Source organism: Nonomuraea sp. NPDC050451 (genome assembly GCF_044458585.1).
On sequence record NZ_JBITHZ010000019.1, the window covers coordinates 112932 to 166265 of the forward strand.

Sequence of the window (53334 nt, forward strand, 5' to 3'; positions counted from 1 at the left end):
CTCGTCGCTCTGAGCCGATGGTCGCACTCGCACGGGCTCCGCTGGTCACGCAAGCTACCGCTCTCCGCCCCAAAGCTCGTCGCTCCGTGTGCTCATACTGTTACTTAGACACCCAAGCGTTCTGCAAGCGGCGGACAAGTGGTGAGCGGTATCTCTAGGGAAGTCGCCACGTCGCCCCGAGGAGCGGACCCATGCTGATCCCTTGCTTGGCCTGCGAGTCCCGGTTCGGACCTGACGAATACTTCCGCGCCTGCTCCGACTACAACCGCGGCATGGACCTGGTGTCCTGGACATGCCCGCGCTGCGGCAACCGCGACGACCTGCGGGTGCTGCCGGGCGAGCTGGGGTTCGGCTATCCGCATCGGGGCAGGTTCGACGTGCACGACCGGGTACGCGTGCCCGGCCTGCGCAGGCACCGCGGCGACCTGCGGCTGGACATCTCGCTCGACCGGGCGAGCTGGCGCGTCCACACCCGCCTCCGCCAGCCCGCGTGACGGCCCAGGCGGCCCGGGCGGCACGGGAGCCGGCGGCGGATCAGGCGAACGGCAGGGCAGGCATGCAGGCGTGGGCGGGCCGCTCTCCGCGCAGCAGCCGGGCGATGTCCTCCACCAGCGTCCCGGCCAGCTCCTCCCGGCTCTCGCCCGTGGCCTCGCCCAGACGGGGCGTCAGCACCACGTTCGGCAGGCGGGTCAGGGGGTGGGCCGGATCGAGCCACTCGCCCTCGAAATGGTCGAGCCCCGCGCCGCCCACCCGGCCCTGGCGCAGCGCGTCGACCAGCGCCGTCAGGTCGTGCAGCGCGCCGCGCGAGGTGTTGAGGTAGATCGAGCCCGGCCGCATCGCGCCGAACTCGGGGTAGCCGAAGAAGCCCCGCGTCTCACCGGTCAGCGGCATGTGCAGCGACACCACGTCCGCCTCGGACAGCAGGGCAGGCAGAGGGTGGGTGGCCTCGGGGACGAACGGATCGCAGGTGATCACCCGCATGCCCAGCCCCTCGCACCGCCAGCGCACGGCCCTGCCGACGCGGCCCAGACCCACGATGCCGAGCGTCCTGCCGGTCAGCCGCCTGCCGCGGTGGCGCTGGGCGGGCGGCACCTTGCCGACGCGCCCCTGGCGCACCTCCCGGTCCGCGGCCACGATGTTCCGGCTGACGGCGAACATCAGCGCCAGCGTGAGCTCGGCGACCGACTCGGGGTCACGGTCGGCCGCGTGCAGGACGGTCACCCCGCACCGGGCGGCCAGCGCCAGGTCCACGCTGGTGGTCGGGCCCATGACGGCCACCACGTCGAGGGGCAGGGCGAGCACCGACGTGCGAACCTGGTCGCCGTCGGTGATGAGCACGGTCGCGCCGGTCTCGATGACCAGGTCGGCGAGTTGCTCGTCGGTGAAGCCGAGGCTGGGACGCGCGGGAACCTCGGCCAGGTCGGCTACTTCGCCCAAGCGGGCGAGCGCGCTCTCCGGCAAAGCGGGCAGTGCCAGCGCCCGAGGTCGAGTCACAAGTGGACAATAACACCACAGACGGTGCCCGGATCATCGCTCCCCGCGCTGGCCAGGCCCCTTGCGGCGACCTGTCATTGCTGGCGGAGGCTCTGCCAGGCGGCGGTGCCCAGCCCCTTGATCTCCTCTTCCGTGGGCGTGTGGGCGCCCGCGAACCACAGGCGGCACATCTCCTGCGCGGGCCCCAGCCACAGCACGTAGCACATGGTCGGGTGGACGGGCTGGAGCAGGCCGTCCTTCATGTGCGGCCGCCACCAGTCGGAGACCTGGCGGAAGAACCCGCGCCGGGCCTCGGCCACCTCCGCGCCACCCGGCTCGTGCTTGCGCGGCGGCCGCTCGCTGACCAGCAGCCTGGCCCTCTCCGGGTGCTCGCCGGCCCACCGCATGTGGAGGGCCACGACGGCCTCGATGCCGTCGCGGGCCTCCTGGTGGCTGACCAACTCGGCGAGGAAGGCCTCCTGGTAGGAGGTCAGGATCTCCGCGTACAGCACGCCGAAGACGTGCTCTTTGCTGGCGAAGTGGTGGTAGAAGCTGCCGACGCTGACGCCGCTCTCCTCGCGGAGGCTGGCCAGCGTGGTGGCCGAGACCCCGTCCTGGCTGAAGCGGCGGAGGGCACCCTCGATGATGCGGGTACGGCCGTCGCGTCCGTTCTTGGCACTCTTCACGCTGTCAATGGTGTGCCAACAGAACCTTGTTCCGCAAATAGGCCGAGTGGATCGATCATAGCGGTCACCTCCACCGATCCGGAAGTCACCTTCATCTCGGCGTCGGGCCAGAGCCGTCGGATGAGCCTCAGGACGCGCCGGTTCTCCCCCAGCACGTCCATGCCCACGCTCCGCGCACCCCGTACGGAGGCCCTGAGCAGCAGCACGTCGATCAGCCTGGGCCCGATCCCCCGCCCCTGCCATTGGTCGGCCACGACCACGGCGACCTCCACGTCGGCGCAGCCGCCCTTGAAGCTCATGGCGTGGCCGACGATCTCGCCCCCTTCGGTGATCGCGACGAGCGCGTCGCGGCGCTCGTCCAGCGCGAGCAGCGTGCGCACCAGCGCCGTAGCGGGGGTGCTGACGCCGGTGAAGAAGCGGAGCGTCTGTGTGTGGAGCGACAGCCCCGCCAGGAAGCGTCTGATCCGTTCCTCGTCGTCCGGGCGCGCGGGGCGGATCTGGGTTCCCTGCATAGACTCAGCCTGCCTGTCGGCGCTGAGTCTGTCAAATGAACTCAGATATAATGCAGCAATGAACGTTCCCTTCCGGGTGAACAACTGCTCGATCGAGCGCACCCTGGACATCGTCGGGGAGAAGTGGACCTTCCTGGTGCTGCGCGAGGCGTTCAGCGGCGTACGGAGGTTCGCCGACATGCAGGCGATCACCGGTGCCCCCCGCCAGGTGCTCAGCGCCCGGCTCGCCCGGCTGGTCGACGAGGGCCTGCTGCGCAAGGAGCCCTACCGCGAGCCGGGCCAGCGGCAGCGCGACGAATACCGGCTCACGGACAAGGGCCGCGACCTCTATCCCCTCCTGGTCGCGCTCATGCACTGGGGCGACAAATACCTGGCGGACGAGGACGGGCCGGCGGTGCTGCTGACCCACCGCGACTGCGGGGCGCCCATCGAGCAGCATTTCCGGTGCGCGGACGGCCACGAGGTGAGCGGGCCGCGCGAGGTGACCCCGATGCCCGGGTCGGGGGCCCAGCTCAGAAGCGCATAGGCGCGTGAAGGGGCACCCCCTCCGGTGCCTAACCTTGAAGCGTGTACCGGTTCCTGCTGACGCCCCGATGGCTCGCGCTCCACGTGGTGGTGCTGCTGGTCATCCCCGCCTTCGTGTTCCTCGGCCGGTGGCAGTTCGGGCGCTTCGAGGAGCGGTCGGCCAACAGCGAGCGGGTCACGGCCAACATCGAGGCCGCGCCGGTGCCGCTGGAGCGGCTGGCGGCCCCGGGGCGGCAGGTCCGCCAGGACGACCGGTTCAGGAAGGTCACGGTCTCGGGCACGTACGACCCGTCCCACGCCCTCCTCGTACGCAGGCGGCCCCAGGAGGGGCAGAACGGCTTCTACGTCCTGACGCCCCTCGTCACCGGCAACGGCACGGCGGTGATCGTCAACAGGGGCTGGGTCAAGGCGGGCGCCACCGCCGACGCCATGCCCGAGGTGCCCGCTCCGCCCACAGGACAGGTAAATGTCACCGGACGGCTACGGCTCAGCGAGACCGAGGAGTCCAGCGGCATCCGGGACCGCTCCGGGCTGCCGGCCGGGCAGGTGCTGCTCATCGACGCCGACAAGATCGGCAAGGGGCTGCCGTACCGGCTGGTGGGCGGCTACGTGGAGCTGACCGAGCAGGCGCCCCGGCCCGCCGCGGCGCCGGCCCCGGTGCCCGAGCCTGACGTGGGCGCGGGAGGCGGCCTCAACCTGGCGTACGGGGTCCAGTGGTGGCTGTTCATCGGCATCGCCCTGGCCGGCTGGGTTCTGCTGATCCGGCGCGAGGTGGCCGAGCGGAAGTCCGGCGATTCACCCAAGGAGTCCGTCACCGCCGCCAATTAAGGTGTTGAGGGTGATCCGCCACATTGAGTTCGCCAACATCTTCAACTTCCGCGACGTAGGTGGATATGCCGCCCACGACGGGCGCACGGTCCAATGGCAGCGCCTCTACCGGGCCGACGCGCTCGGCTGGCTGGCCGGAGACGATCTCAAGACCTACCGCGGGCTGCGCGTGCGTACGGTCATCGACCTGCGGCACCCGTACGAGGTCGAGAAGGCGGGCCGCATCCCGGACGCCGAGGGGCAGAGCTACCACAACCTGCCCATCGAGGGGCGCCGCTGGGACGTCAAGGTCTACGACGAGGAGAGCGGGGTCGGGAGATACCTCGCCAACCGCTACTTGGAGGTGACCGAGGACGGCGTCGCGAACCTCAGGACGGCCCTGGAGACGATCGCGCGGGCCGAGAGCGCGCCCGTGGTGATCCACTGCGCGGCCGGAAAGGACCGCACCGGGGTACTCGCCGCGCTCGTCCTGTCACTGGTGGGCGTGGGCGAGGACGACATCGTGGCGGACTACGCGCTCACCGGGCTGGCCACCGACCGGTTCGTCGCCAGCTGGCGCAGCAGGCACCCCGACGCGCCCCTGTGGCCGGGGTTCGGCCTGGCGCCCGCCGAGGCGATGCGCCTCTTCCTCGACGACCTCACGGCGCGGCACGGCTCGATCGAGACGTATGTCACACAAGTCCTGAACATTTCCCCGGCCACCATTTCGGAATTACGTGACCACCTGCTGACTGAACCGGGCGCCGAGGGGTAGTGGCAGGCCGGGTCCCACCTGCTGCGTCCAGGTGAGGGGCCCATCCCTGGCCTGGGACCGCCCGCCAGCCCCCCTCCCGGCGGTCCCGGGTCGAAGATCTCGGATACCCAACGGATACGTCGCAGCTTGTTCGACGTTATCCCGCCGTCGTACGGTTACCTGCGTGACTACGCCGCTGCTCCCCGACCCTGACCCGAGGCGGCGCGACTACGTGATCATCTCCGCCGACGATCACCTGATCGAGCCTCCCGACCTGTTCGAAGGGCGGTTGCCGGAGAAATATGCCGATGTCGCGCCCAAGGTCGTGGAGACGGAGGCGGGTCACCAGGTCTGGCGCTACGGCGGGGCGACATACCCGTGCGCCGGCATCGACGTGGGCGCGGGGCTGCCCCGCGAGCAGCGCACGCTCGACCCCATCAGGTTCGAGAACATGCGCCCCGGCTGCCACGACATCGAGGCCCGCGTCCAGGACATGGACGTGGCGGGCATCTGGGCCGCGCTGTGCTTCCCCGGCATGCTGGCCGGGCAGTCCGGCATGCCGTTCGCCAGGACCCGCGACCAGGAACTCGGCCTGGCCCTGGTCAAGGCGTGGAACGACTGGCACATCGACGTCTGGGCCGGCACCTACCCCGAGCGCATCATCGGCCTGCAGCTCCCCTGGCTGCCCGACCCCGACGTGGCCGCCAAGGAGATCCGCGCCAACGCCGCCCGCGGCTTCAAGGCCGTCGTCTTCCCCGAGTTCCCGACCCGGCTGCGGCTGCCGTCGATCCACTCCGGCCACTGGGACCCGTTCTTCGCCGCCTGCGAGGAGACCGGCACGGTGGTCGCCCTGCACACGGGCGACTCGTCGTGGTCGCCCGTGCCCTCGCCCGACACGCCCATCGAGGCCATCACCACGCTGATGCCGACCAGCGCAATGTTCGCCTGCGCCGACTGGCTCTGGTCGGGAGTGCCGCTGCGCTTCCCCGCGCTGCGCATCCTCATCGTCGAGGGCGGCGTGGGCTGGCTGCCCATGCTGGCCGAGCGCGCCGACTACGCCCTCGACCACCCGGTCGCGGGCGAGGCGTCGTGGGAGGGCGGGCTCAAGCCCAGCGAGGTGCTGCGCCGCAACTTCTTCTTCGGCACGCTCGACGACCACGCGCTGTCCGGCGTGCGACTCGCGGTCGGGCTCGACCACGTGCTGCAGGAGAGCGGCTACCCGCACTCCGACTCGACCTGGCCCGACACGCAGAAGTCCGTGGCCCGCAATCTCGGAACGCTCCCGCCCGCCGACATCGCCAGGGTCGCCTACGGCAACGCGGCCCGCCTCTTCGGCCACCCGCTGCCCTCACGCGCCTGGCTGCGGATGGAGGAGATCTAGCCCTCTTCCTCGACCAGCCTGGCCTGGATGACGTGGCGCTCGTGCTCGACGTAGCGGCCGCTCTCGCCGAGCAGCGTGGCCGCGAGCCACAGGAACACGCCGAAGTCGTCGACCACGCCGATCATCACCAGGAAGTCGGGCACCACGTCGACCGGTGACAGGATGTAGACCACGCCGAGTCCGAGCATGGCGAGCTTGCTCTTGCCCATGCCCGCGTACTGTCCGCGCATGACCGCGCCGACCATCCGCGGGATCGCCCGGACCCTGGTCATCAGGCCGGGCGACCCCGGCTTGGTCACCTCGCGGTACGTCCGCCAAGCCGCCGCTGCCCGTGCTGCCTTCGCCATCATGAGGAACCCCCTACCCCCGGCTTCTCACGACATAACGCGTCGGGACCGCCACGAGTTCCTGACCTGCTCCAGGAGGGGTCAGCGCAGCGCCGCGTGCTCGAACGGCCTGGCCCGCTCGATCTGCGCGGCCACCCGGACGAGCAGGTCCTCCCTCCCGGCCGCCGCCACGAGCTGCACACCCACCGGCAGGCCGGCCTCGGTGCGGTGCAGGGGCAGCGAGATGGCCGGCTGCCCGGTCGCGTTGATCGGCGAGGTGTAGGCCACGGCGTGCGCCGTGCGGCCGAACGCGACGCTGAGGTCCTGCGGCGGGATCCAGCCCAGCGGGAACGGCGCGACGCCCAGCGAGGGCATCAGCAGCAGGTCGTGGCCCGCGCTCCACCAGGCGGCCATGCGGCGGCGGTAGCCGTCGATCCACTGCGTGGCCAGGATGTGGTCGGCCGCGCTGTGCGTGCGCGCCGCGCCGAGCATGGCGGCGTTCCGCGGCTCCAGTTCCTCCGGCCGCACGGGCTCGCCGCGCAGCTCGCCCAGGCTCTCCACGTGCGCGGCGAGGTTGTCGGCCACGATGGCGCCGAAGTGCTGGGCGAAGCCGGGCTCGGCGAGCGCCCTGGGGCCGCCGGGCGCCACGTCGTGACCGAGCGACTCCAGCAGCGCGGCGGCCCTGGTCACGGCCTCGGTCAGCGCGGGCACCTCGGGCACGGACCCGTTGGGATGCCGCGTGAGGAACCCGACCCGCAGCCGCCCCGGCTCCCTGCCGACCTCGTCGACCAGCGGCCCGGGCAGCGCTGGGGCGTCGTACGGGTCGCCGGGCCGCAGGCCGGACACGATGTCGAGCGCCGCCGCCGTGTCGCGCACGGTCCTGGTGACGAATCCCGGGCACGAGAACCCGCTCCACCCCTCCCCCATGGCCGGCCCCAGGCTCACGCGCCCACGCGTCGGCTTGAGCCCCACCAGGCCGCACAGGGACGCGGGGATGCGGATCGAGCCGCCGCCGTCGCTGGCGGTGGCCACCGCGACCATCCCGGCCGCCACCGCCGCCGCGGAGCCCCCGCTGGAGCCGCCCGCCGAGTAGGCCGGGTCGTACGGGTTACGCGTGGGCCCGAACGCCACCGGCTCCGTGGTGATCGTGCTGCCGAACTCGGGGGTGTTCGTCCGCCCGAGCAGGACGAAACCGGCCTCGCGCAGGCTCACGACGCCGTAGCCGTCCACGCCGGGCTCGACGCCGTCGCGTACGTTCGAGCCCCCGCTGTACGGTTCGCCCGACTCGCGCCACCCGAGGTCCTTCAGCAGAATCGGCACGCCGCGGAAGGGCGCCTCCTTGGGAATGGAGTCGATCTCCGCCAGCGCCCGCTCGAACCGGCGGTGGATGACCGCGTTCAGCTCGCCGTCGTGGGCCTCGATGCGGGCGATGGCGGCCTCGGCCAGCTCCCTCGCCGTCACCTCCCCGTCCCTGATCGCCTGCGCCTGACCGACCGCGTCCAGCCTGAGTACGTCGTCCATGCACACTCCTACGCTCGGGGAGCTACCTCTTGGGGGCCAGCTCGCGTACGGCCTGCTCTATGGAGATCTCACCACCCGGGATGGGCGCGAGGACGGGGGTGTCGAGGCCGTTGTCCACGTACTGCTGGATCCTGGCCCGGCAGGTGGCCGCGTCGCCGTGCACGATCAGGGCGTCGACCACCTCGTCGGGGATCGCCTTGAGCGCCGCCTGCCGGTCGCCGGCCTGCCACGCCTCGTGCATGGGCCGCAGCACCTCGCCCCGGCCCAGCCAGTCGTGGAAGGCGGCGTACACCGGGACGGTCAGGTATGTGGCCAGCATCCACCTGGCCATCTCGCGCACGCGGTCGGTGTCCTCACTGACGCAGACGAACAGGCGCGCGATCAGCTCGGTGCCCTCCCCGATCTCGGCGCGCACCTTGCGCACGTCGTCGGGCGAGAGCCAGTTGGTGATCGCCCCGTCGGCCTCCTCCGCAGCCAGGTGGAGCATCCTGGGCCGCAGCGCGGCCAGCACGATCTTCGGCGGGCGCTCGGGGGCCCGCTCCAGCTTGAACCCCTTGATCTCGAACGTCTCGTACGTCTCCGAGACCTTCTCCCCCGCCAGCGCCTTCTTCAGGAAGCGCAGTGTGTCGCGCGTGCGCGCGTACGGCTTGTCGAACCGCCCCGCGTTCCACCGCTCGACGATCGCCGGCGACGAGGCGCCGATGCCCAGCACGAACCGCTCAGGCGCCAGGTCGGCCAGCGTGGCCGCGGACATGGCCAGCAGCCCCGGGCCGCGCGTCGAGACGGGCACGATGGCGCTGCCCAGCCTGATCCCCGGCGCCCACTGCGCGGCCATCGCCAGCGGCACGAACCCGTCGGCCCCGTTGACCTCGGCGGACCACGCGTCGGTGTAGCCCAGCTCGGGCAGCTCCGCGATCAGCTCCTGCGACTTCGACAGCGGGCGATCGTAGAAGGGGATGGTCATGCCCCAGTTGTGACTCATTCACGGCCTCCAAGCGCCTCCGCAGCGGCCGCTCCACCCTACCAACCGACCGGTATGTTGTCCTAGGCTCGCAGCTCGTGGACCGCCGCGATGAAGTCCTTCGTGATCCCCCTCAACCCGGGCAGATGCGACAGCCCGACCAGCCGGTCCACCAGCGGCACCGTCACGTCGATCAGCCGGTACGTACGCGCGCAGCCCGGCGAGGTGTCGTGCACCCAGAACAGCACCATGCCCATGGACAGCAGCCAGAGCAGCTCCGGCAGCTCCTCACGCAGCTCGGCGTTCATGCGGTCGCGCGACCCCTCGACGACCTGGCGGTAGATCGCGATGGAGGCCTCACGGGCCGGGGACGACTGCTTGCTGAACGGGCTCAGCGGGTTGGTCGGCTCGGCCGCGTGCTTGAAGAACTTCACGGCGAACTCGTGGTAGGGCTCGGAAACGCGTACCCACTCGCGTAGCACCCCGCTCAGCCTGGCCGCGAACGACGTCTCGGTGGCCAGGAACTCCCTGCAGGCCTCCTCGTGCTCGGCCTGGGCGCGGTCGTAGTACGCCTGGATCAACGCCTCCTTGCTCTCGAAGTAGTAGTAGGCGTTGCCCACGGACACCCCGGCCTCGGCGGCGATGGCACGCATCGTGGTCGCGTCGAAACCGCGCTCCCTGAACAACCGCAATGCCGTCTCGACGATGACCTCTCGGGTGCTCTCCGATCCTCGGTTTCGGGCTTCGGACACGTTCGTCACTTTACGTCGTGATGGGGCGTCGAGCAGAAAACCCGCGCATCAGGCTGCTGTCCCTCTGTTGTGTCTGGTCAGGGCCATAGCAGCAGTCCAACCTAGCAGGTTTTCCAGTCCAAGGTCATGGAGCCGCACGGTGATCGCCGCCACAAGGCAAAGTTGCACCTGCGGCATGAGTTATCTCCTGTGAATGGTGGGATTGTCGTTTCAGGCGGAAGGGCTATTTCCGCGAAAAGGCATCGACATGTGGATACGTGGAACAGTGCGCCTCGCCGTAGTCGCACTCCTCGGCATTGAGATAACCATAATCGCGCTGTCCTCGGCCGCTTCAGCCGCTACCCACCCCGAAGGGTCGGCTGCGCCGGACAGCCAAAAATCGGCCGGTTCCGACGGCTCGGAGCACGAGGCCGGGCCGGACCCGGGCAAGGCCTGGGCGTTCGATCGGCTCATGGCGGCCGGTGAGGACATCGCCGCCACGCCGGGCTGGCCCTTCGGCGACTCGGACGCCGAAGCCGCCGAGGCCGCCGAACAGGAGGGGCCGGCGAACGAGCGGGCCGACGACTGGACGACGGCCCGCCTGCACGGGCCCGCGCAGCTGACGGTCATCGACCCGCCGGCGATGGCACCGCGATCTCCGGCCGCCAGGTCCGCGAAGAGCCGCGTACGTACCAGGGTGGCCCGGGTGCCCCGGGTACGGCCGCGCGCCGCGCTCAGGCGCGCTCAAGTCGATCTGACGCGTGTCCTGCCGCGCTTCGGGGCCATGCACATGTCCCACGCCCTGGCCACCGGCTGGCTGAGGAGCGGGGGCGTGCGGATGAAGTCGACCGGCAACTGCTCCAGCAAGCACGTGCACCACTGCACGTCGCTCGACTCGGTGCGGACCGGGACCATCGCGCGGATGATCGAGCTGAAGCGTGAGAGCGGCTGCCCGATCATGGTGACGGGTGGCACGGAAGCGGGCCACGCGCCCGGGCAGTACAGCCACGGCAACGGCTACAAAATCGACATTTCCCACAACAGCTGCATCGACCGGCACATCACGCGGAACTACGCGAAGTCCGGCGTGCGCAGCGACGGCGCCCGGCTCTACCGCGCCGGCTCAGGCACCGTCTTCGCCGACGAGAGCGACCACTGGGACATCCTCTTCCGGTGACAGAGCCGCCGTGAACCCCCCATGGCACCCTGGTGGCCGGGGCGGGACGCCGCGCGGGGAGCGCACGGCGTCACACCTTCCGGATGGGGTTACAGCTCGCCGGCGACCAGCTCGGCGATCTCCGCCGCGTTGAGCGCCGCGCCCTTGCGCAGGTTGTCACCGCACACGAACAGGTCGAGCGTGTTGGGGAAGTCGACTGCCTGACGGATGCGGCCCACGTAGGTCGGGTCGTTGCCCACCACGTCGAGAGGCGTCGGGTAGACCCCGTTGGCCGGGTCGTCCATGAGGACCACCGTCGGCGCCGCCTCCAGGACGCGGTGCGCGTCGGCGACCGTGATCTCGCGCTCGAACCGCGCGTGCACGGCCAGCGAGTGGGTCGTGATCACCGGCACGCGCACGCAGGTCGCGGAGACCTTGAGGTCGGGGATGCCGAGGATCTTGCGGGACTCGTTGCGGAGCTTGAGCTCCTCGGAGGCCCAGCCGCCGTCCTTGTAGGAGCCGGCCCACGGCACCACGTTGAACGCGATGGGCGCGGGGAACGGCGAGTCGTCGGGCAGCTTGTTGGCCAGCACCTTGCGTACGTCACCGGCCGCCTGGCCCACCGTGCGGTCGCCCGCCAGCGCCTCGACCTCGTCGTAGAGCCGCGCGGAACCCGCCACGCCGGCGCCCGACACCGCCTGGTAGGAGGCGACGACCAGCTCCGTGAGCGTGAACTCCGCGTGCAGCGCCCCCATGGCCGCCATCATCGACAGCGTCGTGCAGTTGGGGGTCGAGATGATGTTGCGCGGCCGGTTGCGGGCGTCGAGCGGGTTGACCTCGGGCACGACCAGCGGCACGTCCGGCTCCATCCGGAACGTCCCCGACTTGTCGATCACGATCGCGCCGCGCTCGGCCGCGATCGGCACCCACACCGCCGACACCTCGTCCGGCACATCGAAGATCGCGATGTCGACGCCGTCGAACACCTCGGGCGCGAGGGCCTGCACCACGACGTCCTCACCGCGCACCTGGAGCACCTTGCCCGCCGAACGCGGCGAGGCGACGAGACGGATCTCGCCCCAGATGTCCTCACGCGACGACACGATGTCGCGCATGACGGTGCCCACGGCGCCGGTGGCGCCGATCAAAGCGAGAGTCGGCCTGCTCATCGTCCACTACCTCCGTACACCACGGCTTCGACCTGGTCGGCGTCGAGCGAGAACGCGCGGTGGGCGGCCTGCACGGCCGCGTCGACGCCGTCCTGCCCGACGATCACTGAGATGCGGATCTCCGAGGTGGAGATCATCTCGATGTTGACCCCCGCGTCGGCGAGGGCCGCGAAGAACGTCGCCGTGACGCCGGGGTGCGAGCGCATGCCCGCGCCGATCAGCGACACCTTCCCGATCTGGTCGTCGAAGAGCAGCGACTCGTAACCGATCTGACCCTGGATCTTCTTCAGCGACGACAGCGCCGTCTGAGCGTCGGCCGTCGGCAGCGTGAAGGAGATGTCCGTGCGGCCCGTGGCCGCGGCGGAGACGTTCTGCACGATCATGTCGATGTTGATCTCGGCGTCGGCCAGCGTTTTGAAGATCGAGGCAGCCTCTCCGACCTTGTCGGGGACCCCGACAACAGTGATCTTGGCCTCGCTCCGGTCGTGCGCGACGCCGGAGATGATCGGCTGCTCCATCTCGGTTCCTTCGGTGTAAGGGTCGGAGACGACCCAGGTGCCTTCCTTGGTGCTGAAAGAGCTGCGTACGTGAATCGGCAGGTCGAACCGGCGAGCGTATTCGACGCAGCGCAGATGCAAGATCTTGGCGCCGCACGCGGCCATCTCCATCATCTCGTCGTACGAGATCCTGGGGATCTGCTGCGCCGCCGGCACGATGCGGGGGTCGGCGGTGAACACGCCGTCGACGTCGGTGTAGATCTCGCAGACGTCGGCCTGCAGGGCCGCCGCCAGCGCCACCGCCGTGGTGTCGGACCCGCCGCGGCCCAGCGTGGTGATGTCCTTGGTGTCCTGCGAGACGCCCTGGAACCCGGCCACGATCGCGATGTTGCCCTGGTCGATCGCCTCACGGATGCGGCTGGGCGTCACGTCGATGATGCGCGCCTTGCCGTGGGTCGAGTCGGTGATCACGCCGGCCTGCGAGCCGGTGAACGAACGGGCCTCGTGGCCGAGGTTGGCGATCGCCATCGCCAACAGGGCCATCGAGATGCGCTCGCCCGAGGTCAGCAGCATGTCGAGCTCGCGGCCCGGAGGCAGCGGCGACACCTGCTCGGCCAGGTCGAGCAGCTCGTCCGTCGTGTCGCCCATCGCGGAGACGATCACGACCACGTCGTTGCCGGCTTTTTTCGTCGCGACGATCCGCTGCGCGACCCGCTTGATGCAGGACGCGTCGGCGACGGACGAACCACCGTACTTTTGCACAACGAGCGCCACGAGAGTCTCCCGGTCTGGACTGTGAGCTGCCAGTCTACTGGCGGCCTCTCATGAACCCGCTGGGCCGTACCACTATCTGGACGATCAGACGGTCGTCTCCTCGGCGACGTCCAGGCGCGAGTGCGCGGCCAGGGCCTGAAGGGCACGCATCGCGGCGCCCGCGTGGTTGCCCCAGGTGTTGAAGTAGGAGTACTGCCACCACCAGAGCGCCTCGTGGGGCCGCCCGGCGTGGTAGTGGCGCAGGCCGTGGATGAGGTCGGCGGCGACCGCGGTCAGGTCGTCAGAGAGCCGGTAGGGCGTGACGCCGGTGTCCTTGTACGGGTCGAACACCTCGGCGTAGTCGTCGACCGGCCTCAGCCGCTCGGCCAGCGCGGTGCGGACGCCGTCGATGTCGGGGTCCTCGCTCATGGCCGGCTCGTAGTTGCCCGCGAGGATCACGTCGCGGTTGGCCCCGAGCTTGGCGCCGGCCAGACTGACCTGCGCGACCTCCACCAGCAGCAGCGACCAGATGGCGTCACCGCCCTCGCCGCCGGCGACCCTGGTCAGGCCGTCGACGTAGTCCTGTGCATGCCCGGAGATCTCTTCCGCCAGCGCACTCCACTGGTCAGACATCCAGCAGCCTCCGTCCTTCGAACGCGCGGCCCAAGGTCACCTCGTCGGCGTATTCGAGGTCACCGCCCACAGGCAGACCGCTGGCCAGTCGTGTCACTTTGATGCCCATCGGCTTGACCAGACGGGCGAGGTAGGTAGCCGTCGCCTCGCCCTCGAGGTTGGGATCGGTGGCGAGGATGAGCTCGGTGACCCGGCCATCCGCCAGACGCGTCATGAGCTCGCGGATGCGCAGATCGTCGGGGCCGATGCCGTCGATCGGGCTGATCGCGCCGCCGAGCACGTGGTACGTGCCACGGAACTCGCGCGTCTTCTCGATCGCGACGACGTCTTTCGACTCCTCCACCACACATATCACGTGGGTGTCGCGGCGCGGGTCACGACAGATCCGACACTCCTCTTCAGCGGCCACGTTTCCGCAGACCCGGCAGAAGCGGACCTTCTCCTTGACCTCCAGCAGCGCGTGCGCCAGCCGCTTGACGTCGGCAGGATCCGCCGACAGCAGGTGGAACGCGATCCGCTGCGCGCTCTTGGGACCGACGCCGGGCAGCAGGCCCAGCTCGTCGATCAGGTTCTGGACGACCCCCTCGTACATGCCTAGAACCCTGGCAACTGTCCGAGGCCGCCGCCACCCAGCCCCTGGGCCAGCGGGCCGAGCTTCTCCTGCTGCAGATCGGCCGCCGCGCGGACGGCGTCACGGACGGCGGCGATCACCAGGTCGGCGATCGTGTCCGCGGTGTCCTGCGCGTCCCCGGAGTCGATCACGCTCGGGTCGATCTTGAGCTCCAGCAGCTCACCCGAGCCGTTGACCACGGCCGTGACAAGGCCCCCGCCCGATGAGCCCTCGATCTGCGCGTCGTTGAGCTCCTGCTGGGCGCTCACAAGCTGCTGCTGCATGAGCTGGGCCTGCTCCAGCAGCTGCTGCAGGTTGACATCCCCTGGGTTCACCGTCGTGCGCTCCTCGTGGCTCCGGTTCTTGACTGCCACGAGCCTACGGGGTTTGGGCGTCGTCCTGTACTGGTGCAGCCCTACCTGGGATGTTTTTTGGCCGGATCTCGGCCCCCCTCCAGCGTCCGAGACCCGGCCACCACGTCGGCGGAGCGGCCGCACCACGCCGACGCGTTGCCACAGGAAGTTAACGACCCGAACGTTGCACACACGTTGCGTTCATTCAATCACCCTCTGCAATCCCCCCGAACGGGTTGCGCGGAACCGCCCGTAAGACGGATGCTCTTTGTTGACTACTTGGAGTGACCGATGAGTTACGCCCACCTTGATGCGTACTCGCGCCTGCTACGCGGAGCGCACGAAGCGGCGGCGGCCGGCCGCGTGTCGCCGGAGCTGCCCCGCCGCCTGATCACCGCCTCCTGGCAGCGGTCGCTGGACGCCGGGATCGACCCGGAGGGCAAGAGCGCGCCCCTGGTCTACGACGTCTCCCACATCAAAGACGTTCGCCAGGCGCACCCGTTGCGGCCGTTGCTGCCCCTCATCGCCCAGACGCTGTCCAGCCTGGCCGAGGAGGTCCTGATCGTCACCGATGGCGACGGACGGGTGCTGTGGCGAGAGGGCAACCACGCGATCATGCGCCGGGCAGACCAGATCGGTCTGGCCGACGGGCACCAGTGGGCCGAGGGCACGGTCGGCACCAACGGCATCGGCACCGCGCTCGAAGCGGGCCGGCCCGTGCACGTGTACTCGGAGGAGCACCTCATGCGGGTGCTGCACATCTGGTCCTGCAGCGCCGCCCCGATCACCGACCCGGACTCGGGCCAGATCGTCGGCTGCGTCGACGTCAGCGGCACCTCGCGCAGCCTGCACCCCGCGACGGTCGCGCTGGTCGCCGCCACGGCCAAGCTCACCGAGACCCAGCTCACGCTGGACATGCACGAACGCGACGAGCGCCTGCGCCGCCGCTTCGAGTCCCTGCGCGGGCGGCCCGGGGTCCTGCTGTCGGCCACCGGCCGCGTGATCTCCGGCGATCCGGCCGGCTCCCTGGGCGAGCGCATCCGGCTGTCCGGGCAGCGGGTGATACTCCAGGACGGTTCCGCCGCCGTGCTGGAGCCGTTCTCCGACGGCTTCCTCCTGCGTCTCACGTCGTCCGCGGCGCCTCCCACGCTCGCCCTGTCCTTCCTCGGCGAGGGGCAGCCCGTGGCCACGTTCGGCGAGCTCGACCGGCCGCTCTCGCTCCGGCACGCCGAGATCCTGGCCCTGCTCGCGCTGCATCCGCACGGGCTGACGGCCGAGCAGCTCTCGTTCCACCTCTACGGCGACGACGGCAATCCGGTGACCATCAGGGCGGAGATCCACCGGCTGCGGGCCCAGTTCGGGGAGGCCATCGCGGCCAAGCCGTACCGGCTGACCTGCCCGCTGGAGGCCGACTTCCTGGAGGTGCGCCGCCACCTGTCGGCCAACGACGCCCGCGCGCTGGCCCGCGCGTACCGGGGCCCGCTGCTGCTCCGCTCGGAGTCGCCGGAGATCCGCCGCGAACGGGACGAGCTGGAGGCGCAGGTACGCGTGTGCTTGCTGCGGCACGGGTCGCCGGACGAGCTGTGGACGTACGCGCAGACCTCCAGCGGCCGCGACGACTACGAGGTCCTGGAGCGCCTGGCCGCCCTTCCCCGGACCGACCCCCGCTCCGCAGCGGCCCGCTCCCGGCTCTACCCCTGACGCTGACGCTCAGGGGTGGTCTCAGGTGTGGTCGATCTCGCCGATCACCTGGGCGCCGAGCTCGCGTTCCAGCAGGGCCATGCCGGAGACCGCGTCCACATCGGCGTCGGCGTCGTTCAGGGGGTCGACGTCGTCCGACTCCGGGCCCTTGTTGCGGCCGGGGACGGTCTCCGGCCAGGCCGCGGCGCTGCCACGGGCGGCCGGAACGCGGGGACCCGCCTGGGCCGCGGCCCGCGCCGCCGACCTCGCGGCGGCCAGCCCGGCGCCGACCGCGGGGGCGGAGACGGTGTTCGTGGGATCGGGGGCGGGCGGTGAGCCAGGGCTGAGGTCGTCGGGGGCATCAGGCCAGGACTCGTCCGTGGTCTGACGTCCGGCGGACGCGGCCGCTGGGTGGCCGGGGCCGGCCTCCTGGGCGTCCCCGTCGTCTTGGGACCCGCTGCGGGAGGCCGTACGCCCCTGGGAAACGTGCGCACCCGCCCCACCATGAGCTCCCGCCCCGCCCTGGGCACCGGGCACGCCCTGGGCACCGGGCACGCCCTGGGCACCGGGCACGCCGTGGGCACCGGCGGGTCCGGGCGTGCCGGAGGGGCCGCCGTGCGGACCGGTCGAGCCGGAGGGGCCGGCATGGGGACCGGTCGAGCCGGAGGGGCCAGCATGGGGACCAGCCGAGCCGGAGGCGGCGGCGTGCGGGCCGGTCGAGCCGGGAGCCGCGCCGTGACCTCCCGCCGGGCCGCCATGCGACGGCGGGCGGGGAGCGCCCCGGGACGCGGAGCCGCCGCCGGGGGCCGGGGAGCCGCCGACGACCGCCTCGACACGCCATGTACCGCCGAGCACGTCGCCGAGCGCGCCGGCCACGACGGCGTCCTTGCCGCCGCCCGTGAAGTTCTTCATCGCGCCGACCTGGGTGAAGCCCAGCGTGACGACGTTGCCTTCCACGCCCACCACCTGGGCGTTGGTGCTCACGTTCGCCCAGACGACGATGCTGCGCTGCTTGAGCGAGGCCAGCACGGCGGCCCACTGCGCCTGTATGGCGCCCGCCCCACCCGCGGTGGGCGCGCCACCGCCGGTGGGCGCGCCGCTGGACTGTCCGCTGCCGCCACCGTTTCCCGTCTGGGGCATCGCTGGGGCCGCCTGGGTCACGGAAGGCGAGCCGGGACGAGCCGGCTCAGGCCAGTCGTCAGCCCCCGCCGCATCGGAACCGCCGGCGGACACCACACCCGCGCCCCCCACCGGGACGGACGCGCCTCCCGGACCGGAGCTCGACTGAGAAACAGGCACCGAACCAGGACCGGGCACGGAAGCCGTACCGGCCGGCCCGGAAACGGACGGCGCGGAAACAGGCGGAACAGCTGGAACGGAAACGGGCGGGGCAGCGACCCGGGCGGCGGCCATCTGAGCGACGGCACCACCACGCTCCAGTCGCTCGATGCGGGCGAGCAGCGCCTCCTCACCCTGCGCGGCACCCGGAAGCAGAACGCGGGCACACATCAGCTCCAGCAGCAGCCGAGGCGACGTGGCCCCGCGCATCTCGGTCAGACCGGCGTTGAAGACCTCGGCCGCTCGGGTGAGCTCTGCCGGCCCCATCGAGGCGGCCTGCTGAACCAGGCGCTCCAGCTCGTCGGCGGGCCGGTCGAGCAGCCCGCTCGACGCCGCCTCGGGGACGTTCGCCAGGATGACCAGGTCACGGAAGCGTTCGAGCAGGTCGGAGGCGAAGCGGCGGGGGTCGTGGCCGCCCTCGATCACCCGGTTGACCGCGTGGAACACCTGCCCGCCGTCACGCGCCGCGAACGCGTTGACGACCTCGTCGAGCAGGTCGCCGTCGGTGTAGCCGAGCAGGGAGACGGCTTTGGCGTACGTGATGCCGTCCTCCTCGGCCCCGGCGAGGAGCTGGTCGAGGATCGACAGCGAGTCACGCGCGGAGCCCGCGCCCGCCCGTACGACGAGGGGCAGCGCGGCGGGCTCGAAGGGCACGCTCTCGGAGGTGAGGATCTCCTCCAGCAGCCCGCGCAGCGTCGCGGGCGGCATCAGCCTGAACGGGTAGTGGTGGGTACGCGACTTGATCGTGCCGATGACCTTTTCCGGCTCGGTCGTCGCGAAGATGAACTTCAGGTGCGGCGGGGGCTCCTCGACGAGCTTGAGCAGCGCGTTGAAACCCTCCCGGGTCACCATGTGCGCCTCGTCGATGATGTAGATCTTGTAGCGCGCGGAGACGGGGGCGAAGAACGCCCGCTCACGCAGGTCACGCGCGTCGTCCACGCCACCGTGCGAGGCGGCGTCGATCTCGATGACGTCGAGGTGGCCAGGACCGGTCGGGGCGAGCGCGACACACGACTCGCAGACGCCGCACGGGTCAGGCGTAGGCCCCTGCTCGCAGTTGAGGGAGCGCGCCAGGATGCGCGCGCTGGAGGTCTTGCCACACCCGCGGGGGCCGCTGAACAGGTAGGCGTGGTTGATCCGCCCCGTACGCAACGCCTGCCGCAGCGGGTCTGTGACGTGCTCCTGACCCTTGACCTCGGCGAACGTCCCGGGCCGGTACTTGCGGTAAAGCGCAAGGCTCATGCGACCATCCCGCCTGCGAGGGGGTTCTCAACGAAGAGACCCCTCGCACACCCGCCAGAGCCCGCTTATCCTTGCTGCCTTCCGGCCCTGGGGAGGTTCACAGGATGACGCCGCGCGAGGGGTCCCTGCACAGTCTAGCCGGATGACGCAGTGCTTGCTCCACACCGGAAAAGGTGGTCTGCACACGCCCAGAAGTCCGGTAAGCTCGTCGGCGGAGGATTCGCCTAGTGGCCGAGGGCGCACGCTTGGAAAGCGTGTATAGGGCAACCTATCAGGGGTTCAAATCCCCTATCCTCCGCGCCTGGTTGAGGCAGTAAACGCAAAGGGGCCGACCCCATCCAAGTCGGCCCCTTTGCTATGTCAGGTCTCAGTTGACCCTTCCAGGACCTCTTGCTTGGCCACGGTCCGCCGGATCCAGTCCGTGACGTGCTGATACCACGCCGCCACGCCCGAGCCGGCCCACCTCCGATGATGGCCATGACAGTGCGCTCGGGAACGCAGCTCTGCCTGGTGCTTCCTGAGCAGATCCCCACCGCGCGCTGTTCCGCGGCAGTTCGTCAGCGGCCTGGAGCAGGAGGCGGATCTCCTCGGTCGTAGAGCTCGATTCCGGTATCCGTGAGCGCCGGAGCCTTCGCCCCTCGGGCACCGTGAAGCTTGACACCAACGTCCGGAAACGTGAGACCAAGATCGCTAGGCTGCGACGATGGACCGCATAACCGACGGGCCCGAAAACGGGCATCCTGCCTGGATTTCGACCGCAACCCAGCCTGTAGATCCGGCCCAGGTGAACGACTACGACGGCTTCGCCGAGGCGTACTCGGCGGAGACCGAGAACAACATCCTGAACGCGCACTGGGCGCGGCCCGCGATCACAACCCTCGCCGGAGACGTGGCCGGCCGCCGGATCCTGGACGCCGGCTGCGGCTCAGGCCCCCTGTCCGCCACACTCCGCGACCGCGGTGCCGTCGTCACCGGCATCGACGCCAGCGCCGGCATGCTGGCGATAGCCAGGCGGCGGATCGGTGAGGACGCGGACCTGCACGTGGTCGACGTGCGTGATCCGCTGCCGTTCGCCGACGGTGCGTTCGACGACGTGGTCGCGTCGCTGGTGCTGCACTACCTGGAGGACTGGGGGCCGACGCTGGCCGAGATGCGGCGAGTACTCAGGCCCGGCGGCCGGCTGATCGCGTCGGTGAACCACCCGTTCGTGGAGCATGTGGCCCAGGAGCCTCGGCACAACTATTTCGCGACCACCAGCTATACCGACAACTGGACGTTCGACGGACAATCCTTCCCGATGACCTTCTGGCGCAGGCCGTTGCACGCGATGACCGACGCCTTCACCACCGCCGGCTTCCGCCTTGCCGTCATCAGCGAGCCGCAGGTCGACCCGGCCGCCCGTGAGCTCTTCCCCGACGACTTCCAGGACTTTTCGAACAAACTCAGCTTCCTGTGCTTCGTCGCCGAGGTACCGCCGTCGACTGCGGGCTCGGACGGCTAGCCAGCCGAGCCGACTCGACCCGCCGAACGGGTCGTCTGCTCCGAGGAAACCTGGTCGGACTGACGGCCGTTCCTCAGTGGCCTTGAGCGGGCGCTCGGGAGGCGGCATGGTTCACGGCAGCAGGGCGGTTGCCATGCCAAGCAGGGCGCATATGCCGAGGATGCGGAGCATCGGCCATTTCAGGACGAAGGTCATGACGAGCGCGGCCCCGGTGATGGTCAGGGCGATCGGGCTGAGCGTGCTCGGTTCGGGGAGTCGGACGGTGAACGGTCCCCAGGCCCACGTGAAGGTGCGCTCGAACAAGGTGTGCTGGGCGAAGTAGAGCGCGAGATTGGCGATGACACCGACGACGGCGGCGGTGATGCCGGTCAGGGCGGCGGTGATGGCGGTGTTGTGGCGCAGCTTCTCGACGTAAGGCGCGCCGAGGAAGATGAACAGGAAGCAGGGCACGAAGGTGACCCAGGTGGTCAGCAGCGCGCCGAGCAGGGCGCCGGCCCATGGAGTGAGTACGCCGGGATCGCGATAAGCGCCGAGGAAGGCGACGAACTGGACCACCATGATGAGCGGGCCCGGGGTGGACTCGGCCAGGGCCAGGCCGCGGACCATCTCCCCTGGGCTGAGCCAGGCGTAGGTCTCCACGGCGCGCTGGGCCACGAAGGCGAGCACGGCGTACGCGCCACCGAAGGTGACCAGGGCGGTGCCGGAGAAGAACAGACCCTGGGTGGTGAAGACACTGTCGGTACCCAGGAAAAGGGCCACCGCCCCCACCGGCAGCCACCAGACGACCAGCCCGACGGCGAGGATCTTCCCGGCTGAACGCCGGCTCGCCCGGGCGTGGTGCAGGGCATCGTCCGGGATCAACGGTGCCGGTCCGCCGTCCCCGCCGTGCCCGTTGCCGGCTTTGAGCACGTGAGGGGCCAGTTTGTGCACGGCCCACCCGGCGAGCGCGGCGACGGCGACGACGACCGGGAACGGCACGCCGAACAAGGCGAGCGCGGAGAATGCGGCCATCGCGACCACCACGAAGACGGGATGGGTGAGCGAACGCTTGGCGACCCGGATGACGGCTTGGGCGACGATGGCCAGCACCGCGGGTGCGATCCCGACGAACAGGGCGGTCACCGCCGTGGTGTCCTGCCACAGGACGTAGACCGCCGACAGGACCAGCAACGCGAGCATGCCGGGCAGTACGAACAGGGTGCCGGCCACGAGCCCACCGCGGGTGCCGTTCAACAGCCATCCGACATAGATGGCCAGTTGCTGAGCCTCGGGGCCGGGCAGCAGCATGCAGTAGTTGAGCGCGTGGTTGAAGCGCTGCTGGCCGATCCAGCGTTTCTCCTCCACCAGGGTGCGTTGCATGACGGCGATCTGCCCGGCCGGGCCGCCGAAGGTCTGGAGGCTGATGCCGAACCAGGCTCGTACGGCCTGGCGGAAGGGGATCACGTCGCCGGACGTCGTGTCCTGGTCGACGGGCCTGGGGTTGTGCTCGGCGCGAGTCATCGGTGCTCCCGGGGGCTCAGGCGGGTGGGCGGCCGAGCAGCATGGCTCGTCGGTAGTACTCGTACAGGCCGTCGAACAGCGGGCCGGTCAGCTCCAGCACCCGCTCGTCGTCGCAGGTCATGGACAAGCCGCGCAGAATCACATCCAGCCCCGGCGCTTCGGGCGCGTCGAAGCGCTCGTCGTCGATGTCGGCCTCATGCACAAGTTCGGCGATCTTCCACAGCACTGGGTCGGCCAGGTCGTAATGCCGCAGGACGGTCTCGAAGCTGCAGTCGCCGCCGTGGTGCGACAGCTGCACGCCCCGCATGTCGAAGGCCGTGGCGTCGGCCGGGACCTCGCTGGGGTCGTTGACGAACAGGAACTCCGCATCGGCGTCGATATGGCGACGGATCAGCCACGCGCACGCGGCCCGGTCGATGTGTACGCCGGCTCGGGTGGCCCACTTCATCCGGCCCCTCCCGGCACGATCGCCTCGGCCAGATCGCGCACCGCCTGCTGTGCCGCCTCGCGTTCGGGGGGCGGGAAGTAGTCGCGGCGGCCGATCCTGCGCAGTTCGGCCTGCAACCGCTTGACCGCCCGGCTGCGCTCACCAGGACGCGCCGTGGCGGCGGCCTCGGCCTGCTCCGTTACCGCCCGGTACTCCGCTGCCCGCGCCTGCTGCATCTCCGCCGCGATGGCTCTCTCTTGCGCCAGGCTGGCGGCGGTGGCCAGCCAGAGGTTGGAGCTGCCGCCGACCTCACCGATCTCCTCGGCGATCCACTCCAACTGCTCGCGAGTACGGGCGTCGGCGGGCAGCGCGACCAGCCCGTCACCCAGCCGGGCCACGCCGAGCCGGTCAAGCTTGCGCCAGATCGTGATGCGCGGCGTCGAGGGCTGGCGCGGAATGCGGTACGCCAGCAGGACCCACTGCCCGGCCGTGCTCACCACCATGGCACTTGTCCCACGACCGCCTCCTGTTCTGAAACCATGGTTACTGTAACCATGGTTTCTCAACATAGGCAATGTCGAGTGGGCGGTGCCGTTCCGGGCCTTGCTCTCGTCCTGGGGCTTTATGTCAAGCCGGCCGCGCACCGCCCCGGACAAGGCACGGGACGGGCGCGGCCATGAAAGCTGTGGTCAGGTCAGCGCCTGGAAGGAGTAGTGCAGGCCGAATTGGGTTCGGTCGTAGGCGTGCACGAGCATGCCCTCCCCCTCGCAGGCGCGGTCACCGAAGACCACGATCGGGCCATCGGTCTCGTTGACCACGGCGTGGAACTCCGGGCCGAGGTCGTGGCATTCGCCGGGCCGTGGGTCCCCGATCCCCCACGCGGTCTCACCGGCGGTGAGGATTATCACGGCTCCCTCGGCGGCGGAGGCCGGGGTGGCGGTGAGCGCGAGGGTCGTGGCGGCCACGGCCAGCAGGGCGGGGATGGAACGCATGACGGATCCCTTCCATAGGAGACGACCCACCCAGCATGCGCGAAGAGTAGTTGATCTCATACTCACTGTAGGCAAAGGTCTTATAACCAGCGTCCGCCGACGTCCTTCCTTCGGGGCGGATGTGGATGAGCAGCGATGACTCTCTGATTTGCGGCCCTTTGCACGGAAGCGGGAGCAGCACGCCGCTCACCCCGAAGGCGACACCGACCGGGCCGCCGTGGGTGTCACGCCGGAGCAGGTTTCGTCGAGATTCCGTGCACGGCGCGGTTGACGGCACCGCGGTGCTGTCATGATCTCGGTGGCACCTCACCGAGGGGATCCGCGATGCCAACCCGCTCACTCGTGCTGCTGGCCGCCTCGCTCCTCACGGGGTGCCTCGCAGCTCTGGTGTACGTCCAGGACTCCGACCTGGTGCTCCTGAGCGAACACCTGAACCATCCGTTCGCGCTCGGTGTGCTGGCCTGCGTGCTGATGGCGTTGGCCGCCCTCGGGCTGCGGTGGAGGTGGCTACGTGCCGCGATCGTCATCCTTGCCGGGCTGGGTGCGAGTGTCGCGCTGTTCGTGGGGGCGGTCGCCGCTTCACTCACCGCTACAGAAGAGGCCGGCTTCGTCGACGGACCGGGCCCGTACAGGATCCGGCTGCAGCAGTCGACAGCGGGACTCGGGCCAGACACGACGATGCGGCTCAGCATCCGCAAGGACGACGGGCTTCGCAGCAGGGAGTGGCATCTCGGCTGCTTCAATGACGACGACCCCGATGACGCCTTCGACTCGGTCAGGTGGACAGGGCCCAGTTCGGTGGAGATCCGGGTGGTCGACGGGCGAACGTTCCCCGTAGCCCTGGACCCCGCCTCAGGCCGGCCCCAGACCACGGCCTCCCTCAACTGCTGACGCTGCTGCCTGATCTCCTCTTGCTTGCTCGAACGCAGCGTCCAGAGGTGGCTGTGCCCAACGAGCAAATCTATGGTTCCGTCCGTGGAGGGTCTGTTCGGCGGGGCTGCGCCGTACTACGCCAGGTACCGTCCCGGGTACGGTCAGGCGGCGATCGGGTACCTGGCGGAAACGCTCGGTGCGGGCAGCCGGGTGCTGGATCTCGGCTGCGGGCCCGGGACGATCGCGATTCCGCTGGCGCGACTGGTGACGGCGGTGCTCGCTGTGGATCCGGCGCGGGAAATGCTTGCCGAGGGCAGGCGGCTGGCTGACGGCGTCGCCAACATCGCCTGGTTGCGGGGCGACTCGACCGTTCTGCGGGGGTTGCCGCCGTTCGAGCAGGTGGTGATGGGCCGGTCGTTTCACTGGATGGATCGCAGGTCCGTGCTGGCGGAGCTGGACGAGTTGCTGCCGCCCGGCGGGGCGGTGGCTCTCGTCGGTCCGGCAAGGCAGCGGGGAGAGCCGTGGGAGCCGGACGCGCAACCGTGGCAGGTGGTCGAGAGGCGCGTATGCGGGGAATTCGGCCTCGACATCCACTCCGCGGCCAACTCCTTCCACGCCACCGGCGAGCACCACCACGACCTGCTGGCCGCCTCGCCCTTCAGCAGCGTGGAATGCCGGGTGTTCGGCCGGCGGCTGGTCTGGGATGTGGATGGGCTGATCGGGCTCCAGCTCTCCTACTCCTACAGCTCGCCCGCCAGGCTCGGCGAGCAACTGCCCGCCTTCGTCGGGACGCTGCGGCAGGCGCTGCTTGCCGACAACCCGGCCGGCCGGTGGGAACAGAACCTGGTGACCGAGGTGCTGGTCGCCAGAAGGCCCGGGCGCTGACCTTGGCGCGGCGCCCGTGCCAAGCACGTTGCCGAATGTGACGCCGTACAGGACCTGGCAGATCCCCAGCTGGGCCGCGCTCCTGCCTTTGTTCGCATTCGCGTCCGGTGGTACCGCGTGCACGTTCGTCGGACCGCCGTCAGCCCGGCCGTCAGGAACGCACCGCCGCTAGGCGGCCACCAGGGCCTTTGAACGGTCGGTGGCCATGTGGACGGCGAAGGCGCCGAGGATCGTGCCGGTGACGTAGCGCTGGACGCGGAGCCAGAGGGGGCGGCTGCCCAGGAAGGCGGCCAGGGCGCCGGCCGAGATGGCGATCAGGCCGTTGACCGTGGTGGCGACGACGATCTGGACCGAGCCGAGCGCCAGGCTCTGCAGCAGTACGTGGCCCATCGAGGGGTCGATGAACTGCGGGAGCAGCGACAGGTACAGGATGGCGATCTTGGGGTTGAGCAGGCAGGTCACCAGGCCCATGCCGAACAGCTTGCGCGGGGGTTCGGGCGTGAGCGTGCGCGGCTGGAAGGCCGAGGCGCCGCCCGGCTTGACGGCGTTCCAGGCCAGCCAGAGCAGGTACGCGGCGCCGGCGAGCTTGAGTGCCGTGTAGGCGGCCGGTACGTACGCGAAGACAGCCGTCAGCCCCAGGCACGTCGCGGTCAGGTAGAGGGTGAAGCCGAGGAAGACGCCGGTGAGGGAGATCAGGCCGGCCCGGCGGCCCTGGGTGATCGATCGGGAGACCAGATAGATCATGTTCGGCCCGGGCGTGAGAACCATGCCCAGCGACACCAGCGCGATTCCGATCAAGCCGCCCGTCATATCGGCAGATTAGCGGACATATCTAGTTGCATTCATCCCAGATTGTCGCGCTGCGTATTCGATCCGTTGCTGGGGAGTAGGGAGGCATGCAGTTCGACGACGACGCGCAACTCGATCCGTCGCAGGTCGAGGACGTACGGGCCTCGGGTCCGCAGCCGGGCTGGGGCGGGATGCCGGGCGGGTGCATGCTGCCCATCGGCGGGCGCGGCGGCTGCGGCGGCTGCCTGCTGTTCGTCCTGGCGGCGGTCGGGCTGTTCCTGTTCGGAATCATTCCCTCGCCGTTCAGCGGCCAGGGAGGCGGTCCGCAGGGAGGCGGGCGCCAGCCGAGCGCCCCGGCCACGCCCGTCCCGACCGGCAACCTGGCGGCGCGGTGCCGGACCGGCGCCGATGCCGACCAGTCCGAGGACTGCCGCATCGTCGGCACGGTCAACAGCATCCAGTCGTATTGGCGGCAGGCGTTCCAGGAGCGCGGGCGCACGTACAGGCCCGCCAGGACCGTGCTGTTCTCCCATGCGGCCAACACCGGCTGCGGCGCGGCAGACGCCGCCGTGGGCCCCTTCTACTGTCCCGTCGATCGCAAGGTCTACCTCGACCTGTCGTTCTTCAACACGCTCCAGCGCGACTTCGGCGCCGAGGGCGGTCCGTTCGCGCAGGCGTACGTGGTCGCCCACGAGTACGGCCACCACGTCCAGAACCTGCTCGGCACCATGAACAGGGTCGGCCCCGACAGCAGGCCGGGCGCAGGCAGTCCGTCGGTACGGCTGGAGCTGCAGGCCGACTGCTACGCGGGCGTCTGGGCGCACAACGCGGTCAAGACCGGCTTCTTCCGGGAGCCGTTCTCCCAGACGGACATCGACCAGGCGCTCAGCGCGGCCGCGGCGGTCGGGGACGACAGCATCCAGCGGCGCACGCAGGGCCGCGTGACCCCCGACGGCTTCACCCACGGCACGTCGCAGCAGCGGGAGCGATGGTTCACCGTCGGGTACGACAGCGGGGACCCCAAACGGTGCGACACCTTCTCCGCAGGTATTTGATACGGCCCTGTGGGGAAGCTGTCATGCGGGCGGCACCCCCAGAAGGGACGTCAGTATGGATTTCAGAGACGACGTCGAGCTCGACTCCTCGCAGGTGGAGGATGCCGGTGGCGGTTATTCGGGCGGCGGCGGTGGCGGTGGCGGCTTCCCCGGCGGCATGGTCATCGGCGGTGGCGGCATCGTCAGCCTGATCGTGCTCGTGCTGGTCTTCGTGCTGAACAACGTGGGCGGCGGCGACGAGCCCGCCCAGCAGCGCTCTCCGTCCAACCTGTCCCAGCAGTGCCGGACGGGCAAGGACGCCGACCAGTCGGAGCAGTGCCGGGTGGTGGGCGTGGTCAACAGCATCCAGGACTACTGGAAGCAGGAAATTTCGGGGTATCGACCGGCCAAGACCATCCTCTACTCCGGTCGCTTACGTACGGGCTGCGGCACGGCCAGCTCGGCGGTCGGCCCCTTCTACTGCCCCGGCGACCAGCGCGTCTACCTCGACCTGAGCTTCTTCGACCAGCTCCACAACCAGTTCGGCGCCAAGGGCGGCCCGTTCGCGCAGGCGTACGTGATCGCCCACGAGTACGGCCACCACGTCCAGAACCTGCTCGGCGCGCTCGACTCGGGCGGCTCCTCCGTCTCCACCGAACTCCAGGCGGACTGCTACGCGGGCGTCTGGGCGCACAACGCGGTCAAGACCGGCTTCTACGAGAAGCCGTTCACCCGGGCGGACATCTCCGAAGCCCTGGACGCCGCCGCGGCGGTCGGCGACGACAGAATCCAGCAACGCACCCAAGGCAGAATCGATCCTGAATCGTTCACGCACGGCAGCTCCGAGCAACGCGTCAACGCCTTCCAGCGCGGCTACGAAAAGGGCGCAGCGAGCGCCTGCGAACCGGGCGACCTGCGCTGACGCTCCCGGACAACGCAAGGAATCGGATTCTCTCCTAAAATCGGGGGGGTGATCTTCAAGCTTGTCGGCGACGGACGCCCTTATCCCGACCACGGTCTCTCGAATCGGGAGTGGGCGCAGATCCCTCCACGGCAGGTCCGGCTCGACTCGTTGATCACCACGAAGGCCGTACTGGACCTGCACTCGCTGCTCGCCGCCGACTCCACCTTCTACGGAGACCTTTTCCCGCACGTGGTGCAGTGGCAGGGCGAGCTCTATCTGGAGGACGGCCTGCACCGCGCGTTGCGCGCGGCCCTGCACCAAAGATCGATCCTGCACGCCAGGGTCCTTGAGCTGCCCAACTGAGAAAGGGAAAAGGGAGCCGCGGGATTCGCGGCTCCCTTTTTCCGTATGGGCGCGCACAGCCGGCGGCTGGGCCCCGGTTTTCTTCACAAATGATGTTGGAAAGCCCCCGCCTCATGACGAGGGGCCTCCGACCCGTAGGTCGGAGTCAGTGGCGGGTGTCGTAGGTCTCCCGTGCCGGCCGGCGGGCGTGCGCGCCGTTCGGAAGGCCCCGCCAGGACTGGATCTCAGAGGCCGATCTTGCCCACGCCGGCGCCGGCGGTGACCGTCGACTTCACCGAGCAGTTGCACTCCGGAGTGTAGGAGTACGGGATCGCGGCCACGCTGCTCGCGTTCCGCGACAGGGGCGTGCCCGAGTTGACCAGGTAGTTGTTGAGCAGCTTGATGTTGCCCTGCGGCGAGGAGCCCTCTTGGAGGGACGTGGGGCGGCTGACGTTCTCGAAGTAGTTGCGCTCGACGTAGACGCCGGCGTTGGTGGTGGAGGCAACGCCGTAGCTGCCGATGTTGGAGTAGTAGTTGTTGAGCACGTGCACCGGATTGCCGAAGCGGACGCGGGGGTGGCGCTGGTTGGTGCCGTCGAACCAGTTGTGCACGTAGGTCACGCGCAGGCGGCCGATGTCGCCGGTGTTGCTGTCGGACGATCCCAGGAGCGCGGTCTTGTCGTGGCCGTAGAAACGGTTCCAGGAGACGGTGACGAAGTCGGAGGCCAGCCGGATGTCCACGAGGCCGTCCGAGGCGTGGGTGAAGTTGTTGTGGTCGATCCAGATGTGGTGCGAGCCGTCCTGAACGTTGATGGCGTCGTCGCTGGAATTCTGGATGGTCAGGTTGCGGATGATGATGTTGCTGACGCCGCTCATGGTCAGCCCGCCACCGTTGAGACCGGAGCCGGATCCGACGCCGAGGATGCTCTTGTTGGAGGCCACCCGGTACATCCCGGAGGTGGAGATCATGCCGGAGATGCGGATCGTCTGGGTACTGCTGGAACTGAGCGCGCTGGCCAGCGCCGAGGCCGTGGAGACCGTGACAGTCGAGCCACCGGCGCCACCGGTCGTACCGCCGTTCATGCCGGCGAATCCGACAGGGCTGGACTCAGCGGCGAGGGCCGGTTCCGAGCTCACCAGGACGCTGACCACCAGAGCCAGTACGGCGGTGGCGGCGCTGAGACGTTGCATGACGACCTCCGTCGGGAAAACGCTTTCCATTCGGGTGCGTGAACCGTACGAAAGGGTTGGCAACACGTCAAGGAAGCGAGTTAGGCCACCGCCTCTGACCTGCTCCGCCGCCATGAAACAAGATGAAAGGTCGTTCGTCGGGCATTCTGAGCTTTCCCGCGGCAGGCCATACGTTGCGACAGCCTGGCGGGCACACTCCCAGCGGGCCGATCTTCAGTTGGGGGTCATGCTGGGGTTCTCGTGCTTTTCGGGGCCCGGCAATTGCTCGCACCGGCCACGCCCGTTGGGGCGGGCTCGAGCTCGGGCCGCTGGTCGATGCCGATGCCACCGCAGCGCTTGGGGGTGTTCCTTCCGGGTCGGAAGGGAAGAGACCGCCGCCACCGGGAAACCGCCTGCGTGATCATGGCTGAGGGCTGACGCCCCCCCAAATGCCCCCATGATCTTGGCAGACGAAGGGCCTCCGACCTGTTCGTACAGGTCGGAGGCCCTTCTTGTGGCGGTGGTGGTGGGATTTGAACCCGATCCGCCCACCTTCAGGGCCTGTGATGATTCACATCGTAGCTGGCCAGGGCGGACGTAGTCAGACGTAGCCGGACCCGGATAGACGGCGGCGGACGGATGGTCCCCCCAAATGGGGAGCAAGATGATCTTGATATGCGACCGCCTCAGAAACCATCGCACCTGACGACTACGGTCAACACTCCACGCCTTCTGAGAGCCTGCTGACAAAGGCTTAAGCGCCGGCGGGCATGGGGCGCCATAGAGAGCTGGTCCCAAGACGGCCGCACGATCGCCACCGGATCCCACGACGAGCTGCTGGCCGACGACGCCGGCTACCGTCGTCTGCCGGCCAGTCAGGAGGGGGCGTGGACTGACGGGCGCGGTGGCGGCGTACCGCATCCCGGTTGGCGCCCGGCTGGGAGCAGTAACGCTGCCGTGCGGTGCGTGAGGTGTCCGCAAAGATCGTCTCGCAACCGGAGGCAGCACACCGTCCGAGCCGGTCCATGCCCCGGCTGACGAGGTGCATCGCCGTGCCCACGGAGATCAGCGCGAACAGCACCGCGCCGAGCGGCTGCAGGTCGTCGCGATAGTGCAGGTGCCAACCATGAGCGTGGTCGGTCAGCCGGGGGTAGGCGGCCACCGGGCCAGCATCTCGTTGACCAGCTCGGCCTTCTCGCGCTCGCCCGTGGCGTCGACGACCTTCGTCCAGGCGTCGATGACGGCGAGGGTCTGGTCGAGATCCGACGGTTCGACGGGGCGTTCCAGCACAAGACCGGCCGTGCGGCAGCGGTCGGCGAGTTCATCGGCGCTCGCCGGTGAGCTCCACAGACCCAGCCGAGAACATCCCGAGCGAGTAAGGGCTCGGTTGTAATGCCGCAGGATCGAACGGATATGCCTCTCACCTGCTGTTATGCAGAGCTCTCAGGTTGATCGGCCAGACCCAGGCGCGGATGCGCGAGTTCCTGAAGCGCCTGGCCCCCAGTGTCAGCACAATGTACGCGTGCGCAAGCTGATCATCCTCCTGGCGGTTACGCTCGCCTCGGTGACCACGGTGGCGATGCTGGCTGCGGACTTCGTGGTGACAAAGGTCCCGTTGCTGCTCATGGGATACGCGGCCGGAGCGTCGGCGATCACGACGGGTCTTTGGGCGAGGGCGCGGTGGCCGGATAGCAGCGTCGGAACGATCCTGGCCTGGAGCGGGGTGATGTGGCTGGCGACCGGGATCAGCTACCAGGGCACGGCTGCGGCGCTCGTGGTGGGCGCCACGGCGTCGGCCATCCAGATAGGCCTGCTCGGGCACGTGATGGTGCTGCTTCCGCACGGTCGTGCGGAAGCACCCACCGTACGCGGAGTGCTGGCCTTCGGTTACTTGGTTCCGCTGCTGTCCGGTGTGGCCTGGGTCATGTACGGCAGGCTGCCCGGCGGCGGATGCGTTTGCCTGGGGCGAGCCCTCGGCTGGGACAGAGCCAGGCAGCCATTGGCCCTTCTCGCTCTGGTGTTCGTCGCCGGTTACACCGTCGCGCTGGTGGTGGCAGTGTGCATGCGCTGGGCCACGCTGCCACGACCGGAACGCGATCGGGCCGTCACGTTCTCCGGGCTGTTGCTCATGGTGCTGGTGATGGTGCACGAGGTGGGCAACCTGCTCCGGGCTGGAGGGCTCGGGGCGTACTTCCTGGGTGGACCGCTGGACAGCGTGATCGTGCTGGGCTTCATCGCCTGGCCACTGGGCTATCGCGTCGTACTGGGCCGCAGAGAGTCCTCTCGCCGCATGGCCGAGTTGATCGATGCCGGTGACGAGGCCAGGCGCCGCCTCGAGCGGGACCTTCACGACGGCGCTCAACAGCGGCTCGTCAACGCACGGCTGCTGCTGGGCCTGGCCCGCGACGAGCCGGAGCGACTCGACCAGGCCATCTCCGAACTCGGCCTGGCCCTGGACGAGCTGCGCAGCCTGGCACGGGGCGCTTTCCCCGCGGTGCTGGCCGAGGCGGGGCTGGGCGCCGCGCTCAGGTCCCTGGCCGAACGGGCCGTTCTACCCGTCCGTCTTCAGATCGACCTACCCGTACGGCTGGCGGCGCAGGTGGAGCGCACCGCGTATTTCGTGGCCGCGGAGACGCTGGCCAACGCCACTCGCCACGCGCGCGCATCAGTCGTGCGGATCAACGCCTTGCTGGACAGGGGCCAGTTGGTCGTGGAGGTGGCCGATGACGGGCGCGGTGGCGCCGTCCCCACAGGCGGCCTACGCGGCCTGGCCGATCGGGTGCAGGCGTGTGGAGGAGGTCTCGTGCTGCACAGCCCGCCCGGAGGTGGGACCACGGTGCGAGCGGTGTTACCCGCGCAGATGCCGCAGGACCGCCAGGACCCGCCGATTGTCGGCGACGTCGTCGGCTAGGCCGAGCTTGCCGAAGATCCCGCGTAAGTGGCCCTCCACGGTCTTGGGCGTCAGCCCGAGTCGGTCGGCGATGCCCTGGTTCGACCGTCCCTCTGCGACGAGCGCGAGCACCTCCCGCTCGCGAGGGCTGAGCCGGGTCAGCGGCCCGGGTGGACGGGGCCGGGAGACCAGCAGGGAGACCACGGCAGGGTCGAGCACGATCTGTCCCAACGCGATACGGCGCAGAGCGTCGGCCAACTCTTCTACGGCGCCGACCCGGTCTTTGAGCAAGTACCCGATCTTGTGAGGCGTCTGACCGAACAGGTCGACCGCGTGGTGGGCCTCAACGTGGTTGGACAGCAGGAGCACAGCGACGGAGGGATGCTCGCGGCGCAGCCGTACGGCGAGCTCGAGGCCCTCGACTGTGTAGGTCGGCGGCATGCGGATGTCCATGATGACCGCCTCGGGCGGGTCGGACTCGATCAACCGCGCCAGCGTACGGCCATCGCCCGCCAGACCGCTGACGACGAAGTTCGCACGTTCCAGCAGGACGCCCAGGCCCTCACGGAAGAGCTCCGAGTCGTCGGCGATCACCACGCGCACGGTCACACCGTAGTGGTTCGCGTCTTGCGCCGCGTTGGCCGGATGTGTCCTGCCCGCACGGCCAGGGCGAGCAGGATCAGCCCTGTCGTCGTACCGACCAGGATGAGGATGAGCCCGGACTCCAGGTCGCCCGGGTGGCCCACCCACAGTTCCGGACCGTTGACGTGGCCCCGCAGTAGCGGAGTCTCCTTGATGGTGCCAGCGCCCGACGAACTGGTTCCGAACACCGAATTTTGGACGAAGTTCCAGCCGATGTGCAGGCCGATGGGCAGCCACAGAGAGCGGGTCAGTAGGAAGCCGCCGCCGAGCACGAGCCCGCCGGCCACGGCGATGCCGACCAGGGTCATGGGCGAGGCGTTGCCGTTGGGGGCGTGGAGGAGACCGAAGAGCAGGGAACTGATCACGAGCGCCCACCAGGTGCCCACGGCCTGCTCCGGCAGCCGCAGTGCCACGCCGCGGAAGGCCCATTCCTCCCAGAAACCCACGCATAAGGCGGTCAGCGCCATGAGCGTGAGCGAGCCGAGATCCACCGTGGCCGTCGAGACCGTGTACCAGCCCTCCGCGGCCATGATGCCGAACGCCACCGCCTGAATCGCCCCGCCCACCGCGATTCCGGCGAACAGGTGGGGAACCGCATGCCTGGACGGCAGGCCAAGGCCTGCCATCGACGCGCCCTCCCAACGGCGCGCCAACGCAACAGTGGCCAGCGCCGCCACCGCTCCCGTCAGGCCCAGCAGGAGGCCGTTCGCCGGAGTGAGGTTATCGGGGCCTATCCGGAAGGCAGCGGCCACAGCCGCCTGAAGGATGAAGAAGATGGCCAGTACGCCGATCAGCAGGACGAACGCCTGCACCAGCGGATGCCTCAGAACATTGCGCATGACCGAACTCCGAAGGTTGGGGTTGGCCCAATACTCCGGCGCGATCTTCCTGCCGAACAAGATCCGTATTTTCCCTGAGGGATAACCCTCGGTGCGCCCGCGTCCATCGACCGGTGCCGGGGGAGGCTGCGCCGCGAGAGGAGGTGCAGGCCAATCGCCATGCGGCCCGAAGCACCGGCCCGGCCACGCGCAAGGCCGCCGCCCACCGCCGCCCTCACGACGTGGTCAGCCTGGGCGAACACGACGACGACCGGCCGGTGCAACGGGCTGCAAACCGAGGCCCATCGCGCCGCCACGCGCCTATTCATATCGTCTGCGATCTGATCCACGTGTTCGATTTATCTCTGGCGGAGCCCGCTGCCTGCGCACCACCGGTGATCCGGCACCGGACAACGTGTCGCCGGCTGGGCATTGGGGCTGCTGGTCGGCCACATCGACCCGGTGATCGCCGATCTCCAGGCTCAGGCCGCCTGCCTGCCCATCACTCGTTACCTGACCAGCGGGGACTTCCTCCGCTACGGCCGCGCGTAAAGCAGATCTGACCGATCGCCACCGGCGTCGTTGACGCCAAGCGGTGATGACACCCCCGATGCACATCGACGAACTGGTTGAGCACTGGACGATCCTGGATGAGGAACGCGATTTCATCGCTGAACGGCGCGGAGCCACTCGACCCGCCTAAGTTCTACGGCCGTTTCCCCGCGGCAGCTCGGGACTGCCGAACGAGGCGACCGAGCGACCTGCGGCCCTCGGACGGTGGTGAGGCTGCCCCTACCGCCGTCTGGGGGCGGCCGTCATGGTGTCCTCCACCGGGCACGGCCAGACTGATCAAGAAAGTTGGCCAAGCGCCCAATTGACTGGAGAATCCCCATGCGTGTTCAGGTGAACGGCACGTCGCTGTACGTGGACGTCGAAGGCGCCGCCCTGGAACCCGACGGCTACACGATGCGAGAGAAGCCGACCCTCCTGCTGCTGCACGGCGGCCCCGGCCACGATCACTCGATCTTCAAGCCCGCCTACGGTCAACTCGCCGACCTGGTCCAGATCGTCTACGTCGACCAGCGCGGCAACGGCCGCAGCCAGAACTCCGACCCGGACACCTGGAACCTCGACCAGTGGGGCGACGACGTGCGCGCCCTGTGCGACACGCTCGGCATCGTCAAGCCGATCGTCCTGGGCTGGTCCTGGGGCGGAGCCGTGGCCATGAGCTACGCCTCTCGCCACCCCGACCACCCGGCCAAGCTGATCCTGCAGAGCACCGTCGCCCGCTGGGATCTGGACCGAGTCGTCGAAGGCTTTCGCGCCGAGGCCGGCGAGGAGGCCGCCACGGCTGCCAAGGCGTTCCTCACCGAGGGGACCCCGGAGACGTTCGCCGCCTTCGGGCAGCTCTGCGCCCCCGCCTACAGCCCCGATCCGAACTTCCCGGCGGAATCCGACATCCAGGCCATGGCCCGTATCGTCCCGAACCCCGGGCTCACCATGAGCTTCATGTCCACCGTCCGGTTCGACCTGACCGCGCGCCTGGCCTCCATCCGGTGCCCGGCGCTCGTCGTGGCCGGCACTCGCGACCCCATCACGCCGCTGGCCACGGCGCGGGAGATCGTGGATGGCCTGCCCGGGGCACGTCTGGAGGTGTTCGAACGCTCCGGCCACTTCATTCCCGACACCGAGGGCGAGCGGTTCTTCTCCCTGCTGCGCTCCTTCATCACCGGCTGACCCGGCGCCATGACGTACCTGCCGGTCGGCGAGCGGCGGCGCGCCATCATCGCACATCGCCGACTTCGTTGGCAGGCGAGAATCGGTGCAAGCACCACACATACCCTTCAAGCACCACAGGCGAGGAGAGGGTCGTTGTTCCAGGCCGCTTTCAATGTCTTAGGTCCGATACGTGTGTGCTGGCCCGATGGTCAGTGGATGTTGTGGATGGTCTTGGCCGAATACGGGACCAGTTCCCCCTTGACCATGTGCTTGCGCCCCTGCATCCAGGTGACCCATGCCTGGTCGACGTCGGCTGTGTACCCGGTGACGGGCAGCCCGCCGAGCGGGCCCATCCTCCAGGGTCACGATGGCCGTGCGAACATGCCGATTGAACTGGCGTAGGTACCCGATGCGTTGGACTTCCTCGGCCGGGTGGCTGGTTCAGGTACCGGTCGATGACCTCGCCCAACGTGGGACCTCGGCGACGGTATGCGGGCTACTCCCGCCGTCCGCAGCCGCAGGGGCCGGCTCGGACTTGATCCACCGCTCGCCGATGCCTCTGCCCCTGCAGCGCTTGGGGTAGCCTGCCGGACGGTTATCGCCAGCGAGCTCGACAAGGTTCTTTGAAGCGCTTGGCGATGGTGTGTGAATCGCACGTTTCGGTGTCGCGTCCGTTCTCACGCTTGCCGTCGATATACCAGACGACGCGGTAGCTCACGCGTCCCTTCACGCCCTTGCGCGGTTCGATCGATGCCATTTTCTGGCGTTCCTTCCGGGTCGGAAGGTGAACGACCACCGCCACCGGAAACCGTCTGCGTGATCATGGCTGAGGCCTGATGCCCCCAAATGCCCCCATGATCTTGGCAGACGAAGGGCCTCCGACCTGTTCGTACAGGTCGGAGGCCCTTCTTGTGGCGGTGGTGGTGGGATTTGAACCCACGGATGAGTTGCCCCATCACACGCTTTCGAGGCGTGCGCCCTCGGCCACTAGGCGACACCACCGCGCATGAGCTTACCGGATCCGGCGAGTAGCGAAGAACCGCTTTAGTACCGACGAGCACTCGTCAGCCAGAACCCCCATGACGACCTCGGGCCGATGGTTGAGCCGGCGGTCGCGTACGACGTCCCAGAGCGAGCCCACGGCCCCGCCCTTCTCGTCCACGGCGCCGTACACGATCCGGTCGACCCTGGCCAGCACGGCGGCGCCCGCGCACATCGTGCAGGGCTCCAGGGTCACCACGAGGGTGCAGCCGCTCAGCCGCCACTGTCCGCGCCGCATGGCCGCCTGCCGGAGCGCGAGCACCTCGGCGTGGCCCGTCGGGTCGGCGGAGGACTCGCGGTCGTTGCCCGCCGCGGACAGGACCTCGCCGAGCGGGTCGAGCACCACCGCGCCCACGGGGATCTCTCCCCTGGACCCCGCCGTGACCGCCTCCGCCAGCGCCAGGCGCATGGCCTCCTCGTACGTCACGGCAGGAACCGGATCACCGGCCGGTCACCGCAGCCGGTCGAGCTCGTCCGCGAAGGCCAGCCGCTCGGCGATCACCGACAGGATGTCGGCCGGCAGCATGCCCTCCTCCATGCTCAGCTCCAGCAGTTCCTCGGAGCTGACCCCGAGGTCGCTGAGCAGTTCGAAGTCGCCGGCCGGACGCACGCCGAGGCCGTTGCCCTCCTTGTCGGGCACCACGCCGGCGAACTCGGCAAACAGCTCGCCGAGCGGGTCGGACAGGATCGCGTGCGCGTCCGACAGGAACACGCGCGGCTCCTCCTCGCCCCGGTAGCGGGCGATCGCGAACCACTCGTCCTCGACCTCGACGCAGAGCAGGGCCAGCTCGTCGCCGGAGAGACTCAGCGTCTCCGTGACCGCGTCACCGAGATCGTCGACGATCTCGGCCTCGCTCAGATCGATCTCGGCGCCGCTCCAGCCGTCCGAGGTCCTGACGAAAGCCGCAGAGAAGGTGTTGGACGCCATGTCCGAGCTCCAGGGGGTCAGCCGAAGACCGATTCGATGGCACGCTCGAACGGCTCGGAGAAGCCGAGCCGCGCGGCGATGCTGGACAGCACATCTTCGGGCAGCAGGTCTATGTCGCCGGAGAGGATGCCCAGCTCCATCTCGTCCAACCCGAGATCGGCGAAGATCGACAGATCTCCGGCGGGGAGCACGGTCTCCTCGTCCTGGAGGATCTCGTCGAGCTCCTCCTCGTCCGGCACGGGCACGTCGAGATAGTCGAGAACCTGGCGGGCCAGCGGGAAGTCCCAGGAGGCGGCGATGTCGGACAGGAACACGTCCACCCGCTCGCCCAGGACCCGCAGCGCCACGAAGAACTCGTCGCCCACGGCGACCAGGCCGATCGTCCCGCTCTCGCTCGGCTGCTGACGCAGGGCATGGATCAACCCCTGCAGGTCGGACGTGAGCACGACCGGCAGGAGCTCGGCGTCCCAGCACTCGTCCTCGCGGTAAACCACGATGGCGAAATCGAGAGCGTCGTCTTCGTCTGCCATCGCCATCCCCACCCGACCTCTGACACGACAGATACCACCAGCACCCAATCGTTCCAGACCTGCGCACGAGGCGTGTGCCTCTCGGACTAAATTGTGATCAAAACCAATGACCCGAGGGGCCGGCGGGGGTGGCCACGTTCGGAGGACCACCGCAGGTAGCGGGGTCCCCATGCACGTTCCCCAGCAGATAGCCTTGCCGTTTATGGAAACCCTCGTCGTCGACCATCCGCTCGTGGCCCACAAGCTCACCACGCTGCGCGATGTCCGCACCGACTCGCCGACCTTCCGCAGGCTCGCGGATGAGCTGGTGACGCTGCTCGCGTACGAGGCCACCCGCGACGTGCGGATCACCGACGTCACGGTCGAGACGCCCGTGGCCGCCGCCCACGGCGTGCGACTGGCCAAGCCGTACCCCCTCGTGGTCCCCATCCTGCGCGCCGGGCTCGGCATGCTCGACGGCATGACCAGGCTGCTGCCCACGGCCGAGGTCGGGTTCCTCGGCATGATCAGGAACGAGTCCACCCTCCTGGCCGAGACGTACGCCACGCGGCTGCCCGACGACCTGTCGGGGCGCCAGTGCTACGTCGTCGACCCGATGCTGGCCACCGGCGGCACGCTGGCGGCGGCCGTGCAGTTCCTGTTCGACCGGGGCGCGGTCGACGTCACGGCCATCTGCCTGCTGGCCGCACCCGAGGGCCTGGCGTACATGGACAAGGTGTTCGCCAACTCGGGCAAGCCCATCCGCGTGGTGACCGCCGCACTCGACGAGCGGCTCAACGAGAGCGGCTACATCGTGCCCGGCCTCGGCGACGCGGGCGACCGCCTCTACGGCGTGGTCTGACGCCACGACGTAGCTGAAAAGCGCCTTCACGTCACTCGCAGTCATCTCTTCGTTACATACTGTTGTTTCGTGGGTACGAAGAGACAGGAAGGCAACTTCCGCATGCGCGTGGAGGAGCACGATGAGCGATCACAGCGAGGCGGAGCCGGCTCCGTACGCGGAGGTGGAGACTGTGCTGTGCGACGAGTTCGCCGGTATCCACTCCGCGACCACCGTAACGCGCTGCGTTGAAGCAGCGCACTATGGCGCGCTGGAGGTCACCGGTTACGCCCATCCGAGCCTTGTCGAGCGCATCGCACGTAAGCATCTTCACGTCCTGGCCCTGGTGGCCAGCGAACGCGGCTAACCAAGATCGGAACTATCCCGCCAAGTCATCTTTACCCGGGCATCCGGGTGGGTAATGTATAGGGCGGGTGGAGTGGGTAAGGGCACGGAGGCGACGGTGCAGGTCAAAAAAGTCCTCACATACGGTGGTATCGCATTTGTCGCGTACTACCTGTTCGCGCGACCATCTGACGCCGCGGACGCGGTGAGAGGAGCGTTCGACACGGTGTTCAACGCGGCCGACTCGCTGGCTCAATTTGTGAACAGCCTCTCATGAGACTTGTGACCCACGGGGACTCTGCCCCGTCGTCGGTCAACCGATACCTCCTCCCCCAAGAACAACAGTTCATCATGGTCCGGCGGCACCCTGCGATCTTGCTGCGCCCGGTTGCCGAGGTGCTCGCCGGCCTGATCGTCGCGGGCTTGCTCAGCAAGTTCTTCGGAGGCAGCGATCAAGGCGGCACGGCGCTCGTCGTCGTGTGGTGGTTGTGGCTCCTGCTTCTGGTGCGTTTCGTGTGGAAAGTCGCGGAGTGGTCGGTCGATTACTTTGTGGTGACTTCGAAGCGCATGCTGCTGACAACGGGCTTGATCACCCGTAAGGTCGCGATGATGCCTTTGGGCAAGGTCACCGACATGAGCTTCCAAAGAAGTCTGCTTGGGCGCATGCTCGGTTACGGTGAGTTCATCCTCGAGTCAGCAGGTCAGGACCAGGCACTCTCGACGGTCGAGTACATTCCGTACCCCGAGACCCTGTACCTCGAGGTCTGCGGGATGCTTTTTCCCAGCAAGGACGAGAGCGACGATTAATCTCCTCGCGGGGAATTCTTCACTCGGGGATACCCGATTCGGCTACTTCATGCAATCATTGCGTGTTGTTGACCCTTCCCCGCCTTGAGAGATGAGATGCCGAGTCAGGGAACCATCGGTGACCGCGTCCGCGGATTGCGGCTGAACAGGCGGATGTCCCAGGCCCAACTGGCCGGACCCGACCTGTCTGACAGTTATGTCTCGCTCATTGAGTCGGGCAAGCGCACGCCGACTCCTGTCGTGGCCCGGCTGCTGGCCGAGCGACTGGGGTGCACGACCGAGTTCCTCCTTCACGGGATCGAACCTCGGCAGCGCATCGACACGGAGCTCGGCCTGCGCCACGCCGAGCTCGAGCTGCAGCATGGCGACCCGTCCGTCGCCGCCGACCGCTTCACGGAGATCGTGAAGGCGGCCGACGAGGAAAACGCCATGCTGACCGCTCACGCCCGGTTCGGCAGGGCGCGCGCGCTCGAGGCCCAGGGTCGCCTCGGCCAGGCGGTGGAGGCGTTCGAGCGCCTGCGCAGGGAGGCCGCGGCTCACCCCGAGCGGCTGGCCGACCTCCCGCTCACGATCGCACTGAGCCGCTGCTACCAGCGGGCGGGCGACCGCCTGCGGGCCCGCGACCTGGCCACCGCCGCCCTTGAGCAGGCCGAGCGGCTGTCCATCACGCAGGGCGAGATCGCCGTCGACCTGGCAGCCGCTCTGGTCGAGGCGCGCAGCGAGCGCGAGAGCGAGTCCCGCGAGCTGGGATACGTCAAGCGGGTGCTGGACCTGACCGGCGTTCCTGAAGTTGTGGACCGTTCCGGAGAGATCCAGGCGCTGTGGCACGCGAGCGCCGCCGCCGCTGCCGGCGAGGACTCGGCGCTGGCCGTGCGCCTCGCCGACGACGCCATCATGGCCGGCCGCCAGGCCCGGCTGTCGCTGCAGCTGGCCAGGACCGCCATGCACTGGTCCAGGCTGACCACGGTGCCGGTCGACGAGGCCGAGCGCCTCATCTCGGCCGCCTCCAAGGCGTTCGCCACGTTCCCCGGCACGGCACGCGAGCACGGCGAGAGCCTCATCGTGCACGCACGGGTCATCCTGCGGACCGGCGCCTCGGCGCGGGCGAGCGAGCTGGCGCACACGGCTCTGGGCCTGTCTCACGACCGCGCCGGCACCACGCCCGCCGAGGCCCACCTCGTGCTGGCCACCGTGGCGTTCGACGAGGGGGCCGACGCCTCCGCGCACCTGCGCGACGCCCACCAGGCGCTCGACACGCTCGACCGGCCGGTGTTCGGCTCCGACCGGCAGGCCGCCCGTTGCTGGCGTGAGCTGGGCGACCTCTACGGCAGGGCCGGGTCCAGAACACAGCAGACCGCCGCATATCGTAAAGCCCTCGAAGCCGCCGGAGTCCGTTCCGCCATGGCGGGGGTGACCGTCGACGCCACAGTTTCGCGCTGATCCTCCAGGAGCTCCAGATTTGGCGTTTTGAGTCTGGAATAATTAGGGTCTACCAGTCATTGACTCATAGGATGATTGGTTTCCCCGGAGGAGGCGGACTGTGAGTCTGCGTACGGCGCAGCGGGCTTCGCTCGTCGACCAGGTGATCGATCAGCTCAAGGAGCAGATCACCTCAGGGTCGTGGCCGATGAACGGCAAGATCCCGACCGAGACGGTGCTCGCCGAGCAGCTCGGGGTGGGCCGCAACACCGTTCGGGAGGCCGTACGCGCGCTCACGCACGCCGGGCTGCTCGAGTGCCGTCAGGGGGACGGCACTTACGTCCGCGCGACCAGCGAGCTGTCCGGCGCGATGCTGCGGCGGCTCAAGCAGGCCGAGCAGCTCGAGATCCTCGAGGTACGCCGTGCACTCGAAGTCGAGTCCGCGCGCCTGGCCGCCACCCGGCGCACGGATGACGACATCAAGCACATCGAGGCGGCCCTGGCCGAGCGGGACCGGGCCTGGGAGCTGGACGACCCCGACTACTTCGTCGAGGCCGATCTGGCCTTCCACATGGCCGTGGCGCACGCCACGCACAACCTGGTGCTGATCGACCTGTACGAGGACTTCTCGGCGGCCCTGCGCGCCAGCATCACGGCCGCGGGGACCTCGCTCGACAAGAGCTACATCCCGCACGACGCCATCGCCCGCGCCATCGCGGCGGGAGACGCGGCGGCGGCCGAGCGGGCAGGCCACGCCTGCATGGAACACATCCTCATCGCCCTCACCGAGTCCTGACCCCCTCCCCCGGGGGTGTGACAAAGGAGACAGCCGGCTCTGGAATGGCGCCTGATCGCTTCGGTGCTTTAGCGGAAGAGTGAAGCGAAAGGAAGAACGCCATGACCATCCTTGTCGCCTACGACGGCTCGGCCGACTCGCGTACCGCGATCGAGTTCGCGGCCAAGCATCTCGCCGCCGAGCCCACCGTCGTCGTCACGGTGTGGGAGCCGCTGCTCGTGCAGCTCAAGAAGTATCCGCTGGCGGCGGGCGTCCTCGACCAGAGCACCGAGGACGAGGGGCACGCCCAGGCGGAGCAGCATGCCAGGGAGGGGGCTGAGCTGGCCATCGCGGCCGGGCTCTCGGATGTCACCTATCGGGCGGTGGCTGACAACGAGTCGATCTGGAAGACGATTGTCGACGTGGCGGACGAGGTGGATGCCTCGGTGATCGTCACGGGGTCGCGGGGGCTGGCCGGGGTGCGGTCGGTGCTGTTGGGCAGTGTGTCCAACCACGTGCTGCATCACGCTCACCGGCCGACGCTCATCGTCCCGCCTTCCCAGCCCGCCCGCTGACAGCCGTCCCCTCAGCCGAAGTGCGCCACCGCACTTCGGCTGATGTCCTTTTGGGGGATTTAGAGGATTCGGCCGCGAGCCCTCGGGGTGAGGGCCAGGCCAGGCCGTCGAGCCGCTCAGGGGCGAGGGCCGGGCTCGGCCGTGGGGCCCTGAGGTCCCTCCGGGAGCGGGGGCTGGGGCCGCCCCTGGCCTCCCTCCAGGAGCGAGGGGCTGGGCCCGGGTCACGAGGGTCCTTTCGAACGGCGAGGGGCGGAGCCTGGCCGTGGGGGCGTCAGGAGGCTGTGGGGAGGGGTGTTTCCGTGAAGGAGGCGCAGCCCGAGGTGGTGGCGCAGGTCTGAGGTGGGGGGCAGAGGCGGGTGTCGATGCGGCGGGCGCCCGGGCCCTCGTCGCCGAGCCGGTCGTGGGGGTTGGCCACCGGGCAACGGTCGAGCGACAGGCAGCCGCACCCGATGCAGTCCGTGAGGTCGTCGCGCAGCCGTTGAAGCTGCTCGATCCGGTCGTCCAGTTCGCCGCGCCAGGCGGCCGACAGGCGGGCCCAGTCGTCCCGGTTGGGCGTGCGCTCGTCCGGCAGCTCGGCCAGGGCGTCCTTGATGGTCTTCAGGGGGATGCCGATGCGCTGGGCCAGCCTGATGAACGCGACCCTGCGCAGGCTGTCGCGGGTGTACCGGCGCTGGTTCCCCGCCGTACGGCGGCTCTTGATCAGGCCCTTGGCCTCGTAGAAGTGCAGGGCGGACACGGCGACCCCGCTGCGCTCGGCGAGCTCGCCGACGGTGAGCTCCTTGGTGTTCCAGGCGGCCTTCGTCATACCTGGAGATTACTTGAGGGTTCGCTCGAGCAGTGTCTCGAGGACCACGATTGTCTGCGTTCCCGTGACGCCGTCCACCCCGAACACCCGGCGCAGCACGTCCTGCAGCTCCACCGTCCCGGCCGTACGGACCTTGAGCAGCACCGACGCGGGACCCGCGATGACGTGCGCCTCCTCGATCTCCGGGATCGCCGCCAGCCGGTCGGCGCTGTCGCCCATCCAGGTGCTCCCGTCCACCAGCACGTACGCCGTCACCGCACGCCCGAGCGCCGCCTGGTCCACCTCGATCGTCGTGCGCCTGATCACCCCGCGCTCGCGCAGCTTGCGCACCCGCTCGTGCGCGGCCCCGCTGGACAGCCCCACCGCCTTGCCCAGCACCGCATACGACCGCGTCGCGTCCTCCTGCAGCAGGCCGATCAGCATTCTGTCGATATCATCCACAGCCGAATGCTATCCAGTGATATGCCCGGGATGGCGAACAGCATATTGTGGACCGCATGACGGACACGATCCCCACTGAGTTCGAGGTGCTCGACGAGCGGTTCGCCGCGGTAGGCGGAGACGACTATGTCGAACGCCTCCACACCGGCACCCGCTGGGCGGAGGGCCCTGTTTACTTCCCGGCCGGCCGGTTCCTGGTCTGGAGCGACATCCCCAACGAGCGGATGCTGCGCTGGGACGAGATGACGGGCGCGGTCGGCCTGTTCCGCCAGCCGTCCGGCTACACCAACGGCAACACCCTCGACCGCGAGGGCCGCCTGATCTCCTGCGAGCACGGCAACCGCCGCGTCACCCGCACCGAGCACGACGGCTCGATCACGGTCATCGCCGACCGCTGGGAGGGCAAGCGGCTCAACAGCCCCAACGACGTCGTGGTCCGCTCCGACGGGTCGATCTGGTTCACCGACCCGCCGTACGGGATCCTCAGCAACTACGAGGGTTACGCCGCCGAGCAGGAGATCGACGGCTGTCACGTCTACCGTGCCGACCCGGTGACGGGCGAGGTCCGGATCGTGGCCGACGACTTCGCCCGCCCCAACGGCCTGGCGTTCTCGCTCGACGAGAGCCGGATCTACATCGCCGACACGCGGATGAAGCACCTGCGCGTGTTCGACGTGCGCGAGGACGGCACGCTGGCGGGCGGCAAGGTCTTCGCGGAAGGGACGGAGCAGGACATCTTCGACGGACTCCGCCTCGACGACACGGGCCGCGTCTGGGCCGCGGCAGGCAGGGCGCTGCTCTGCTACGACCCCGACGGGACGCTGATCGGCCGGCTGAAGCTGCCGGAGCCCACGGCCAACCTGGTGTTCGGCGGGCTCAAGCGCAACCGGATGTTCATCACGGCCTCGTCCTCGCTCTACTCCCTGATGACCAACGTCACCGGCGCGCGCCCGGTCTGGGCCGGGCGCTAGCCTCACTCCCACCTGAACAGCCGTACGGCCAGCCCACCGAAGATCACCAGCCCGGCGGCCACCACCGCCAGATGGGCGGCCTGCGGCGCGTGGCCCGCCCAGGTGTCCTTGAGCGCCTGGGCGAACGGCCCCGCGACGGAGTAGTCGCTGATCGCCCGCAGCGCGTCCGGCATGATGTCGCGCGGCACCCACATGCCCCCCAGGAACATCAGCGGGAACATCACCGCGGACCCGATCCCCGGCGCGACCTTCGCGTTGGGCGCCAGCGCGGCGATCACCAGCCCGATGGCCTGCAACGCGGCGCTGCCGAGCAGGAAGACGAGGATGAACCCCACCCACTGCCGCGGCGCCGCCGACCCGAACACCAGCGACCCCGTCACGATCAGCAGGGCCGTGGTGACCGCCCCGACCGCCAGGTTGATCAGGAGCTGCACCCCCAGCAGCCGTGCCGGGTGCACGGGCGTGGTGGACATCCGCCTGAGCACCCCTTGCTCGCGGTACGCGGTCAGCACCGCGGGCACCACGCTGCAGGCCAGGGTCAGCAGCGAGAGCAGCGTCATCAGGCTCGGCATATGCGTGTCCACGGCCCGCTCCCCCGACGCCGCGCGCTGGGTCATGTCCGGGATGCTGAGTCCCAGCACGAGCAGGAGCGCGACCGGCAGCCCGATCGTGAAGATCAGGAACGGCCATTCGCGCAGGTGCAGCTTGATCTCCACGAGGAGCAGCTTCATGACAGCTTCCTTCCGGTGAGTGCGAGGAACGCGTCGTCGAGCGTGGTCTGCTCGATCCGCAGGTCTCCTGGAACGACCTGGTGCCGGGCCAGGACGAGCGTGACAGCCGGCGCGAGGTTGCCCGTGCCGCTCACCACGAGCTGGTCGCCGCTCCTCGTGACCTCCCGCACCTCCGGCAGGGCCCGCAGCACCGCGTCGTCGACGGGCCCCGACGGCCGGAACCTCAGCCGCTGCTCCCCGCCCACCTGCGCGATGAGCCCGGCAGGCGTGTCCGTGGCGACCACCTTGCCCGCGTCGATGAGCGCGAGCCGGTCGCAGAGCCGCTCGGCCTCCTCCATGAAGTGGGTGACCAGCACGATCGTCACGCCGGAGTCGCGTACCTGCTCGACCAGTTCCCAGGTGTTCCTGCGGGCCTGCGGGTCGAGGCCGGTGGTCAGCTCGTCCAGCACCGCCACGCGCGGCCTGCCGACCAGCGCCAGCGCGACCGAGAGCCGCTGGCGCTGCCCGCCGGAGAGCTTCTTGAACGCCGTGTCGCGTTTGGCGCCGAGGCCGACCCGTTCGAGCAGCTCGGACCAGTCGGCGGGGTCGGGGTAGAAGGAGGCGTACAGGTCCATGGCCTCCCACACCTTGATCTTGTCGGGCAGCGCCGCGCTCTGCAGCTGCATGCCCAGCACGCGCCGCAGCTCGCCCCTGTTGAGCTGCGGGTCCAGCCCGGCCACCCGTACGGTGCCGCCGTCGGGCACGCGCAGGCCGGCCACGCACTCCACGGTGGTGGTCTTGCCCGCGCCGTTCGGGCCGAGGATGCCGAAGATCTCACCCTCCGCGACCTCGAACGACACGTCGTCGACCGCCAGATGCTTCGGGTACTGCTTGCGCAGGTTCCTGACTTCGATGACCTTCATGCCGACGACGCTAGGAACACGGCCTTCGCCGGGGAATCCGGCTGGGTGTCGGGCAAGGGTGTACCTAGGTGCAATGGTCCGGCAGCGCCCGTTGGCCCAGACTGGGGGCATGCTGCTCCGAAGGTCCGGTCAGGTCGCGGCGCTGCTCGCACTCCTCCTCGTCGAGGTGCCGGCGATCGTGCTCAGCCTCACCATGCTGCTGCTGTCGTTCGGGGTGGGCATGGTGTTCCTGTATTCGCCGCAGGTCCAGCTGGTCAGGAGGCTGGCCGAGCTCAACCGGCGGCTGATGCGGAGCTGGACCGGCGTCCACATCGAGTCCCCGTACCTGCCCGAGCCCCCGCCTCCGGTGCCGCAGGCGGACGGCATGTACCGCTCCGACCGGACCCTCTACAAGACGCCGCGGATCCCCGCCTGGAACAACCGGTGGAAGTGGCTGACCTCCGACCCGGCGACCTGGCGCGACACGTTCTGGCTGGTGCTCGACCCGGTGGTGAAGGTGACACTGCTGCCGGTGTTCGTCGTGATCCCCGAGCGCGGCCTGCGGATCTACGCTCTCTGGAGCGACCTGATGCTCCGCGCGACCGTCGCCAGCCGCCTGGCGAGCCAGGTGAGCCACCTCAGGCGGACGCGTAACCTGGCCGCCGACTCGCAGGCGGCCGAGATGCGCAGGATCGAACGGGATCTGCACGACGGCACTCAGGCCCGGCTGGTGGCGATCGGCATGACGCTGGGCGCGGTCGAGGAGCTCGTCGACAAGGACCCCTCGGCGGCCAAGGCGCTGCTGTCGAAGGCCCGGGACGCCTCCTCCGAGACGCTGACCGAGCTGCGCAGGGTCATCCGCGGCATCCACCCTCCGGTGCTGGCCGAGCGCGGGCTGGCCGACGCCGTACGCGCGCTGGCCATGGACAGCCCGTTGCAGGTCACGGTGGACGTCGACCTGCCGCACCGGCCGGAGGCGCCGGTGGAGGCGGCGGTGTATTTCGCGGTCAGCGAGCTGCTCTCCAATGCCGCCCGGCACGGCGACGCGCGCGCGGCGACGGTGGACCTCAGCACCAACGGGCCCAATCTGCGCGCCACGGTCACCGACGACGGCATGGGCGGCGCCGATCCGGCCAAGGGCAGCGGCCTGTCCGGGATCGAGCGGCGGCTGGCCGCCTTCGACGGGGTGCTCGCCCTGAACAGCCCGCCGGGCGGCCCCACGACCGTGACGATGGAGCTGCCCCGGGTGCTGCCCGAGCACTGGGCGGGCAGCCTGCCCAAGCTGCCGCGCTGGAAGGCGTCCATCGTCGTCCTCCTCTGGGCCACGGCCTGGTGCCCGACGTTCCCCCAGGGAATCGTGGCGGGCATCTTCAAGGCGTTCGGCATCGAGGAGAAGACCTGGTTCCTCGCCCTGTACCTGCCCGAGCCCTGGCAGTGGCCGGTCATCTTCGGCATGATCACCCTGGGCCTGTGCATGCACATCCTGGCCATCTGGATACCCTCCAACCACAACCGCGACCTGTGGTTCGCCCGTGCCACGCCGATCAAACCCTGGTGCTGATGAAGAACCGCGTACTCATCGCCGAGGACCTCTACCTGCTCAGAGACGGGCTGGTGCACCTGCTCCAGGCCCACGGCTTCTCCGTCGTGGCGGCCGTGGAGAGCGGGCCCGAGCTGCTGCGGGGCCTGCTGGAGCTGCGGCCCGACGTCTCGATCGTGGACGTGCGGCTGCCGCCCACGTTCACGGACGAGGGGCTGCAGGCGGCGCTCGCGGCCAGAAAACAGGTGCCCGGGCTGCCCGTCCTCGTGCTGTCCCAGCACGTCGAGCAGCTCTACGCACGCGAGCTGCTGGCCGACGGCTCGGGTGCGATCGGCTATCTGCTCAAGGACCGGGTCTTCAACGCCGAGCAGTTCATCGACGCGGTACGCAGGGTCGCCGAGGGCGGCACGGCCATGGACCCCGAGGTCATCGCCAAGCTCCTGGCCAGCAACGCCAGGCACGAGCCGCTGGCCGCGCTCACGCCGCGCGAGCGGGAGGTGCTGGAGGCCATGGCGGAAGGGCGCTCCAACACGGCCATCTGCCAGCGGCTCTATCTGAGCGAGAGCGCCGTGGCCAAGCACACGGCCTCCATTTTCGCCAAGTTGGGGCTCGCGCCGTCGGACGACGACAACCGCCGCGTGCTCGCCGTACTTGCCTATCTCAACAGCCGCTAGGACCCTCCACCAGGGGTTGGTCATCCGGCGAGACTGCCCAGAGTTGTCGGTCGCACCGGCTATTTTCATAGAGGCACGGCGACGAAGGGGTGGTAGCAGGTGAAAATCCGGGTTAACCGCGATGTTCTGGCAGATGCGGTGGCGTGGGCTGCCCGAGTCCTGCCCACCCGGCCCGTGGTGCCCGTCCTGTCCGGGCTGCTGCTGGAGGCGAGCGACGAGCTGGTCCTGTCCGCGTTCGACTACGACGTCTCGGCCAGGGCCGCGATCGACGCCGACGTGGCCGAGGCGGGCAGCGTGCTGATCCCCGGGCGGCTGCTGGCCGAGATCAGCAGGAGCCTGCCCGCCGACGACGTGGAGATCGTCACCGAGGGCGCCGAGGCGGTGCTGACCTGCGGGAGCGCGGAGTTCGGGCTGATCACGATGCCGGTCGAGGACTTCCCGACCATGCCCACGATGCCGCCGAGCATCGGCGCCATCGGCGGCGGCGTGTTCGCCTCGGCGGTCGGCCAGGTCGCACCCGCCGCCAGCCGCGACGACACGCTGCCCATGCTCACCGGCATCAGGGTCGACATCGAGGGCGAGTCCGTGGCCATGGCGGCCACCGACCGCTACCGCATCGCCGCCCGCGACTTCACCTGGCGCCCGGTCAGCCCCGACGTCGCGGTCTCGGCCATGGTCCCGGCGAAGGTGCTGGTCGAGGTGGCCAAGTCGCTGCGCGGCGGCGAGGTGTCGATCGCGATGGGCGACGGGGTGGCGGGGTTCGAGAGCGTCGGGCGGAGCACGACGGTGCGGCTGCTCGACGAGCAGTTCATCGACTATCGCTCCCGGCTGACCTCCGACTGGTCGATCAGGGCCGACGTGGCGGTTGCGCCGTTCGTCAACGCCATCAAGCGCGTCGCCCTGGTGGCCGAGCGCAACACCGCGATCCGGCTGTCGTTCAGCCAGGGGCAGGTGCTCATCCAGGCGGGCGGCGGCGACATCGGGCGCGGCGCCGAGGTGGTCGACTGCGAGCTGCGCGGCGACGACATCCAGATCGCCTTCCAGTCGCAGTTCCTGCTCGACGGGCTGACCGGGATCGAGAGCGAGCTGGCCCGTATCAACATGGAGTCGCCCACCAGGCCCGCCCTGATCCAGGACGTGCCCGGCGACGCCGAGCCCGCTTTCCGCTATCTCGTCATGTCACTCCGCCAGGGCTGAGCCGCCGGTCTGGCGCTCGGCGACCAGCTTGAACACCCTTTTGAACTCCGTGTACGCCTCCTCGCCCACGGCCTTGGCGTGCTCCGCCTCCATGGTGGCGAGGATGGCGTCCGACTTGACCATGTGATCGCGGCCCCTCTCGGTGGGCACGATCAGCTTGGCCCGCCGGTCGGCCGGGTCCGGCTGCCGCTCCACGTAACCCAGCTCGACCAGCTCGTCCACCAGCGTGCCGATCACCTGCTTGTGCTGGCCCGACTGCGCGGCCAGGTCCGTGGCCCTGCTGCCCTCCTCGTCCAGGTATGCCAGCACCGCCCCATGCCGTGGCCTGAGCCCGGGATGCCCCTGCTGGGCCAGCGTCTCGAACAGCTGCCGCTGCAGGCTGAAAAGGGTCCTGCTGGACAGGATGCCGAGATCGGGCTCTTCCTGCTTGCGCCGGCTCCTGCGCACCGTCACACCCTCCATTTAGTCATAAAACTTGATTGTCACTGAATCTTACTATACCGTCGACGGCATGAGCATCTTGATCACGGGTGCCAACGGCACCGTTTCCAGCGCCGTCCTCCGTTCCCTGACCGGCACCGCGGACGTGCGGGTCCTCGTGCGTGACGCGGCCAAGGCGCCGTCCGGGGTGGAGGTCGCGGTCGGCGATCTGGACGACCCCGCCACGCTCGACCGGGCCTTCCAGGGCGTGGACACGTTGTGGCTGCTGACCGCCATGGGCCCGCAGGCGCCGCACGCCGGCATGAACGCCGTCTGGGCCGCCAGGAAGGTCGGGGTGAGCCACGTCGTACGCATGTCGGCCATCGGCGCGGCCCACGACGCGCCGACCCGCAACGGCCGCCTGCACGCCCTGTCGGACGTCGAGCTCGCGGCCTCGGGCCTCGGCTGGACCGTCATCCGCCCGGCCTTCTTCATGCAGAACCTTTTCGGCTCGGTCAACGGCGACACCTTGTACGGCGCGACCGGCGAGGGGCGGCTCGGCATGATCGACGTACGCGACATCGGCGACTTCGCCGCCGCGGTCCTGCGCGCTCCCGCACAGCACAAAGGCAGCACCTACACTCTCACGGGCCCGGCCAGCGTCTCACTGCGGGACGCGGCGGCCGCGCTGGGCGAGGTGTACGGCACTCCGATCGCCTACCAGCCGGTGACGCCGGACGACGCTCAACGGTCGATGCTGGACGCGGGGCTGTCCCCGTGGATCGCGGCGGTCACCAGGGAGTACCTGACGGCGTACTCGGAGGGGTGGGGTGACTACACGACGCCGGACTTCGAGAAGGTGATGGGCCGCCCGGCCCGGTCATTCGCCGCCTTCGCCCGCGACCACGCCGCCCAGCTCCGCCCGTGACCGTCCCCTCTGGGAGCAGAGCGGGACCGCCGCGGCCGCGCAGCCGACGCAGGAACGTCAGGCCACCTGCGACGAACCCACCGCCGCCTTGGACGACCGGGCTGGAGCACGGCGAGGCGCTCTGGTTACTTGGCGCGTGCTTCCAGGAGCCTCAGAAGATGTCTGTTACCAGGATGTTCGACTGGTGAGAAGATCGGGGGTGCTCCGAATAGCAAACGCAGTACTCGCGAGATTGCCGGAACCACTGCACGCACTTGCACTGAAGCACCGTGAACTGCTGAAGTTCGCGGTGGTGGGTGGAACAGCGTTCTTAGTGGACAACACGGTGTTCTATGGGCTGAAGCTCACCGTTCTGGAACCGAAGCCGGTGACCGCGAAGATCATTGCAGTGCTCGTGGCGACGATCGTGTCCTACGTGTTGAACCGCGAATGGTCGTTCCGGACCAGGGGCGGCCGCGAGCGCCGTCACGAGGCGGCGCTGTTCTTCCTGGTCAGTGGCGTCGGTCTGGTGCTCAGCTCCGCGCCGCTGTGGATCTCCCGGTACGTATTTCATCTGGAGAGCCCGGATGTGAGCCTGGTGACCCAGGAGATCGCCGACTTCATGAGCGCGCAGATCATCGGCACGCTGATCGCCATGGTCTTCCGCTTCTGGGCGCTCCGGAAGTGGGTCTTCCCCGACGAGAAGACCCAGTCCGGCAGCGTGCGGCTGGCTCCCGCTCCCGAGTCCACGGACGAGGCGGCTTGATGGCAGCCGGGTCCTGCAACGCCCGTGTAGGGATCGGCCGGAGATGAGCAAAACAACCGGCTGGTCGGCGTATTCGAGCATCACGCTGGGAGGGTGAGTCACAGTAGTTGAGCAGTTGAGCTTGATGTTGGTGATCCTTTCTGGCGGTGTCGGCCATGTTTCGGCCCTCCTCGTAGCCATTGGATTGGTGCGTCTTCTGCTCGTGGTGTCTTTGGCGGAGGACGTTCAAGTAGGTCGAGAGCTTGTTGGACGTTGCGGCTGAAGGCATGCCCGGCTTCTGTGAGGGTCAGGGTTCGTCTCTTGCCCTTGCGCTCGAAGAGCAGGGTGCCGGTTCGCCGTTCGAGCACGTTGAGTAGTTGGTGCAGGTTGGCGCTGGAGATGCCGAGGTTGGCCGCTGCTTGGCGAAGAGTGGCGTGTTGGGTCGCGGCCAGGAATCTTCGGGCCCGTTTGACGCTGCGCTCTCCTTGGAGCGCCGACCACACCTCTGGTGTGAAGGCGTGTGGACCACCGTAGGGAGTCAGTGGATGTCGGCTGTTATGCGAACCGCGTCCCCGAATGGGGATGCTCAGTTCACGAGCCAGTTCAGCCAGATGTCCGCTGGCGATTCCGAGTTCCTCGGCGATCTCCTTGAGCGTGCGCTGCTGATTCTCTAGTTGGTCACGCAACCATTCGGGGTCGATGGCGAACGCGCGGCGCCCCCCTGTCGGGAACGTGATGCCGTACTCGGCGGCGAGGCGTTTGATGGTTGTGTAGCTGCAGGCGAATCGGGTAGCCAGATCGCTGAGGCTGAGTCCTTGCTCGTGCCCGTGGCGGATCTGTTCGGCGTCCGGTAGGAGAGCGCGAGGGATTTTCTGGACTCGGCCTTGGGGAGTCGGCCCTTGCCCGGCTGCCTCGGGATGGCGCAGGGCAGCGACCCAGATGTGCTCGGCGGTGGTGGCGAGGGCTTGCGCGACGTTGGAAGGTCTGTGGCCCTCGCGGAGGAGTTTCCACATGGACGCGATGTCGAGGTCGTCGGGGTGAGGTCCCGGCCAGCGGAGTTCTGGGATCCAGGTGAAGGGAGGTTCCCAGCTGACGGGCTCGTGAATGTCTGCGGCGTCCAGAATGAGCCGGGCTTGCTCTTCCAAGTGCGTGGAGACGGCACCGGTGTTGCGCAGGGTCGCTTCTTCGT

62 protein-coding genes, 2 tRNA genes and 1 other RNA gene (1 of these 65 cut by a window edge) are annotated in these 53334 nt (G+C 69.1%); 29 read left to right on the forward strand and 36 right to left on the reverse strand.

Annotation, left to right across the window (positions count from 1 at the left end; all coding sequences use genetic code 11):
* Positions 1–191: 191 nt before the first annotated feature.
* On the forward strand, positions 192–494 hold the full coding sequence (locus ACIBI9_RS41350; RefSeq protein ID WP_192788942.1) for a hypothetical protein: 303 nt from the start codon (positions 192–194) through the stop codon (positions 492–494).
* A gap of 40 nt (positions 495–534) precedes the next feature.
* On the opposite strand, the gene ACIBI9_RS41355 is transcribed toward ACIBI9_RS41350, so the two are convergent.
* From ACIBI9_RS41355 to ACIBI9_RS41365, 3 genes are all read right to left on the reverse strand, one after another.
* Positions 535–1494 carry an NAD(P)-dependent oxidoreductase gene (locus tag ACIBI9_RS41355; RefSeq protein ID WP_397230851.1) on the reverse strand — a complete coding sequence of 320 codons (960 nt, stop codon included), beginning with the start codon at positions 1492–1494 and terminating at the stop codon, positions 535–537.
* Between the two features lie 74 nt (positions 1495–1568).
* A complete protein-coding gene (locus ACIBI9_RS41360; RefSeq protein ID WP_397230853.1) occupies positions 1569–2159 on the reverse strand; it encodes a TetR/AcrR family transcriptional regulator in 591 nt (196 codons plus the stop codon).
* Positions 2156–2671, reverse strand: a complete 516-nt coding sequence (locus ACIBI9_RS41365; protein WP_397230855.1) for a GNAT family N-acetyltransferase — start codon at positions 2669–2671, stop codon at positions 2156–2158. Before ACIBI9_RS41365 ends, ACIBI9_RS41360 begins: the two co-directional genes overlap by 4 nt.
* Before the next feature lie 58 nt (positions 2672–2729).
* Between ACIBI9_RS41365 and ACIBI9_RS41370 the strand changes: the two genes are divergently transcribed.
* The 4 genes from ACIBI9_RS41370 (at position 2730) to ACIBI9_RS41385 (ending at position 6138) form a co-directional block, all read left to right on the forward strand.
* Positions 2730–3197 (forward strand): winged helix-turn-helix transcriptional regulator, encoded by a 468-nt coding sequence (locus ACIBI9_RS41370; RefSeq protein ID WP_397230857.1) that lies wholly within the window; start codon positions 2730–2732, stop codon positions 3195–3197.
* A gap of 41 nt (positions 3198–3238) precedes the next feature.
* On the forward strand, positions 3239–4024 hold the full coding sequence (locus ACIBI9_RS41375) for an SURF1 family protein (protein ID WP_397230859.1): 786 nt from the start codon (positions 3239–3241) through the stop codon (positions 4022–4024).
* Between the two features lie 10 nt (positions 4025–4034).
* A complete protein-coding gene (locus ACIBI9_RS41380; RefSeq protein WP_397230861.1) occupies positions 4035–4778 on the forward strand; it encodes a tyrosine-protein phosphatase in 744 nt (247 codons plus the stop codon).
* 163 nt (positions 4779–4941) lie between these two features.
* Positions 4942–6138, forward strand: coding sequence for an amidohydrolase family protein (locus ACIBI9_RS41385; RefSeq protein WP_397230863.1), 1197 nt, complete (start codon positions 4942–4944; stop codon positions 6136–6138).
* Here the strand turns inward: ACIBI9_RS41385 and ACIBI9_RS41390 are convergent.
* The 4 genes from ACIBI9_RS41390 to ACIBI9_RS41405 all read right to left on the reverse strand — a co-directional run bounded on the left by ACIBI9_RS41390 (position 6135) and on the right by ACIBI9_RS41405 (position 9698).
* Positions 6135–6488, reverse strand: a complete 354-nt coding sequence (locus tag ACIBI9_RS41390; protein WP_397230865.1) for a YkvA family protein — start codon at positions 6486–6488, stop codon at positions 6135–6137. The genes ACIBI9_RS41385 and ACIBI9_RS41390 overlap by 4 nt on opposite strands.
* A 78-nt stretch (positions 6489–6566) precedes the next feature.
* A complete protein-coding gene (locus tag ACIBI9_RS41395) occupies positions 6567–7985 on the reverse strand; it encodes an amidase (RefSeq protein WP_397230867.1) in 1419 nt (472 codons plus the stop codon).
* Between the two features lie 22 nt (positions 7986–8007).
* A complete protein-coding gene (locus ACIBI9_RS41400) occupies positions 8008–8967 on the reverse strand; it encodes an LLM class F420-dependent oxidoreductase (protein ID WP_397230868.1) in 960 nt (319 codons plus the stop codon).
* A 62-nt stretch (positions 8968–9029) separates the two neighbouring features.
* Positions 9030–9698, reverse strand: coding sequence for a TetR family transcriptional regulator (locus ACIBI9_RS41405; RefSeq protein WP_397230870.1), 669 nt, complete (start codon positions 9696–9698; stop codon positions 9030–9032).
* Positions 9699–10149: 451 nt separating this feature from the next.
* On the opposite strand from ACIBI9_RS41405, the gene ACIBI9_RS41410 reads away from it, so the two are divergent.
* A complete protein-coding gene (locus tag ACIBI9_RS41410; protein WP_397230872.1) occupies positions 10150–10854 on the forward strand; it encodes a hypothetical protein in 705 nt (234 codons plus the stop codon).
* A gap of 89 nt (positions 10855–10943) precedes the next feature.
* Here the strand turns inward: ACIBI9_RS41410 and ACIBI9_RS41415 are convergent, their stop codons facing one another.
* From ACIBI9_RS41415 to ACIBI9_RS41435, 5 genes are all read right to left on the reverse strand, one after another.
* Positions 10944–12002: an aspartate-semialdehyde dehydrogenase gene (locus ACIBI9_RS41415; protein WP_397230874.1), complete on the reverse strand. Its 1059-nt coding sequence runs from the start codon at positions 12000–12002 to the stop codon at positions 10944–10946.
* A complete protein-coding gene (locus ACIBI9_RS41420) occupies positions 11999–13273 on the reverse strand; it encodes an aspartate kinase (protein WP_394493809.1) in 1275 nt (424 codons plus the stop codon). The genes ACIBI9_RS41415 and ACIBI9_RS41420 overlap by 4 nt, the downstream gene beginning before the upstream one ends.
* An 84-nt stretch (positions 13274–13357) precedes the next feature.
* Positions 13358–13885: a DUF5063 domain-containing protein gene (locus tag ACIBI9_RS41425; protein ID WP_394493811.1), complete on the reverse strand. Its 528-nt coding sequence runs from the start codon at positions 13883–13885 to the stop codon at positions 13358–13360.
* Positions 13878–14477 (reverse strand): recombination mediator RecR, encoded by a 600-nt coding sequence (recR, locus tag ACIBI9_RS41430; RefSeq protein ID WP_366310801.1) that lies wholly within the window; start codon positions 14475–14477, stop codon positions 13878–13880. The genes ACIBI9_RS41425 and recR overlap by 8 nt, the downstream gene beginning before the upstream one ends.
* Before the next feature lie 2 nt (positions 14478–14479).
* Entirely contained in the window at positions 14480–14830 is a 351-nt protein-coding gene (locus tag ACIBI9_RS41435) for a YbaB/EbfC family nucleoid-associated protein (RefSeq protein WP_192788958.1), read from the reverse strand.
* 309 nt (positions 14831–15139) lie between these two features.
* Between ACIBI9_RS41435 and ACIBI9_RS41440 the strand changes: the two genes are divergently transcribed.
* Positions 15140–16549 (forward strand): GAF domain-containing protein, encoded by a 1410-nt coding sequence (locus ACIBI9_RS41440; protein ID WP_397230877.1) that lies wholly within the window; start codon positions 15140–15142, stop codon positions 16547–16549.
* 21 nt (positions 16550–16570) lie between these two features.
* Here ACIBI9_RS41440 and ACIBI9_RS41445 read toward each other — a convergent pair whose 3' ends face one another.
* On the reverse strand, positions 16571–19108 hold the full coding sequence (locus tag ACIBI9_RS41445; protein WP_397230879.1) for a DNA polymerase III subunit gamma and tau: 2538 nt from the start codon (positions 19106–19108) through the stop codon (positions 16571–16573).
* Between the two features lie 31 nt (positions 19109–19139).
* An RNA gene (gene ffs, locus ACIBI9_RS41450) (signal recognition particle sRNA small type) lies at positions 19140–19235 on the reverse strand.
* Between the two features lie 86 nt (positions 19236–19321).
* Between ffs and ACIBI9_RS41455 the strand changes: the two genes are divergently transcribed.
* Together ACIBI9_RS41455 and ACIBI9_RS41460 are read left to right on the forward strand one after the other, a co-directional pair.
* A tRNA-Ser gene (locus ACIBI9_RS41455) sits at positions 19322–19406 on the forward strand.
* 405 nt (positions 19407–19811) lie between these two features.
* A complete protein-coding gene (locus ACIBI9_RS41460; protein ID WP_397230881.1) occupies positions 19812–20609 on the forward strand; it encodes a methyltransferase domain-containing protein in 798 nt (265 codons plus the stop codon).
* Positions 20610–20720: 111 nt separating this feature from the next.
* Here ACIBI9_RS41460 and chrA read toward each other — a convergent pair whose 3' ends face one another.
* The 4 genes from chrA to ACIBI9_RS41480 form a co-directional block, all read right to left on the reverse strand.
* Complete coding sequence (gene chrA, locus ACIBI9_RS41465; RefSeq protein ID WP_397230883.1) at positions 20721–22109, reverse strand: chromate efflux transporter; 1389 nt, start codon at positions 22107–22109, stop codon at positions 20721–20723.
* A 16-nt stretch (positions 22110–22125) separates the two neighbouring features.
* Positions 22126–22557: a chromate resistance protein ChrB domain-containing protein gene (locus ACIBI9_RS41470; protein WP_397230885.1), complete on the reverse strand. Its 432-nt coding sequence runs from the start codon at positions 22555–22557 to the stop codon at positions 22126–22128.
* On the reverse strand, positions 22554–23039 hold the full coding sequence (locus ACIBI9_RS41475) for a Chromate resistance protein ChrB (RefSeq protein WP_397230887.1): 486 nt from the start codon (positions 23037–23039) through the stop codon (positions 22554–22556). The genes ACIBI9_RS41470 and ACIBI9_RS41475 overlap by 4 nt, the downstream gene beginning before the upstream one ends.
* A 186-nt stretch (positions 23040–23225) precedes the next feature.
* Positions 23226–23528, reverse strand: coding sequence for a hypothetical protein (locus tag ACIBI9_RS41480; RefSeq protein ID WP_397230889.1), 303 nt, complete (start codon positions 23526–23528; stop codon positions 23226–23228).
* 324 nt (positions 23529–23852) lie between these two features.
* Between ACIBI9_RS41480 and ACIBI9_RS41485 the strand changes: the two genes are divergently transcribed.
* Together ACIBI9_RS41485 and ACIBI9_RS41490 are read left to right on the forward strand one after the other, a co-directional pair.
* Positions 23853–24419, forward strand: coding sequence for a hypothetical protein (locus ACIBI9_RS41485; RefSeq protein WP_397230891.1), 567 nt, complete (start codon positions 23853–23855; stop codon positions 24417–24419).
* Positions 24420–24503: 84 nt separating this feature from the next.
* Positions 24504–25286 (forward strand): class I SAM-dependent methyltransferase, encoded by a 783-nt coding sequence (locus ACIBI9_RS41490; protein ID WP_397230893.1) that lies wholly within the window; start codon positions 24504–24506, stop codon positions 25284–25286.
* Positions 25287–25454: 168 nt separating this feature from the next.
* Here ACIBI9_RS41490 and ACIBI9_RS41495 read toward each other — a convergent pair whose 3' ends face one another.
* Positions 25455–26084 (reverse strand): LysE family translocator, encoded by a 630-nt coding sequence (locus tag ACIBI9_RS41495; protein ID WP_397230895.1) that lies wholly within the window; start codon positions 26082–26084, stop codon positions 25455–25457.
* Between the two features lie 98 nt (positions 26085–26182).
* On the opposite strand from ACIBI9_RS41495, the gene ACIBI9_RS41500 reads away from it, so the two are divergent.
* The 3 genes from ACIBI9_RS41500 to ACIBI9_RS41510 are packed head-to-tail and all read left to right on the forward strand — an operon-like array spanning position 26183 to position 28376.
* Complete coding sequence (locus tag ACIBI9_RS41500) at positions 26183–27130, forward strand: neutral zinc metallopeptidase (protein ID WP_397230897.1); 948 nt, start codon at positions 26183–26185, stop codon at positions 27128–27130.
* A gap of 55 nt (positions 27131–27185) precedes the next feature.
* Positions 27186–28031, forward strand: coding sequence for a neutral zinc metallopeptidase (locus ACIBI9_RS41505; RefSeq protein WP_397230899.1), 846 nt, complete (start codon positions 27186–27188; stop codon positions 28029–28031).
* Between the two features lie 48 nt (positions 28032–28079).
* The gene (locus ACIBI9_RS41510) at positions 28080–28376 is read left to right on the forward strand and encodes a type II toxin-antitoxin system VapB family antitoxin (RefSeq protein ID WP_185069514.1); all 297 of its coding nucleotides are present in this window, start codon (positions 28080–28082) and stop codon (positions 28374–28376) included.
* Positions 28377–28600: 224 nt separating this feature from the next.
* Here ACIBI9_RS41510 and ACIBI9_RS41515 read toward each other — a convergent pair whose 3' ends face one another.
* The 3 genes from ACIBI9_RS41515 to ACIBI9_RS41525 all read right to left on the reverse strand — a co-directional run bounded on the left by ACIBI9_RS41515 (position 28601) and on the right by ACIBI9_RS41525 (position 30814).
* On the reverse strand, positions 28601–29545 hold the full coding sequence (locus tag ACIBI9_RS41515; RefSeq protein WP_397230901.1) for a polysaccharide lyase family 1 protein: 945 nt from the start codon (positions 29543–29545) through the stop codon (positions 28601–28603).
* Positions 29546–30278: 733 nt separating this feature from the next.
* The gene (locus ACIBI9_RS41520) at positions 30279–30572 is read right to left on the reverse strand and encodes a CGNR zinc finger domain-containing protein (protein ID WP_397231015.1); all 294 of its coding nucleotides are present in this window, start codon (positions 30570–30572) and stop codon (positions 30279–30281) included.
* Positions 30573–30664: 92 nt separating this feature from the next.
* Complete coding sequence (locus ACIBI9_RS41525; protein WP_397230903.1) at positions 30665–30814, reverse strand: hypothetical protein; 150 nt, start codon at positions 30812–30814, stop codon at positions 30665–30667.
* Positions 30815–31046: 232 nt separating this feature from the next.
* Here ACIBI9_RS41525 and ACIBI9_RS41530 point away from each other — a divergent pair, with 232 nt between their 5' ends.
* Positions 31047–32435, forward strand: a complete 1389-nt coding sequence (locus tag ACIBI9_RS41530) for a sensor histidine kinase (protein ID WP_397230905.1) — start codon at positions 31047–31049, stop codon at positions 32433–32435.
* On the opposite strand, the gene ACIBI9_RS41535 is transcribed toward ACIBI9_RS41530, so the two are convergent.
* Both ACIBI9_RS41535 and ACIBI9_RS41540 read right to left on the reverse strand, forming a co-directional pair.
* Complete coding sequence (locus ACIBI9_RS41535; protein WP_397230907.1) at positions 32373–33017, reverse strand: response regulator; 645 nt, start codon at positions 33015–33017, stop codon at positions 32373–32375. The two genes, ACIBI9_RS41530 and ACIBI9_RS41535, sit on opposite strands and share 63 nt — an antisense overlap.
* Positions 33018–33019: 2 nt before the next feature.
* Positions 33020–33955, reverse strand: a complete 936-nt coding sequence (locus ACIBI9_RS41540) for a lysostaphin resistance A-like protein (RefSeq protein WP_397230909.1) — start codon at positions 33953–33955, stop codon at positions 33020–33022.
* Positions 33956–34765: 810 nt separating this feature from the next.
* On the opposite strand from ACIBI9_RS41540, the gene ACIBI9_RS41545 reads away from it, so the two are divergent.
* Positions 34766–35611: an alpha/beta fold hydrolase gene (locus ACIBI9_RS41545; protein ID WP_397230911.1), complete on the forward strand. Its 846-nt coding sequence runs from the start codon at positions 34766–34768 to the stop codon at positions 35609–35611.
* Between the two features lie 191 nt (positions 35612–35802).
* Here the strand turns inward: ACIBI9_RS41545 and ACIBI9_RS41550 are convergent, their stop codons facing one another.
* From ACIBI9_RS41550 to ACIBI9_RS41575, 6 genes are all read right to left on the reverse strand, one after another.
* On the reverse strand, positions 35803–35946 hold the full coding sequence (locus ACIBI9_RS41550) for a hypothetical protein (protein WP_397230913.1): 144 nt from the start codon (positions 35944–35946) through the stop codon (positions 35803–35805).
* A gap of 242 nt (positions 35947–36188) precedes the next feature.
* Complete coding sequence (locus tag ACIBI9_RS41555; protein ID WP_397230915.1) at positions 36189–36350, reverse strand: hypothetical protein; 162 nt, start codon at positions 36348–36350, stop codon at positions 36189–36191.
* Between the two features lie 155 nt (positions 36351–36505).
* Positions 36506–36595: transfer RNA gene (locus ACIBI9_RS41560), tRNA-Ser, on the reverse strand.
* Positions 36596–36605: 10 nt separating this feature from the next.
* Positions 36606–37043, reverse strand: coding sequence for a tRNA adenosine(34) deaminase TadA (gene tadA / locus ACIBI9_RS41565; RefSeq protein ID WP_397231017.1), 438 nt, complete (start codon positions 37041–37043; stop codon positions 36606–36608).
* Positions 37044–37085: 42 nt separating this feature from the next.
* On the reverse strand, positions 37086–37562 hold the full coding sequence (locus tag ACIBI9_RS41570; RefSeq protein ID WP_397230917.1) for a tRNA adenosine deaminase-associated protein: 477 nt from the start codon (positions 37560–37562) through the stop codon (positions 37086–37088).
* 17 nt (positions 37563–37579) lie between these two features.
* Complete coding sequence (locus ACIBI9_RS41575) at positions 37580–38092, reverse strand: tRNA adenosine deaminase-associated protein (RefSeq protein ID WP_397230919.1); 513 nt, start codon at positions 38090–38092, stop codon at positions 37580–37582.
* A 202-nt stretch (positions 38093–38294) separates the two neighbouring features.
* Between ACIBI9_RS41575 and upp the strand changes: the two genes are divergently transcribed.
* From upp to ACIBI9_RS41610, 7 genes are all read left to right on the forward strand, one after another.
* The gene (upp, locus tag ACIBI9_RS41580) at positions 38295–38933 is read left to right on the forward strand and encodes a uracil phosphoribosyltransferase (RefSeq protein ID WP_397230921.1); all 639 of its coding nucleotides are present in this window, start codon (positions 38295–38297) and stop codon (positions 38931–38933) included.
* 121 nt (positions 38934–39054) lie between these two features.
* Positions 39055–39279, forward strand: a complete 225-nt coding sequence (locus ACIBI9_RS41585) for a hypothetical protein (protein WP_192788986.1) — start codon at positions 39055–39057, stop codon at positions 39277–39279.
* Positions 39280–39351: 72 nt separating this feature from the next.
* Positions 39352–39534 (forward strand): hypothetical protein, encoded by a 183-nt coding sequence (locus ACIBI9_RS41590; RefSeq protein ID WP_192794450.1) that lies wholly within the window; start codon positions 39352–39354, stop codon positions 39532–39534.
* Entirely contained in the window at positions 39531–40064 is a 534-nt protein-coding gene (locus tag ACIBI9_RS41595; protein ID WP_192788987.1) for a PH domain-containing protein, read from the forward strand. Before ACIBI9_RS41590 ends, ACIBI9_RS41595 begins: the two co-directional genes overlap by 4 nt.
* Before the next feature lie 96 nt (positions 40065–40160).
* On the forward strand, positions 40161–41504 hold the full coding sequence (locus ACIBI9_RS41600; protein WP_397230924.1) for a helix-turn-helix domain-containing protein: 1344 nt from the start codon (positions 40161–40163) through the stop codon (positions 41502–41504).
* Between the two features lie 100 nt (positions 41505–41604).
* Complete coding sequence (locus tag ACIBI9_RS41605) at positions 41605–42279, forward strand: FadR/GntR family transcriptional regulator (protein ID WP_397230926.1); 675 nt, start codon at positions 41605–41607, stop codon at positions 42277–42279.
* 101 nt (positions 42280–42380) lie between these two features.
* The gene (locus ACIBI9_RS41610) at positions 42381–42833 is read left to right on the forward strand and encodes a universal stress protein (protein ID WP_397230928.1); all 453 of its coding nucleotides are present in this window, start codon (positions 42381–42383) and stop codon (positions 42831–42833) included.
* A gap of 271 nt (positions 42834–43104) precedes the next feature.
* Here ACIBI9_RS41610 and soxR read toward each other — a convergent pair whose 3' ends face one another.
* Both soxR and ACIBI9_RS41620 read right to left on the reverse strand, forming a co-directional pair.
* The gene (soxR, locus tag ACIBI9_RS41615) at positions 43105–43638 is read right to left on the reverse strand and encodes a redox-sensitive transcriptional activator SoxR (RefSeq protein WP_397230930.1); all 534 of its coding nucleotides are present in this window, start codon (positions 43636–43638) and stop codon (positions 43105–43107) included.
* Positions 43639–43647: 9 nt separating this feature from the next.
* Entirely contained in the window at positions 43648–44079 is a 432-nt protein-coding gene (locus ACIBI9_RS41620) for an Lrp/AsnC family transcriptional regulator (RefSeq protein ID WP_397230931.1), read from the reverse strand.
* 56 nt (positions 44080–44135) lie between these two features.
* Here ACIBI9_RS41620 and ACIBI9_RS41625 point away from each other — a divergent pair, with 56 nt between their 5' ends.
* Positions 44136–45050: an SMP-30/gluconolactonase/LRE family protein gene (locus ACIBI9_RS41625; protein WP_397230933.1), complete on the forward strand. Its 915-nt coding sequence runs from the start codon at positions 44136–44138 to the stop codon at positions 45048–45050.
* 2 nt (positions 45051–45052) lie between these two features.
* On the opposite strand, the gene ACIBI9_RS41630 is transcribed toward ACIBI9_RS41625, so the two are convergent.
* Positions 45053–45781 carry an ABC transporter permease gene (locus tag ACIBI9_RS41630; RefSeq protein ID WP_397230935.1) on the reverse strand — a complete coding sequence of 243 codons (729 nt, stop codon included), beginning with the start codon at positions 45779–45781 and terminating at the stop codon, positions 45053–45055.
* Entirely contained in the window at positions 45778–46683 is a 906-nt protein-coding gene (locus ACIBI9_RS41635; RefSeq protein WP_397230937.1) for an ABC transporter ATP-binding protein, read from the reverse strand. Before ACIBI9_RS41635 ends, ACIBI9_RS41630 begins: the two co-directional genes overlap by 4 nt.
* Positions 46684–46792: 109 nt before the next feature.
* Between ACIBI9_RS41635 and ACIBI9_RS41640 the strand changes: the two genes are divergently transcribed.
* The 3 genes from ACIBI9_RS41640 (at position 46793) to dnaN (ending at position 50073) form a co-directional block, all read left to right on the forward strand.
* Positions 46793–48223 carry a sensor histidine kinase gene (locus ACIBI9_RS41640; protein ID WP_397230939.1) on the forward strand — a complete coding sequence of 477 codons (1431 nt, stop codon included), beginning with the start codon at positions 46793–46795 and terminating at the stop codon, positions 48221–48223.
* Positions 48223–48876: a response regulator gene (locus tag ACIBI9_RS41645; RefSeq protein WP_397230941.1), complete on the forward strand. Its 654-nt coding sequence runs from the start codon at positions 48223–48225 to the stop codon at positions 48874–48876. The genes ACIBI9_RS41640 and ACIBI9_RS41645 overlap by 1 nt, the downstream gene beginning before the upstream one ends.
* A gap of 99 nt (positions 48877–48975) precedes the next feature.
* A complete protein-coding gene (gene dnaN, locus ACIBI9_RS41650) occupies positions 48976–50073 on the forward strand; it encodes a DNA polymerase III subunit beta (RefSeq protein ID WP_397230943.1) in 1098 nt (365 codons plus the stop codon).
* Here the strand turns inward: dnaN and ACIBI9_RS41655 are convergent.
* Positions 50056–50535: a MarR family winged helix-turn-helix transcriptional regulator gene (locus tag ACIBI9_RS41655; RefSeq protein WP_397230945.1), complete on the reverse strand. Its 480-nt coding sequence runs from the start codon at positions 50533–50535 to the stop codon at positions 50056–50058. The two genes, dnaN and ACIBI9_RS41655, sit on opposite strands and share 18 nt — an antisense overlap.
* A gap of 49 nt (positions 50536–50584) precedes the next feature.
* Between ACIBI9_RS41655 and ACIBI9_RS41660 the strand changes: the two genes are divergently transcribed.
* Positions 50585–51421: an SDR family oxidoreductase gene (locus tag ACIBI9_RS41660; protein WP_397230947.1), complete on the forward strand. Its 837-nt coding sequence runs from the start codon at positions 50585–50587 to the stop codon at positions 51419–51421.
* A 232-nt stretch (positions 51422–51653) separates the two neighbouring features.
* Positions 51654–52166 carry a GtrA family protein gene (locus tag ACIBI9_RS41665; RefSeq protein ID WP_397230949.1) on the forward strand — a complete coding sequence of 171 codons (513 nt, stop codon included), beginning with the start codon at positions 51654–51656 and terminating at the stop codon, positions 52164–52166.
* A gap of 98 nt (positions 52167–52264) precedes the next feature.
* On the opposite strand, the gene ACIBI9_RS41670 is transcribed toward ACIBI9_RS41665, so the two are convergent.
* Positions 52265–53334 carry the end of a TniQ family protein gene (locus tag ACIBI9_RS41670; protein ID WP_397230951.1) on the reverse strand. Its footprint extends 1678 nt past the window's final position, so only the last 1070 of its 2748 coding nucleotides appear in the window; its start codon lies off the right edge, out of view — the gene reads right to left on this strand; its stop codon occupies positions 52265–52267.

What these genes read in the sequence shown, in the direction of transcription:
- ACIBI9_RS41350 (WP_192788942.1), top strand. Translation starts at nt 192, where the DNA reads ATGCTGATCCCTTGCTTGGCCTGCGAGTCCCGGTTCGGACCTGACGAA.
- ACIBI9_RS41365 (WP_397230855.1), bottom strand. Translation starts at nt 2,671, where the DNA reads ATGCAGGGAACCCAGATCCGCCCCGCGCGCCCGGACGACGAGGAACGG.
- ACIBI9_RS41370 (WP_397230857.1), top strand. Translation starts at nt 2,730, where the DNA reads ATGAACGTTCCCTTCCGGGTGAACAACTGCTCGATCGAGCGCACCCTG.
- ACIBI9_RS41390 (WP_397230865.1), bottom strand. Translation starts at nt 6,488, where the DNA reads ATGATGGCGAAGGCAGCACGGGCAGCGGCGGCTTGGCGGACGTACCGC.
- ACIBI9_RS41395 (WP_397230867.1), bottom strand. Translation starts at nt 7,985, where the DNA reads ATGGACGACGTACTCAGGCTGGACGCGGTCGGTCAGGCGCAGGCGATC.
- ACIBI9_RS41400 (WP_397230868.1), bottom strand. Translation starts at nt 8,967, where the DNA reads ATGAGTCACAACTGGGGCATGACCATCCCCTTCTACGATCGCCCGCTG.
- ACIBI9_RS41410 (WP_397230872.1), top strand. Translation starts at nt 10,150, where the DNA reads ATGGCGGCCGGTGAGGACATCGCCGCCACGCCGGGCTGGCCCTTCGGC.
- ACIBI9_RS41415 (WP_397230874.1), bottom strand. Translation starts at nt 12,002, where the DNA reads ATGAGCAGGCCGACTCTCGCTTTGATCGGCGCCACCGGCGCCGTGGGC.
- ACIBI9_RS41425 (WP_394493811.1), bottom strand. Translation starts at nt 13,885, where the DNA reads ATGTCTGACCAGTGGAGTGCGCTGGCGGAAGAGATCTCCGGGCATGCA.
- recR (WP_366310801.1), bottom strand. Translation starts at nt 14,477, where the DNA reads ATGTACGAGGGGGTCGTCCAGAACCTGATCGACGAGCTGGGCCTGCTG.
- ACIBI9_RS41440 (WP_397230877.1), top strand. Translation starts at nt 15,140, where the DNA reads ATGAGTTACGCCCACCTTGATGCGTACTCGCGCCTGCTACGCGGAGCG.
- ACIBI9_RS41445 (WP_397230879.1), bottom strand. Translation starts at nt 19,108, where the DNA reads ATGAGCCTTGCGCTTTACCGCAAGTACCGGCCCGGGACGTTCGCCGAG.
- ACIBI9_RS41460 (WP_397230881.1), top strand. Translation starts at nt 19,812, where the DNA reads ATGGACCGCATAACCGACGGGCCCGAAAACGGGCATCCTGCCTGGATT.
- chrA (WP_397230883.1), bottom strand. Translation starts at nt 22,109, where the DNA reads ATGACTCGCGCCGAGCACAACCCCAGGCCCGTCGACCAGGACACGACG.
- ACIBI9_RS41470 (WP_397230885.1), bottom strand. Translation starts at nt 22,557, where the DNA reads ATGAAGTGGGCCACCCGAGCCGGCGTACACATCGACCGGGCCGCGTGC.
- ACIBI9_RS41475 (WP_397230887.1), bottom strand. Translation starts at nt 23,039, where the DNA reads ATGGTGGTGAGCACGGCCGGGCAGTGGGTCCTGCTGGCGTACCGCATT.
- ACIBI9_RS41480 (WP_397230889.1), bottom strand. Translation starts at nt 23,528, where the DNA reads ATGCGTTCCATCCCCGCCCTGCTGGCCGTGGCCGCCACGACCCTCGCG.
- ACIBI9_RS41485 (WP_397230891.1), top strand. Translation starts at nt 23,853, where the DNA reads ATGCCAACCCGCTCACTCGTGCTGCTGGCCGCCTCGCTCCTCACGGGG.
- ACIBI9_RS41500 (WP_397230897.1), top strand. Translation starts at nt 26,183, where the DNA reads ATGCAGTTCGACGACGACGCGCAACTCGATCCGTCGCAGGTCGAGGAC.
- ACIBI9_RS41505 (WP_397230899.1), top strand. Translation starts at nt 27,186, where the DNA reads ATGGATTTCAGAGACGACGTCGAGCTCGACTCCTCGCAGGTGGAGGAT.
- ACIBI9_RS41515 (WP_397230901.1), bottom strand. Translation starts at nt 29,545, where the DNA reads ATGCAACGTCTCAGCGCCGCCACCGCCGTACTGGCTCTGGTGGTCAGC.
- ACIBI9_RS41520 (WP_397231015.1), bottom strand. Translation starts at nt 30,572, where the DNA reads ATGCACCTCGTCAGCCGGGGCATGGACCGGCTCGGACGGTGTGCTGCC.
- ACIBI9_RS41545 (WP_397230911.1), top strand. Translation starts at nt 34,766, where the DNA reads ATGCGTGTTCAGGTGAACGGCACGTCGCTGTACGTGGACGTCGAAGGC.
- ACIBI9_RS41550 (WP_397230913.1), bottom strand. Translation starts at nt 35,946, where the DNA reads ATGGGCCCGCTCGGCGGGCTGCCCGTCACCGGGTACACAGCCGACGTC.
- ACIBI9_RS41555 (WP_397230915.1), bottom strand. Translation starts at nt 36,350, where the DNA reads ATGGCATCGATCGAACCGCGCAAGGGCGTGAAGGGACGCGTGAGCTAC.
- tadA (WP_397231017.1), bottom strand. Translation starts at nt 37,043, where the DNA reads ATGCGCCTGGCGCTGGCGGAGGCGGTCACGGCGGGGTCCAGGGGAGAG.
- ACIBI9_RS41570 (WP_397230917.1), bottom strand. Translation starts at nt 37,562, where the DNA reads ATGGCGTCCAACACCTTCTCTGCGGCTTTCGTCAGGACCTCGGACGGC.
- ACIBI9_RS41575 (WP_397230919.1), bottom strand. Translation starts at nt 38,092, where the DNA reads ATGGCAGACGAAGACGACGCTCTCGATTTCGCCATCGTGGTTTACCGC.
- upp (WP_397230921.1), top strand. Translation starts at nt 38,295, where the DNA reads ATGGAAACCCTCGTCGTCGACCATCCGCTCGTGGCCCACAAGCTCACC.
- ACIBI9_RS41585 (WP_192788986.1), top strand. Translation starts at nt 39,055, where the DNA reads ATGAGCGATCACAGCGAGGCGGAGCCGGCTCCGTACGCGGAGGTGGAG.
- ACIBI9_RS41595 (WP_192788987.1), top strand. Translation starts at nt 39,531, where the DNA reads ATGAGACTTGTGACCCACGGGGACTCTGCCCCGTCGTCGGTCAACCGA.
- ACIBI9_RS41600 (WP_397230924.1), top strand. Translation starts at nt 40,161, where the DNA reads ATGCCGAGTCAGGGAACCATCGGTGACCGCGTCCGCGGATTGCGGCTG.
- ACIBI9_RS41610 (WP_397230928.1), top strand. Translation starts at nt 42,381, where the DNA reads ATGACCATCCTTGTCGCCTACGACGGCTCGGCCGACTCGCGTACCGCG.
- soxR (WP_397230930.1), bottom strand. Translation starts at nt 43,638, where the DNA reads ATGACGAAGGCCGCCTGGAACACCAAGGAGCTCACCGTCGGCGAGCTC.
- ACIBI9_RS41625 (WP_397230933.1), top strand. Translation starts at nt 44,136, where the DNA reads ATGACGGACACGATCCCCACTGAGTTCGAGGTGCTCGACGAGCGGTTC.
- ACIBI9_RS41630 (WP_397230935.1), bottom strand. Translation starts at nt 45,781, where the DNA reads ATGAAGCTGCTCCTCGTGGAGATCAAGCTGCACCTGCGCGAATGGCCG.
- ACIBI9_RS41635 (WP_397230937.1), bottom strand. Translation starts at nt 46,683, where the DNA reads ATGAAGGTCATCGAAGTCAGGAACCTGCGCAAGCAGTACCCGAAGCAT.
- ACIBI9_RS41640 (WP_397230939.1), top strand. Translation starts at nt 46,793, where the DNA reads ATGCTGCTCCGAAGGTCCGGTCAGGTCGCGGCGCTGCTCGCACTCCTC.
- ACIBI9_RS41645 (WP_397230941.1), top strand. Translation starts at nt 48,223, where the DNA reads ATGAAGAACCGCGTACTCATCGCCGAGGACCTCTACCTGCTCAGAGAC.
- ACIBI9_RS41655 (WP_397230945.1), bottom strand. Translation starts at nt 50,535, where the DNA reads ATGGAGGGTGTGACGGTGCGCAGGAGCCGGCGCAAGCAGGAAGAGCCC.
- ACIBI9_RS41660 (WP_397230947.1), top strand. Translation starts at nt 50,585, where the DNA reads ATGAGCATCTTGATCACGGGTGCCAACGGCACCGTTTCCAGCGCCGTC.